58 protein-coding genes and 1 pseudogene (1 of these 59 running past the window's edge) are annotated in these 54,251 nt (G+C 66.4%); 24 read left to right on the forward strand and 35 right to left on the reverse strand.

Annotated features, from left to right (window positions below; genetic code table 11):
- Positions 1-1,250, forward strand: a 1,250-nt coding sequence (locus ACMUOY_RS09595; protein WP_413892494.1) for a SulP family inorganic anion transporter, incomplete at its 5' end; no start/stop codon positions are given.
- 3 nt (positions 1,251-1,253) lie between these two features.
- Here the strand turns inward: ACMUOY_RS09595 and ACMUOY_RS09600 are convergent.
- Positions 1,254-1,769, reverse strand: coding sequence for an outer membrane protein assembly factor BamE (locus ACMUOY_RS09600; RefSeq protein ID WP_413892495.1), 516 nt, complete (start codon positions 1,767-1,769; stop codon positions 1,254-1,256).
- A 62-nt stretch (positions 1,770-1,831) separates the two neighbouring features.
- Here ACMUOY_RS09600 and ACMUOY_RS09605 point away from each other — a divergent pair, with 62 nt between their 5' ends.
- Both ACMUOY_RS09605 and ACMUOY_RS09610 read left to right on the forward strand, forming a co-directional pair.
- Positions 1,832-2,044, forward strand: coding sequence for a DUF3460 family protein (locus ACMUOY_RS09605; protein WP_413892496.1), 213 nt, complete (start codon positions 1,832-1,834; stop codon positions 2,042-2,044).
- 67 nt (positions 2,045-2,111) lie between these two features.
- Positions 2,112-2,969, forward strand: coding sequence for a segregation and condensation protein A (locus ACMUOY_RS09610; RefSeq protein WP_413892497.1), 858 nt, complete (start codon positions 2,112-2,114; stop codon positions 2,967-2,969).
- A gap of 12 nt (positions 2,970-2,981) precedes the next feature.
- Here ACMUOY_RS09610 and ACMUOY_RS09615 read toward each other — a convergent pair whose 3' ends face one another.
- From ACMUOY_RS09615 to ACMUOY_RS09630, 4 genes are all read right to left on the reverse strand, one after another.
- Positions 2,982-4,001 carry an NAD(P)H-dependent glycerol-3-phosphate dehydrogenase gene (locus ACMUOY_RS09615; RefSeq protein ID WP_413892498.1) on the reverse strand — a complete coding sequence of 340 codons (1,020 nt, stop codon included), beginning with the start codon at positions 3,999-4,001 and terminating at the stop codon, positions 2,982-2,984.
- A gap of 43 nt (positions 4,002-4,044) precedes the next feature.
- On the reverse strand, positions 4,045-4,500 hold the full coding sequence (gene secB, locus ACMUOY_RS09620) for a protein-export chaperone SecB (protein ID WP_413892499.1): 456 nt from the start codon (positions 4,498-4,500) through the stop codon (positions 4,045-4,047).
- 140 nt (positions 4,501-4,640) lie between these two features.
- Positions 4,641-4,901: a glutaredoxin gene (gene grxC, locus ACMUOY_RS09625; protein ID WP_413892500.1), complete on the reverse strand. Its 261-nt coding sequence runs from the start codon at positions 4,899-4,901 to the stop codon at positions 4,641-4,643.
- 14 nt (positions 4,902-4,915) lie between these two features.
- The gene (locus ACMUOY_RS09630; protein ID WP_413892501.1) at positions 4,916-5,326 is read right to left on the reverse strand and encodes a rhodanese-like domain-containing protein; all 411 of its coding nucleotides are present in this window, start codon (positions 5,324-5,326) and stop codon (positions 4,916-4,918) included.
- A gap of 93 nt (positions 5,327-5,419) precedes the next feature.
- Here ACMUOY_RS09630 and gpmA point away from each other — a divergent pair, with 93 nt between their 5' ends.
- The 3 genes from gpmA to ACMUOY_RS09645 all read left to right on the forward strand — a co-directional run bounded on the left by gpmA (position 5,420) and on the right by ACMUOY_RS09645 (position 8,531).
- Positions 5,420-6,163, forward strand: coding sequence for a 2,3-diphosphoglycerate-dependent phosphoglycerate mutase (gene gpmA / locus ACMUOY_RS09635; RefSeq protein WP_413892502.1), 744 nt, complete (start codon positions 5,420-5,422; stop codon positions 6,161-6,163).
- Between the two features lie 105 nt (positions 6,164-6,268).
- Positions 6,269-7,726: a S41 family peptidase gene (locus tag ACMUOY_RS09640; RefSeq protein WP_413892503.1), complete on the forward strand. Its 1,458-nt coding sequence runs from the start codon at positions 6,269-6,271 to the stop codon at positions 7,724-7,726.
- A 43-nt stretch (positions 7,727-7,769) separates the two neighbouring features.
- A complete protein-coding gene (locus ACMUOY_RS09645; RefSeq protein WP_413892504.1) occupies positions 7,770-8,531 on the forward strand; it encodes a HesA/MoeB/ThiF family protein in 762 nt (253 codons plus the stop codon).
- Position 8,532: 1 nt separating this feature from the next.
- Here ACMUOY_RS09645 and ACMUOY_RS09650 read toward each other — a convergent pair whose 3' ends face one another.
- Both ACMUOY_RS09650 and ACMUOY_RS09655 read right to left on the reverse strand, forming a co-directional pair.
- Positions 8,533-9,066: a thermonuclease family protein gene (locus ACMUOY_RS09650; RefSeq protein ID WP_413892505.1), complete on the reverse strand. Its 534-nt coding sequence runs from the start codon at positions 9,064-9,066 to the stop codon at positions 8,533-8,535.
- Positions 9,063-9,587, reverse strand: coding sequence for a MarR family winged helix-turn-helix transcriptional regulator (locus tag ACMUOY_RS09655; protein ID WP_413892506.1), 525 nt, complete (start codon positions 9,585-9,587; stop codon positions 9,063-9,065). The genes ACMUOY_RS09650 and ACMUOY_RS09655 overlap by 4 nt, the downstream gene beginning before the upstream one ends.
- A gap of 93 nt (positions 9,588-9,680) precedes the next feature.
- Here ACMUOY_RS09655 and ACMUOY_RS09660 point away from each other — a divergent pair, with 93 nt between their 5' ends.
- The 3 genes and pseudogenes from ACMUOY_RS09660 to ACMUOY_RS09670 all read left to right on the forward strand — a co-directional run bounded on the left by ACMUOY_RS09660 (position 9,681) and on the right by ACMUOY_RS09670 (position 13,725).
- Positions 9,681-10,649, forward strand: a complete 969-nt coding sequence (locus ACMUOY_RS09660; protein ID WP_413892507.1) for a Bug family tripartite tricarboxylate transporter substrate binding protein — start codon at positions 9,681-9,683, stop codon at positions 10,647-10,649.
- A gap of 7 nt (positions 10,650-10,656) precedes the next feature.
- A complete protein-coding gene (locus tag ACMUOY_RS09665) occupies positions 10,657-11,985 on the forward strand; it encodes a sulfatase (RefSeq protein ID WP_413892508.1) in 1,329 nt (442 codons plus the stop codon).
- Between the two features lie 54 nt (positions 11,986-12,039).
- Positions 12,040-13,725, forward strand: a pseudogene (locus ACMUOY_RS09670) (SulP family inorganic anion transporter).
- 153 nt (positions 13,726-13,878) lie between these two features.
- Here ACMUOY_RS09670 and ACMUOY_RS09675 read toward each other — a convergent pair.
- The 6 genes from ACMUOY_RS09675 to ACMUOY_RS09700 form a co-directional block, all read right to left on the reverse strand.
- The gene (locus ACMUOY_RS09675; protein WP_413892509.1) at positions 13,879-14,208 is read right to left on the reverse strand and encodes a hypothetical protein; all 330 of its coding nucleotides are present in this window, start codon (positions 14,206-14,208) and stop codon (positions 13,879-13,881) included.
- 20 nt (positions 14,209-14,228) lie between these two features.
- Positions 14,229-14,525 (reverse strand): putative quinol monooxygenase, encoded by a 297-nt coding sequence (locus ACMUOY_RS09680; RefSeq protein WP_413892510.1) that lies wholly within the window; start codon positions 14,523-14,525, stop codon positions 14,229-14,231.
- A 28-nt stretch (positions 14,526-14,553) separates the two neighbouring features.
- Positions 14,554-14,982 carry a PaaI family thioesterase gene (locus ACMUOY_RS09685; protein WP_413892511.1) on the reverse strand — a complete coding sequence of 143 codons (429 nt, stop codon included), beginning with the start codon at positions 14,980-14,982 and terminating at the stop codon, positions 14,554-14,556.
- A gap of 65 nt (positions 14,983-15,047) precedes the next feature.
- Positions 15,048-16,715, reverse strand: a complete 1,668-nt coding sequence (locus tag ACMUOY_RS09690; protein ID WP_413892512.1) for an acetolactate synthase large subunit — start codon at positions 16,713-16,715, stop codon at positions 15,048-15,050.
- A gap of 34 nt (positions 16,716-16,749) precedes the next feature.
- A complete protein-coding gene (locus tag ACMUOY_RS09695; RefSeq protein ID WP_413892513.1) occupies positions 16,750-17,622 on the reverse strand; it encodes a bile acid:sodium symporter family protein in 873 nt (290 codons plus the stop codon).
- A gap of 41 nt (positions 17,623-17,663) precedes the next feature.
- The gene (locus tag ACMUOY_RS09700; RefSeq protein ID WP_413892514.1) at positions 17,664-19,274 is read right to left on the reverse strand and encodes an FAD-dependent oxidoreductase; all 1,611 of its coding nucleotides are present in this window, start codon (positions 19,272-19,274) and stop codon (positions 17,664-17,666) included.
- Positions 19,275-19,508: 234 nt separating this feature from the next.
- Between ACMUOY_RS09700 and ACMUOY_RS09705 the strand changes: the two genes are divergently transcribed.
- Entirely contained in the window at positions 19,509-20,261 is a 753-nt protein-coding gene (locus ACMUOY_RS09705) for a Crp/Fnr family transcriptional regulator (RefSeq protein ID WP_413892515.1), read from the forward strand.
- A 61-nt stretch (positions 20,262-20,322) separates the two neighbouring features.
- Here the strand turns inward: ACMUOY_RS09705 and ACMUOY_RS09710 are convergent, their stop codons facing one another.
- The 5 genes from ACMUOY_RS09710 to folE form a co-directional block, all read right to left on the reverse strand.
- On the reverse strand, positions 20,323-21,081 hold the full coding sequence (locus ACMUOY_RS09710) for a DUF429 domain-containing protein (protein ID WP_413892516.1): 759 nt from the start codon (positions 21,079-21,081) through the stop codon (positions 20,323-20,325).
- A gap of 231 nt (positions 21,082-21,312) precedes the next feature.
- Positions 21,313-22,194, reverse strand: a complete 882-nt coding sequence (locus ACMUOY_RS09715) for an EamA family transporter (RefSeq protein ID WP_413892517.1) — start codon at positions 22,192-22,194, stop codon at positions 21,313-21,315.
- Positions 22,195-22,293: 99 nt separating this feature from the next.
- Positions 22,294-22,743, reverse strand: coding sequence for an acyl-CoA thioesterase (locus ACMUOY_RS09720; RefSeq protein WP_413892518.1), 450 nt, complete (start codon positions 22,741-22,743; stop codon positions 22,294-22,296).
- A gap of 78 nt (positions 22,744-22,821) precedes the next feature.
- The gene (locus tag ACMUOY_RS09725) at positions 22,822-23,244 is read right to left on the reverse strand and encodes a BLUF domain-containing protein (RefSeq protein WP_413892519.1); all 423 of its coding nucleotides are present in this window, start codon (positions 23,242-23,244) and stop codon (positions 22,822-22,824) included.
- A gap of 8 nt (positions 23,245-23,252) precedes the next feature.
- Complete coding sequence (gene folE, locus ACMUOY_RS09730) at positions 23,253-23,966, reverse strand: GTP cyclohydrolase I (protein ID WP_413892594.1); 714 nt, start codon at positions 23,964-23,966, stop codon at positions 23,253-23,255.
- 225 nt (positions 23,967-24,191) lie between these two features.
- Between folE and ACMUOY_RS09735 the strand changes: the two genes are divergently transcribed.
- On the forward strand, positions 24,192-24,857 hold the full coding sequence (locus tag ACMUOY_RS09735; RefSeq protein ID WP_413892520.1) for a glycine-rich domain-containing protein: 666 nt from the start codon (positions 24,192-24,194) through the stop codon (positions 24,855-24,857).
- A 29-nt stretch (positions 24,858-24,886) separates the two neighbouring features.
- Here ACMUOY_RS09735 and clsB read toward each other — a convergent pair whose 3' ends face one another.
- From clsB to ACMUOY_RS09790, 11 genes are all read right to left on the reverse strand, one after another.
- Positions 24,887-26,119 carry a phospholipase D-like domain-containing protein gene (clsB, locus tag ACMUOY_RS09740; protein WP_413892521.1) on the reverse strand — a complete coding sequence of 411 codons (1,233 nt, stop codon included), beginning with the start codon at positions 26,117-26,119 and terminating at the stop codon, positions 24,887-24,889.
- Between the two features lies 1 nt (position 26,120).
- The gene (locus tag ACMUOY_RS09745; protein WP_413892522.1) at positions 26,121-26,864 is read right to left on the reverse strand and encodes an endonuclease/exonuclease/phosphatase family protein; all 744 of its coding nucleotides are present in this window, start codon (positions 26,862-26,864) and stop codon (positions 26,121-26,123) included.
- A 9-nt stretch (positions 26,865-26,873) separates the two neighbouring features.
- A complete protein-coding gene (gene nudB, locus ACMUOY_RS09750; protein ID WP_413892523.1) occupies positions 26,874-27,344 on the reverse strand; it encodes a dihydroneopterin triphosphate diphosphatase in 471 nt (156 codons plus the stop codon).
- Positions 27,341-28,057 (reverse strand): ABC transporter ATP-binding protein, encoded by a 717-nt coding sequence (locus tag ACMUOY_RS09755; RefSeq protein ID WP_413892524.1) that lies wholly within the window; start codon positions 28,055-28,057, stop codon positions 27,341-27,343. Before ACMUOY_RS09755 ends, nudB begins: the two co-directional genes overlap by 4 nt.
- A 1-nt stretch (position 28,058) precedes the next feature.
- On the reverse strand, positions 28,059-28,829 hold the full coding sequence (locus ACMUOY_RS09760; RefSeq protein WP_413892525.1) for an ABC transporter ATP-binding protein: 771 nt from the start codon (positions 28,827-28,829) through the stop codon (positions 28,059-28,061).
- A gap of 10 nt (positions 28,830-28,839) precedes the next feature.
- A complete protein-coding gene (locus ACMUOY_RS09765; RefSeq protein WP_413892526.1) occupies positions 28,840-29,916 on the reverse strand; it encodes a branched-chain amino acid ABC transporter permease in 1,077 nt (358 codons plus the stop codon).
- A gap of 17 nt (positions 29,917-29,933) precedes the next feature.
- The gene (locus tag ACMUOY_RS09770) at positions 29,934-30,863 is read right to left on the reverse strand and encodes a branched-chain amino acid ABC transporter permease (protein ID WP_413892527.1); all 930 of its coding nucleotides are present in this window, start codon (positions 30,861-30,863) and stop codon (positions 29,934-29,936) included.
- A gap of 235 nt (positions 30,864-31,098) precedes the next feature.
- Positions 31,099-32,406, reverse strand: a complete 1,308-nt coding sequence (locus ACMUOY_RS09775; protein ID WP_413892528.1) for a replication-associated recombination protein A — start codon at positions 32,404-32,406, stop codon at positions 31,099-31,101.
- Positions 32,403-33,071 carry an outer membrane lipoprotein chaperone LolA gene (gene lolA, locus ACMUOY_RS09780; RefSeq protein ID WP_413892529.1) on the reverse strand — a complete coding sequence of 223 codons (669 nt, stop codon included), beginning with the start codon at positions 33,069-33,071 and terminating at the stop codon, positions 32,403-32,405. Before lolA ends, ACMUOY_RS09775 begins: the two co-directional genes overlap by 4 nt.
- Positions 33,072-33,104: 33 nt before the next feature.
- Positions 33,105-35,447 carry a DNA translocase FtsK gene (locus tag ACMUOY_RS09785; RefSeq protein WP_413892530.1) on the reverse strand — a complete coding sequence of 781 codons (2,343 nt, stop codon included), beginning with the start codon at positions 35,445-35,447 and terminating at the stop codon, positions 33,105-33,107.
- Between the two features lie 41 nt (positions 35,448-35,488).
- Positions 35,489-36,163 carry a Crp/Fnr family transcriptional regulator gene (locus ACMUOY_RS09790; RefSeq protein ID WP_413892531.1) on the reverse strand — a complete coding sequence of 225 codons (675 nt, stop codon included), beginning with the start codon at positions 36,161-36,163 and terminating at the stop codon, positions 35,489-35,491.
- 190 nt (positions 36,164-36,353) lie between these two features.
- Between ACMUOY_RS09790 and trxB the strand changes: the two genes are divergently transcribed.
- From trxB to rpmG, 3 genes are all read left to right on the forward strand, one after another.
- Positions 36,354-37,310 carry a thioredoxin-disulfide reductase gene (gene trxB, locus ACMUOY_RS09795; protein WP_413892532.1) on the forward strand — a complete coding sequence of 319 codons (957 nt, stop codon included), beginning with the start codon at positions 36,354-36,356 and terminating at the stop codon, positions 37,308-37,310.
- Between the two features lie 188 nt (positions 37,311-37,498).
- On the forward strand, positions 37,499-37,732 hold the full coding sequence (gene rpmB / locus ACMUOY_RS09800) for a large ribosomal subunit protein bL28 (protein ID WP_413892533.1): 234 nt from the start codon (positions 37,499-37,501) through the stop codon (positions 37,730-37,732).
- A gap of 11 nt (positions 37,733-37,743) precedes the next feature.
- Complete coding sequence (rpmG, locus tag ACMUOY_RS09805) at positions 37,744-37,914, forward strand: 50S ribosomal protein L33 (protein ID WP_413892534.1); 171 nt, start codon at positions 37,744-37,746, stop codon at positions 37,912-37,914.
- A 105-nt stretch (positions 37,915-38,019) separates the two neighbouring features.
- Here rpmG and ACMUOY_RS09810 read toward each other — a convergent pair whose 3' ends face one another.
- Both ACMUOY_RS09810 and ACMUOY_RS09815 read right to left on the reverse strand, forming a co-directional pair.
- A complete protein-coding gene (locus tag ACMUOY_RS09810; RefSeq protein WP_413892595.1) occupies positions 38,020-39,243 on the reverse strand; it encodes a fatty acid desaturase in 1,224 nt (407 codons plus the stop codon).
- Positions 39,244-39,358: 115 nt separating this feature from the next.
- A complete protein-coding gene (locus ACMUOY_RS09815; protein ID WP_413892535.1) occupies positions 39,359-40,636 on the reverse strand; it encodes an RsmB/NOP family class I SAM-dependent RNA methyltransferase in 1,278 nt (425 codons plus the stop codon).
- A gap of 42 nt (positions 40,637-40,678) precedes the next feature.
- Here ACMUOY_RS09815 and ACMUOY_RS09820 point away from each other — a divergent pair, with 42 nt between their 5' ends.
- A complete protein-coding gene (locus ACMUOY_RS09820; RefSeq protein WP_413892536.1) occupies positions 40,679-40,921 on the forward strand; it encodes a DUF1653 domain-containing protein in 243 nt (80 codons plus the stop codon).
- Between the two features lie 39 nt (positions 40,922-40,960).
- Here ACMUOY_RS09820 and purN read toward each other — a convergent pair whose 3' ends face one another.
- A complete protein-coding gene (purN, locus tag ACMUOY_RS09825) occupies positions 40,961-41,545 on the reverse strand; it encodes a phosphoribosylglycinamide formyltransferase (RefSeq protein ID WP_413892537.1) in 585 nt (194 codons plus the stop codon).
- Between the two features lie 69 nt (positions 41,546-41,614).
- Here purN and ACMUOY_RS09830 point away from each other — a divergent pair, with 69 nt between their 5' ends.
- Genes ACMUOY_RS09830 through ACMUOY_RS09840 form a run of 3 tightly spaced genes read left to right on the forward strand, consistent with a single transcriptional unit; the run spans position 41,615 to position 44,666 of the window.
- Positions 41,615-42,289 (forward strand): YceH family protein, encoded by a 675-nt coding sequence (locus tag ACMUOY_RS09830; RefSeq protein WP_413892538.1) that lies wholly within the window; start codon positions 41,615-41,617, stop codon positions 42,287-42,289.
- Between the two features lie 43 nt (positions 42,290-42,332).
- Complete coding sequence (locus ACMUOY_RS09835; RefSeq protein WP_413892539.1) at positions 42,333-43,538, forward strand: acyl-CoA dehydrogenase family protein; 1,206 nt, start codon at positions 42,333-42,335, stop codon at positions 43,536-43,538.
- Between the two features lie 12 nt (positions 43,539-43,550).
- A complete protein-coding gene (locus ACMUOY_RS09840) occupies positions 43,551-44,666 on the forward strand; it encodes an acyl-CoA dehydrogenase family protein (RefSeq protein ID WP_413892540.1) in 1,116 nt (371 codons plus the stop codon).
- Between the two features lie 114 nt (positions 44,667-44,780).
- Here the strand turns inward: ACMUOY_RS09840 and ACMUOY_RS09845 are convergent, their stop codons facing one another.
- Positions 44,781-45,338 carry an HNH endonuclease gene (locus ACMUOY_RS09845; RefSeq protein ID WP_413892541.1) on the reverse strand — a complete coding sequence of 186 codons (558 nt, stop codon included), beginning with the start codon at positions 45,336-45,338 and terminating at the stop codon, positions 44,781-44,783.
- A 176-nt stretch (positions 45,339-45,514) separates the two neighbouring features.
- Here ACMUOY_RS09845 and ACMUOY_RS09850 point away from each other — a divergent pair, with 176 nt between their 5' ends.
- The 3 genes from ACMUOY_RS09850 (at position 45,515) to lspA (ending at position 50,123) form a co-directional block, all read left to right on the forward strand.
- A complete protein-coding gene (locus ACMUOY_RS09850; protein ID WP_413892542.1) occupies positions 45,515-46,552 on the forward strand; it encodes a bifunctional riboflavin kinase/FAD synthetase in 1,038 nt (345 codons plus the stop codon).
- 125 nt (positions 46,553-46,677) lie between these two features.
- Positions 46,678-49,590 (forward strand): isoleucine--tRNA ligase, encoded by a 2,913-nt coding sequence (gene ileS / locus ACMUOY_RS09855; RefSeq protein WP_413892543.1) that lies wholly within the window; start codon positions 46,678-46,680, stop codon positions 49,588-49,590.
- Positions 49,590-50,123, forward strand: coding sequence for a signal peptidase II (gene lspA / locus ACMUOY_RS09860; RefSeq protein WP_413892544.1), 534 nt, complete (start codon positions 49,590-49,592; stop codon positions 50,121-50,123). Before ileS ends, lspA begins: the two co-directional genes overlap by 1 nt.
- Before the next feature lie 153 nt (positions 50,124-50,276).
- Here lspA and ACMUOY_RS09865 read toward each other — a convergent pair whose 3' ends face one another.
- Entirely contained in the window at positions 50,277-51,260 is a 984-nt protein-coding gene (locus ACMUOY_RS09865) for a quinone oxidoreductase family protein (protein ID WP_413892545.1), read from the reverse strand.
- 106 nt (positions 51,261-51,366) lie between these two features.
- Between ACMUOY_RS09865 and ACMUOY_RS09870 the strand changes: the two genes are divergently transcribed.
- Positions 51,367-52,266, forward strand: coding sequence for a DMT family transporter (locus ACMUOY_RS09870; protein WP_413892546.1), 900 nt, complete (start codon positions 51,367-51,369; stop codon positions 52,264-52,266).
- A gap of 39 nt (positions 52,267-52,305) precedes the next feature.
- Here the strand turns inward: ACMUOY_RS09870 and ACMUOY_RS09875 are convergent, their stop codons facing one another.
- Entirely contained in the window at positions 52,306-53,106 is an 801-nt protein-coding gene (locus tag ACMUOY_RS09875) for an SDR family oxidoreductase (RefSeq protein WP_413892547.1), read from the reverse strand.
- A 97-nt stretch (positions 53,107-53,203) separates the two neighbouring features.
- Here ACMUOY_RS09875 and ACMUOY_RS09880 point away from each other — a divergent pair, with 97 nt between their 5' ends.
- Entirely contained in the window at positions 53,204-53,761 is a 558-nt protein-coding gene (locus ACMUOY_RS09880) for an SH3 domain-containing protein (protein ID WP_413892548.1), read from the forward strand.
- Positions 53,758-54,251, forward strand: the 5' portion of a protein-coding gene (locus ACMUOY_RS09885; protein ID WP_413892549.1) for a M48 family metalloprotease. Its footprint extends 409 nt past the window's final position; the window shows 494 of its 903 coding nt (coding positions 1-494); it begins with the start codon at positions 53,758-53,760; the stop codon falls past the right edge of the window. The genes ACMUOY_RS09880 and ACMUOY_RS09885 overlap by 4 nt, the downstream gene beginning before the upstream one ends.

Consider the following 54,251-nt stretch of genomic DNA (forward strand, 5'->3'; position numbering starts at 1 on the left):
TGCTGATCGCGCTGTCGCAGGTCAAGGACTTTCTGGGCCTGCAGGTGACCAGCATGCCAGCCGATTTCTTCGGCATGCTGTCCACGCTGGGCTCGGCGCTGCATACCTTCAATCCGGCCGCGTTCGCCGTCGCGCTGGCTTCACTCGCCATCATCGTCATCTGGCAGTTCTTCATGCCCAAGATCGGCAGCGGCATCCAGTTCACGGGAAAGCTCACGCCGATCCCGGGATCGATCGTCGCCCTGGTCCTGGCCACGCTGGCCGTGTGGCTGCTGAACCTCAAGGTGGACACCATCGGCAGCCGCGGCATCCCGGCCGGCCTGCCGTCCTTCGCCTGGCCGGCCTTCAGCTGGGAATCGGCCAAGTTCCTGCTGATTCCCACGGTGACGCTGGCCTTGCTGGGCGCCATCGAGTCGCTGCTGTGCGCCCGCGTTGCGGACGGCATGATCGACGATCGGCACAACCCCAACCAGGAACTCATGGCCCAGGGCATCGCCAATTTCGTCACGCCCTTCTTCGGCGGTATGCCCGCCACCGGAACCATCGCGCGCACCGTGACCAACATCAAGAGCGGCGCCACCAGCCCGGTCGCCGGCATGGTGCATGCGGCCACGCTGCTGGTCGTGATTCTGGTTGCGGCCCCGCTGGCGTCGCACATTCCGCTGGCCTGCCTGGCCGCCATCCTGATGTTCGTGGCCTGGAACATGGGCGAGTGGCGCGAATTCGTGCACCTGCGCCATTACCGCATGCCCTACCGCATCACCCTGCTGGCGGTGTTCTTCCTGACGGTCGTGTTCGACCTGACAGTCGCCGTCGAGGCCGGCCTGATCGCAGCCTGCGTCACCTTCATCTACCGCATCTCCAGCCTTTCGCGCAGCGAGGCGGTGACCGCCGCCGATCAGCCGGCCCTGGCCGGCCAGGAGGGCAAGGTCCAGGCCCACCGCCTGTACGGTGCGCTCTTCTTCGGCGCGGTCAAGCTGGTTGAGGCGCTGGAGGACCAGCTGCCCGCAGAGGCGCTGATCGTTGACCTCAAGAACGTCATCTACGTGGATTCATCCGGCGCCGACAGCCTGATGAGCTTGCACCGGGCCTGCCGCAAGCGCGGAGTACGACTGATCGTCTGCGGCCTGATGCACCAGCCGCTGGACATGGCGCGCCGTTGCGGCTTCACCGATGCCGTGCCGCCCGCCGATCAGTGCCCTGACCTGGCCGCCGGTCTGTCCGCCGCCCTGGGCAGCGACCGCGACTGAAGGCTAGCGCCCACCCCGGTTCTCGTTCGCCTCGGGGTCCGGCGCAGACAGGGTGCGCAGTACCTTGTCATCCGGGTCGAATACCACCGTGAACACCATCGACGTGTTGGGTCCGTCGAGGTAACGCCAGTCGGCATGGACTTCGCGCTTGAGTTCGTACGGCGTCGTTTTCGCCGGCCGGCCGAGCCGCCTGCGCACCTCCAACCCGTTCATGCCGGGCTGAATCCCGGCGAAGTTGGCCGGCGTGAGCACCTGGCGCAGGGCGGTCATGCGGCCGTCGGGGCCCACCGTGATCATGTAATTTCGCTGGCCAGCCGGCTGGCGGTTGTATTCCAGGACACGACTACCACCAGGCTCGTCCCAGACGGTCTCTGGCGCGCCGAACCTCGCCCGCACATCGGCCTCGGTGGCCACACCCTCTTCGAGTTCACTGATGCGCTGGGCATCACAGCCGGCCAGTGCCAGCAGCGCCAGAAGCGCCCACAACCCGCTCTTGACCTTCGCACATCTGCCGCTCATGGGTTCCCCGGTAAAATGGCGCATCGCCCCGCTCGGGGTGTCCGCCACAAAGGCCACAGTTTATGTCCCTGACCCGCATCTTTCGCCGCCCCGACTACAAGTCCGAGTACACCCAGTTCCTGACGGAACTGCGGGCACAGAAGCCGAATCTGCTGGAACAGCAGATCGCCGGTCGCGCCCTGCTGTGGGACCGCAAGCAGGACCGCGAGGCCCAGGCCGATTTCAACGAAGGCCGCGTGCCGCAGGCGCCCTACGTCTACCAGACGAACGGCTGATCTGAAGGTTTTTCTGCCTTTCCCAGCGTCAAGTGGTCACTTGCTGCTATTGAAGCAATAGCAATTCATGATCGACCCGATTGACGCTGTGGCCGCGCAGCTTCCCGTCGGCGCCACCGTGCCTGACATGCCCGAGGTCGTGGACCATGTGGCCGTGGCGAGGCTCTACGGAGAACCCCTGTTCTCGCTGCCGACCGACCTCTACATTCCGCCCGACGCGCTGGAGGTGTTCCTGGAGGCCTTCGAGGGGCCACTGGATCTGCTGCTGTACCTGATCCGCAAGCAGAACTTCAACATCCTCGACATCCCCATGGCCGGCGTGACACGCCAGTATCTGAGCTACGTGGAGGAGATCCGGACCCGCAATCTGGAGCTGGCGGCCGAATACCTGCTGATGGCAGCCATGCTGATCGAGATCAAGTCGCGCATGCTGCTGCCGCCGCGCAAGATCGCCGAGGGCCAGGAACCCGAAGACCCACGCGCCGAGCTGGTGCGCCGCCTGCTGGAATACGAGCAGATGAAGCTGGCTGCGGCACAGCTCAACGCGCTGCCGCAGGCCGGGCGCGACTTCATCCGCGCCCAGGTCCATATCGAGCAGTCGCTGCGTCCACGCTTTCCCGACGTCCAGCTGGCCGACCTGCAGGAGGCCTGGCGCGACATGCTCAAGCGGGCCCGCCTGGTGCAGCACCACAAGATCAGCCGTGAAGAGCTCAGCGTGCGCGAGCACATGAGCCTGGTCCTGCGCAAGCTGCAGGGCCGGCGTTTCATCGAATTCGAAGCCTTGTTCGACCCGGCCAAGGGGGTCCCGGTGCTGGTGGTGACCTTCATCGCGCTACTGGAGCTGGCCAAGGAGACCCTGATCGAGATCACCCAGGCCGAGGCTTTTGCACCGATCTACGTGCGCCTGGCCTACACGCCGACCTGAATCCACGCCGTCTCAGACGGTTTCAAGCTTGGGCTCACGCCCCATCAGCGCAGCCACCGCCTCGACCGGGCGAAGCCGCCCGTCCAGCAGTGCCACCACCGCCTCACTGATCGGCATGTCGACGCCCGCCACCGCTGCGCGCTGCACCACGGTGCGCGCACTGTAGACACCCTCGGCAACGTGTCCGAGCGAATCGACGGCCTGCTGCAGGCTCAGGCCTTGTGCCAGCAACTGGCCCACCCGGCGGTTGCGGCTGAGGTCGCCCGTGGCGGTCAGCACCAGGTCACCCAGGCCGGACAGGCCCATGAAGGTTTCGGCCCGCGCACCCAGAGCCACGCCGAGCCGCGTCATTTCGGCCAGCCCCCGGGTGACAAGGGCGGCGCGCGCGTTCAGCCCCAGGGCCAGGCCGTCACACAGCCCCGTGGCAATGGCCAGCACGTTTTTCACCGCGCCGCCCACCTCCACGCCAGGCACATCGTCGCTGGCGTAGACGCGCAGCGTGGCACTGTGGAACGCCTGCACCAGCGCTTCGCGCACCCGCGCATGTTCACTGGCGGCCACGAGCGCCGTCGGCTGTCCCTTGGCCACCTCCAGCGCAAAGCTCGGACCACTGAGCACGCCGGCCTTCAGCCGCGGCGCCACGGAAGCGCGGATTTCGTGGCCGAGCATGCCGACGGTCGCCGGATCGGACCCCGTCTGGGGCGCCTCGAAACCCTTGCACAACCACGCCACCGGCGCGGTGCAGGCCTGCAGGGCGGTGAGCGTGTCGCGCAGGCCGGCCATGGGCGTTGCCACGATGACCAGGTCGGCACTGGATGCGTCCAGCTCGACGGCCGGCGCGCACCGAACGGTCAGCGCCTGTGGCAGCGCAATGCCCGGCAGGTAGCGGGCGTTTTCCCGCCGCCCCTGCATGGCCGTGGCTTGAGCCGCATCCCGCGCCCAGAGCTCGACCGCATGCCCATCGGGATGGCGCGCGGCACTGACAGCCAATGCAGTACCCCACGCACCGGCCCCGAATACTATGATTTTCATAGCATCAAATAACCATTCGACGCTAGGAATCAGGCGAAATGAATCAGGAATACTGGGCCGGAGCGGGCGCCGAAGCCGCCTGCGCCTGCTGCTGCTCGTACATGGCCTGGAAGTTGATTTCGGCCAGGTGCACGGGCGGAAAACCGGCGCGGGTGATCACGTCGGCCACGTTGCCGCGCAGATACGGGTAGACGATCTGCGGGCAGGCGATGCCCATGATCGGGCCCATCTGCTCTTCGGGCAGGTTGCGGATCTCGAAGATGCCGGCCTGCTTGCACTCGACCAGAAACACCGTGCGGTCCTTGATCTTGGTCTGCACCGTGGCGGTCACACAGACCTCGAACACGCCCTCGGCCACCGGGCTGGCTTCCACGCCGAGCTGGATGTCCACATTGGGCTGTTCCTGTTCCAGCAGGATGGCGGGGGAATTGGGCTGCTCCAGCGAAGCCTCTTTCAGGTAAACGCGCTGGATCTGGAACACGGGATCTTGGTCGGCCATGGAAATTCTCGGTTGATGAAAAGAAATGGGGATGGGCTCAGGAAACCACCCGCGCTGGCCGCAGGCCAGCGGGCAAGTGCCTCAACGACGCCAATTATCTCAGGTGCGCCCCGGCCCCATGGCGGTGCATGGCGGCAGACTCAATGGCCGTTGAGCAGGGGCATCAGGTCGCCCCGGCGGTCCAACGCCACCAGGTCATCATGCCCGCCCACGTGCGTGGCGCCGATGAAAATCTGCGGCACCGTGCGTTGCCCGGTGATCTCCATCATCCTGATTCGTTCGTCGGGCTTGACGTCGACGCGGATTTCCTCGATCTGCTCCACGCCCTTGGCTTTCAGGATCTGCTTGGCGCGGATGCAATAGGGGCAGACAGCGGTGGTGTACATCTTGACGGCTTGCATACGGATCCCCTGTTTCAGGCCTTTTCCACGGGCAAGTTGGCGTCACGCCAGGAGCGCATGCCCCCCGACAGCGAAAGGGCCTGCTCGTAGCCCAGCTTGCGGGCAATCGACACGGCCCGCCCCGAGCGGGCGCCGGAGGCGCACACCAGGATCACCGGCGTGGCCTTGTTCTTGACCAGCCCCGGAAGCTTCTGCTCCAGCTCGCCCAGCGGCGCGTGGCGGGCACCGGCCACATGGCCGCTGGCATATTCACCGGCCTCGCACACATCCACCACCACGGCCTTTTCCCGATTGATGAGCTGCACGGCGCCAGCGGCCGTCACCGTTCCCGGGCCACCGCCGCCGGTGATCACCGGCCAGGCCAGCATGCCGGCGGACATCAGCGCCACCGCGATCAACATCCAGTTATCCAACAAAAACTTCACTTCGCACCTTTCGTCAACGGCCAGCGGCCACCCTCGATTCTAGAATGGAGGGTTGCTTCCGTTCTTGACCCTTTGATAGAGCCCCTGCCCACCATGTACAAACTCGTCCTCATCCGCCACGGCGAATCCACCTGGAACCTTGAAAACCGCTTCACCGGCTGGACCGACGTGGACCTCACCTCCACCGGTGTTTCACAGGCCATGTCGGCCGGCAAGCTGCTCAAGGCCGAGGGCTATGCCTTCGACCTGGCCTACACCAGCGTCCTCAAGCGCGCCATCCATACGCTGTGGTACACGCTCGACGAGATGGACTGCACCTGGCTGCCGGTGGTCAAGGACTGGCGCCTGAACGAGCGCCACTATGGGGCGCTGCAGGGCCTGAACAAGGCCGACATGGCCAAGCAGTATGGCGACGCGCAGGTGCTGGTCTGGCGCCGCAGCTACGACACGCCGCCGCCCGCCCTCGAGGCCACAGACCCTCGCTGCGAGCGCGGCGACCGGCGCTATGCCGCCCTGAACCCGACCGACGTGCCGCTGACCGAATGCCTGAAGGACACCGTGGCCCGGGTTCTGCCGTTCTGGAACGAATCCATGGCTCCTGCCATCAAGGCCGGCAAGCGGGTTCTGGTGGCCGCGCACGGGAACTCCATCCGGGCGATGGTCAAGTACCTGGACGGCATCGCCGACGCCGACATCGTCGGCCTGAACATCCCCAACGGCATCCCTCTGGTGTATGAGCTTGACGCCAACCTCAAGCCCATCCGCAGCTACTACCTCGGCGACGCCGAAGCGGCGGCCAAGGCGGCCGCGGCCGTGGCCAGCCAGGGCAAGGCCTGAAGCGCCTGGCGACAGGGGTGGGAGGTCCTGAATGAAGGACTTCACGGAACCGGCGAGGCCGTCAAGGCTCCAAGCCTGTATATTTCTTCCCAAAGGTGCTGAAACATGGGTCAAAAACTGAAGATTGCCGGCTGGATTTCCGTGGGTGCCCTGGCGGGCGCGCTCACCACGGTGTCGCTGCAGACCGTCGCGCGCGCAGGTCTGGCGCCTTTGCCGCTGGAAGAGCTGCAGCAGCTGGCGGCCGTTTTTGGCATGATCAAGAGCGACTACGTCGAGCCGGTGGACGAAAAGAAGCTGATCTCCGAGGCGATTTCCGGCATGGTCGCCAGCCTGGATCCACACTCCCAGTACTTTGACAAGAAATCCTACAAGGAATTCCGCGAAGGAACCACCGGGCGGTTCGTCGGCGTGGGTATCGAGATCACGCAGGAAGACGGCCTGGTCAAGGTGGTGTCTCCCATTGAAGGCTCTCCAGCCGACCGTGCCGGCCTCAAGACGGGCGACCTGATCACCCGCATCGACAGCACCGCCGTCAAAGGGCTGTCGCTGAACGAGGCGGTGAAGAAGATGCGCGGCGAACCGAACACCAAGGTGGTGCTGACGATCTACCGCAAGGACGAGAACCGCAGTTTCCCTGTGACGATCACGCGCGAGGAGATCAAGACCCAGTCGGTCAAGGCCAAGGTGATCGAGCCGGGCTACGCCTGGATCCGCCTGTCGCAGTTCCAGGACCGCACGGTGGACGACTTCGTGCGCAAGATCGACGAGATCTACAAGCAGGACCCCAAGCTCAAGGGCCTGGTCCTTGACCTTCGCAACGACCCGGGCGGCCTGCTCGATGCGGCGGTGGCCATCTCAGCCGCTTTCCTGCCGGACAACGTCACCGTGGTCTCCACCAACGGCCAGCTGGCCGAGAGCAAGTTCACCTACAAGGCCTCGCCCGAGTTCTACGCCCGCCGCGGCGCCGACCCGCTCAAGCGCCTGCCCGAGAGCACCCGTGCCGCGTTGCGCACCGTGCCGCTGGTGGTGCTGGTGAACGAGGGCTCGGCGTCCGCCAGCGAAATCGTGGCCGGCGCCCTGCAGGACCACAAGCGCGGCACCGTCATGGGCAGCCAGACCTTCGGCAAGGGTTCGGTGCAGACCGTGCGTCCGCTCGGCCCCGACACCGGCCTGAAAATCACCACCGCGCGCTACTACACGCCCAGCGGCAAGACGATCCAGGCCAAGGGCATCGTGCCCGACGTCCTGGTGGACGAAACACCCGACGGCAATCCGTTTGCGGCGCTGCGCACCCGCGAGGCCGATCTGGAAAAGCACCTGGGCAACGGCGTGGACAAGGAGCAGGCGGATCCGAAGAAGGAGCAGGCCCGTGAAAATGCCCGCGAAGAAGCGCTCAAGAAACTGGAAGAGCAGTCCAGGAAGCCTCTGGCCGAGCGCAAGCCACCGGAATACGGCACCGACAAGGACTTCCCACTGACGCAAGCCCTGAACCGCCTCAAGGGCCAGCCGGTGCTCGTGAGCAAGACCCAGGTCGAGCGCAAGGAAGCGCCCAAGGAAAACTGATCCCGGACAGCGCCTGCCGTCCCGGCAGGCCTGCGGGAGCTCCATGCAAGACGAACAGCTGCTGCGTTATTCCCGTCACATCCTGCTCAATGAACTGGGCGTGGAAGGGCAGGAGCGGCTGCTGGCCTCGCGCGCGCTGGTCATCGGCGCGGGCGGACTGGGTTCACCGGTGGCCCTGTACCTGGGCAGCGCTGGCGTGGGCCACCTGACGATCGTCGACCACGACCATGTCGATGCCACCAACCTGCAGCGCCAGATCGCGCACACGATGGCGCGCGTGGGAGAACCCAAGGCCCACTCGGCGCGTGACGCCATCGCCGAGATCAACCCCGATGTGCGCGTCACGCCGGTGCTTCACCGCGCCGATGATGGCCTGCTCGACGACCTGGTTCCGCAAGCCGATGTCGTCCTGGACTGCACCGACAACTTTGCCACCCGTCACGCCATCAACCGCGCCTGCGTGAAGCACCGCAAGCCGCTGGTTTCGGGCGCGGCCATCCGCTTCGACGGCCAGATTTCGGTCTACGACCCGCGCTCGGGCGCCTCGCCCTGCTACGCCTGCGTCTTCCCGGAGGCGGCCGCCTTCGAAGAGACACGCTGCGCCACCATGGGGGTGTTCGCGCCGCTGGTGGGCATCATCGGCACCCTGCAGGCGGCCGAGGCGATCAAGCTGCTGTGCGGCATCGGCACCTCGCTGGCCGGGCGGCTGCTGATGCTGGACGGGCGCGGCATGGAGTTCACCGAGGTGCGCATTGCCCGCCAGAGCAGTTGCACCGTCTGCGGCGCAACCCCCACCGGGCGCTGAATCAGCGCCCAGGTGCGGGACACGGCCCGTGCCGCTGGCGAAAGTCGCGTGGCAACTCGGGCCGCCCGGCCGCAAACAAGCCGCGGTGGGCCTGCCGTGCGGCCGCCTCCTCGGCCGCATAGGGACCAGGGTGATTGCGCCAGCGGTACGACCAGGCTTGCCCTTCGCGCACCATGAGCGCACCCAGATCCTGCCTGTCCACCTTCACGTGCGCGAGTTCGCGCCCGTAGTCGTCCTGGCGGCGCACGCGCACCTCCACGCGCCGGTTCAGGGCCAGCCGCGCGAGCGCCTGGCGGGACGCCTCGCCGTGGGGCTGGCAGATCTCCGGAGCATCGATGCCGTCGAGCCGCAGCTTGCGCGCCGGGCCGCCGGCGTCGGGCGCCACCCACAGGGTGTCCCCATCCGAGACATGCGAGACTTTTCCGGCATACCCCAACCTCGAATGGGCGCTGGTAGCTATCAATAACGTAGCTACCAGGATGACGCCCGCAACTGAGCACCGTCCGCAACGATGGTCACGACAATGCGGTTTCATCGACGGCGAACCCTGCCGCCACCGCGGCGATCCCCGCGCGCGCCGCCCAAGCGTGCCTGCGCCTGAACCAGCGTGTCGGCCCGAGCCTGCAGCGTGGCCAGCGCGGTGTCGAGTCGCTTCAGTTCGGCATCGTCCAGCGCGCCCAACAGCGAGCGATTGATCGCAGCAACCTGGGGAAACAGCGCGTCGAACAACGCCCGGCCCGCCGGTGTCAGGCTCAGCATCACCGAGCGCCGGTCGCCCGGGCGCGGGTTGCGCGACACCAGCTGCTTGGCCGCCAGGGCAGTGACCGCGCGCGAGGTACGAGCCCGATCGAGCTGCGCCCGCCCCGCCAGCTCCGACGACAGCAAGCCGTCACCTTGCGCCAGCAGGGCCAGGATGCGCCATTCGCGCCGGGTGATGCCGAACGTGCCCTCGCACAGGCGGATGACCTGCGCGCCGCCGGTGACCAGCAAGCGCGAGATGCGATACAGAAACAGGTCGTCGATCGTGCGAGGGTGCGTCAGCAGCGGCGCGGGCATGAGGGTAAGTCCCGAGGATGATTGATTAGGTCAATCGATTGTGGCTGCAATACATTCCACCGCACAACTGCCTCAGCACTTCAGGAGCCACCGATGAAACGCCGCTTGATCCTTATTGGCACCGCCCTGGCGGCTCTCGCCACTGCCGCCCCCCTGGCCCTGCACGCCCAGCCGATCGAGGGGCCGCTGCGCATCGTCGTCGGTTACGCCCCGGGCGGCTCCAGCGACCGCGTGGCCCGCATCGTGGGCGACAAGCTGCAGGCCAAGCTCGGCATCCCGGTCGTTGTGGAAAACAAGACCGGCGCCGGCGGGCGGCTCGCCGCGCAGCAGGTCAAGGCCACACCGACTGGCCAGAGCGTGCTGATGCTGGCCAACCCGGCCGTCATGGTGGTGGCGCCGCTGGTGTTCAAGGACAACGGCTATGACGCCGAACGCGATTTCACCCCGGTGTCCCAAGTCAACGACTACGAGTTCGGCCTGGCTGTGGCCACGGCCGTGCCGGTGCGCGAACTCTCCCACCTCGTGGCCTGGCTGCGCAGCAACCCCGAAAAGGCCAACTTCGGCGTGCCCGCCACCGGCAGCCTGCCGCACTTCTTTGCGTTGATGACGGCCGAGAAAGCCGGCGTGCAGGCGCAGGTGATTGGCTACCGGGGCTCGGGCCCGCTGCTGACCGACCTCATCGGCGGCCAGGTGCCGGTGGCCTTCGACACGCTGGACACGCTGCTGCCGCAGGCCGAGTCCGGCAAGCTGCGCATCCTGGCCACCTCGGGCGCCAAACGCTCACCGTGGAGCCCGGCGGTGCCGACGTTCAAGGAAGCCGGCCTGAACCTCGTGGCCACCGGCTGGAACACCTTCTTCGCCCCGGCCAGCATGCCGAAAGACAAGGTGGAGCGCCTGGCCACAGCCATCCGCGACGTGATGCAGGACCCGGACACCCAGCGCAAGTTCGCCGACGCCAAGATGACGCCCGTGGTCAGCACCCAGGTCCAGACCGTGGCCATGCTGAAGGCGTACCGCGCCCAGTGGGCGCCGGTGGTGCAAAAATCGGGCTACCAGCCCTGATCCGGCGATGGCCACGCGCCCCAACATCATCTTCATCGTCGCCGACGACCTCGGCTTTGCCGACTTGGGCTGCTATGGCGGGCGCGACGCCGAATTCGGCCCCGTTTCTCCCGTGCTCGACGGCCTGGCATCAAAGGGCCTCAGGTTCACCCAGGGTTATGCGAACTCGCCTGTCTGCTCGCCCACGCGCTTTGCACTGATGACCGGGCGCTACCAGTACCGCCTGCGCGGCGCCGCCGAAGAACCGATCAACAGCAAGAGCCGCGGCAGCACCACACTGGGACTGCCGCCCGAGCACCCCACCCTGCCCTCGCTGCTGCGCGCCAGCGGCTACCGCACCGCGCTGATCGGCAAGTGGCACCTGGGCTACCCGCCGTCCTTCGGGCCGCTGCGCTCGGGCTACGAGGAGTTCTTCGGGCCCATGGCCGGCGGCGTGGACTACTTCACCCACTGCGACTCGCGCGGCCAGCACGACCTGTGGTTCGGCGAGGAGGAACGCGCCGACGAGGGGTACCTGACCGACCTGATCACCGCGCGCTCGGAGGACTACATCGACCGCATGGCCGACGGCGCCAAAGCCGGCACGCCCTTCTTCCTCAGCCTGCACTACACCGCCCCCCATTGGCCCTGGGAAACGCGCGACGACGAAGCCCTCGCGCAGGAGGTGAAAAACAACCTCTTCCACCTGCACGGCGGCAACATCCACACCTACCGCCGCATGGTCCACCATATGGACGAAGGCATCGGGCAGGTGATGGCGGCCCTACAGCGCCATGGCCTGACCGACAACACCCTGGTCGTCTTCACCAGCGACAACGGGGGCGAGCGCTTCTCCGACAACTGGCCGCTGGTGGGCGGCAAGATGGACCTGACCGAAGGGGGCATCCGCGTGCCCTGGATCGCGCACTGGCCCGCCGCCATCGCGCCGGGCGGCGTGAGCGCCCAGCAATGTTTGACCATGGACTGGTCGGCCACGATGCTCGATGCGGCCGGCGTGCTTGCCGATGCGGCGTATCCGCTCGATGGCATCTCACTGCTTCCCGTTCTGAAAGACCCCACCAGCAGCTTCCGCCGTCCCCTGCACTGGCGCATGAACCACCGCGGCCAGCGTGCGCTGCGCGACGGCGACTGGAAATACCTGCGCGTGGACGGCCACGACTACCTGTTCAACATCCCCGCCGACGAGCGCGAACGCGCCAACCAAGCAGGCCGCGAGCCGGCGCGGCTGGCGGCGATGCGCGCGGCCTGGGAGGCATGGGAGGCCACGATGCCGCCGATCCCCGCGGATGCGACCGTCAGCCTGGGCTATTCCGTCAAGGACATGCCGCAGCGCTGAACCACCCTCCTGCCGCGCCAGCGGCATGCGCGCCGGCGCGTACCATCGGCACTCATGCCAAAGCTGCAGCGCCTTTTCCCTTTCCTGTCCTGGCCCCGTCCCGACGCCACGCTGCTGCGCGGTGAAATGCCCGCGGGCCTGACCGTCGGGCTGATGATCATTCCCCAAGGCGTGGCTTATGCCGCGCTGGCCGGGATGCCACTAGCCACCGGCATCTATGCCTCCCTGCTGCCGACGCTGGTGGCGGTGCTGTTCAGCGCCTCCACGCGGCTGTCGGTCGGACCCACCGCGCTGACCTAGCTGCTGGTCGGCACCTCACTGCATGGCCTGGCCGAGCCCGGCAGCGCCCACTGGGTCGAGCTGGCCGTCTGGCTGGCCCTGCTAACGGGCACGTTGCAGGTCGTACTCGGCTTCGTGCGTTTTGGCTGGCTGCTCAACCTCGTCCGTTCCCCGGTGCTGATGGGGTTCACGCAGGCGGCAGCGCTGTTGATCATTGCATCGCAACTGCCAGCCGTGCTGGGTGTCGAGACCGGCTGGCAACAGTGGCTTGCCGCGCCCCACCGGCACGCCGCTTCGAAGGCCTTTGGACTGATCAGCCTCGCGTTGCTGGTGCTGGCGCGCCGCTGGCGGCCCGCCTTTCCCTCGGTGTTGTTCATCGTAGCGGGAATGACCGCCATCAGCGCCTGGGCCGGCTTCGAAGCCTCGGGCGGCAAGGTCGTGCGCGCACTGGCCGCGGGTCTGCCCTCGCGGTACCTGCCGGGCCTGCCGGACTGGCACACTCTGGGACAGTTGCTGCTGCCCACGCTGGTCATCACCCTGGTGAGCTTTCTGGAAACCGCCTCCAGCGCCAAAGTGGAAAACCAGGGCGAAGGCCAGATCTGGAACCAGAACCAGGACCTCATTGGCCAGGGGCTGGCCAAGATCGCCTCGGGCCTGAGCGGCGCCTTCCCCACCAGTTCATCGTTTTCGCGCTCGGCCCTCAACATCTATGCGGGCGCCAGGACCGGCTGGGCCACGGTGGTGTCCGTCGCAGTGGTTGTAATCGCGCTGCTGCTGTTCACCCCGGCACTGCGCTACGTGCCCCAGGCCGTGCTGGCGGCCATTGTCCTCGTCGCGGTGGTGGGCTTGCTGAAGCCGCGGCGGTTTGCCCACCTCTGGCGCGTCTCGCGTGTGGAGGCCACCATCGCCGGTGTCACCTTTCTCATCACGCTGGCGACAGCCCCGCGGCTCTACTGGGGCGTGCTGGCCGGCGTGCTGATGGGCCTAACGCATTTCCTGCACCATCGCCTGCACCCGCGCATCATTGAAGTGGGCCTGCATCCGGATGGCAGCCTTCGGGACCGGAACCTCTGGAATTTGCCGCCTCTGGCGCCGGGTCTGTACGCCTTGCGCATGGACGCCGACCTGGATTTCGCCGCCGCCAATGAGTTCGAGCGGGTCGTTCTCGACCACCTGTCCGCTAATCCCGACCTGAAGCAGGTCTGCCTGTTCGCACAGCCGATCAACCGCATCGACGCCACCGGGGTGGAAACCTTCGGCCAGATCCGCCGGCAGCTGACGGCCCGGGGCATCACCCTGCACATCAGCGGCATCAAGCTGCCCGTGGAAACCGTGCTGCGCCATGCGGGCGAGCTGCCGGGAGACCCGATGCTGAAGTCCTACCGCACCGACACCGAGGCGCTGGCCGCGCTGGCTTGCCAGCACGGAGAACCCGCCGACATGGCCGCCGCAACCATCTGACGCGGGGTCCACCGCGCAGCCGGCAAGACCCTTAAATCCTATATTGATAGCAACAAATCACCATAAGACGATGGAATAAGGCTATTTTTGTCCATTTTTCCACCAGGAACGACCTGCCGTCCCGCTCCAGGCAACGCGCCGTCAATTTCCCGCTCAATGCGGTGGGTCCCGCGGGATTTTTTTCCGGTCGCGCGCCTGGCGGCGCAAGTCCTCCAGACCCGGCGGATCGCCAGGGAACCACAACCACTGCACATCCGTGCCGCCTTTGCGCAGGATGAACTGCCCCAACGCCAGCCAGGCGATCGCGGCAATGACCAGTGCGGCCACCAGCAACGCCGCGCCCAATGCGCTGCTCAGCAGCACCCGCACCAGCGACCATCCGGGCACGATCTGTGAGCCCGCCACGCCGGCCAGGACACCCAGCAGCAGTGTGGCCAGTACCACCTTGGCCACGAAACGGAGATTGGCGCGCAGATCGGGCATGAGATCGATGACGATGGGGCTCAGCCGATCGTGCGCCGCGCCTCGAAGACCTGAAGCTGTGGCGGTTCGACGGCCAGAGCCCCGAGCGCCCTGGCAAAAGCACGCGAGGCAGGCACCGCAAAATGTGCTGCCAGCGCGGCCTGGTCCGCCCATTCCTCCACAAAGACCAGCCGCAGCGGGTTTTCCACATCCTGGTGCACCGCATGGGCCAGGCAGCCGGCCTCGGCACGCGAGCGCCGCACATGCTCCAGGCTCAGCGCCAGCGCCTGCTCCAGGTTCTCTTCCTTCAACACCACGCTGCCCGTCACGATGATCATCAGTCTGCTCCTGTTCGAGAGTGGGCGGTCACCCGGTGCGACCGGGATCGACCTTGGCGTAGGTCAGCACATGGTGCGCCAGCAGGCCGGAAGTCGCACCCCGGCACTCGGCGGTGCCGTAGGCGCTGCGGTGGCCCAGCTTCAGCACGCTGGCAGTGCACAGCACATCCTCCTGGCGCGCGCTGCGCAGAAACGCCGTCTTCATGTCGGAGGTGACCCAGTGTTCGCGGGTGCCGCGGCGGGTCATGATCGCGAGCCACATCGCCACGTCTGCGGCCCCCATCAGGGTCATGCCGCTGACGATACCGCCGGGGCGCTCCAGCGCCGGATCAAACGGCACGCGCAGCGTGCAGCTGCCCGGCGCGCAGGCCTCGACCGTGAAGCCGTAGGGTTTCAGGAACGCGGTCTGTGCAAGGACCTCGGCAAGGTCGGCAAGCGTGGGCGTTTGATCGGTCATCGCCCGCAGGTTACCGTGCGGCGGGCCACCCGTCCAGCAACGCGCTGCCGCCGCGCCAGCCAGCTTCAGGGCGCGATCTTGCGCTTGAGAAAACGCGCCACCGGCTGGGGCAGGCCGTCCAGCGAACCCAGGATCTTGGGCAGCATCTTGAGCTTCAGGCCCGACAGCGAGGGCGGCACCATGGCTTCAATGAGGTGTGGCCCCGGCGTCGTCAGGGCGTGCTCGAGCGCCTGCACGAATTCCTCGGTGGTGTGCGCGCGCACCGACGGCACGCCCATGCTACGCCCCAGGTCGGCAAAGTGGATCACCGGCCCCGCCAGGTCGAGCTGCGAACGCGCCTTGGCACCCACCGCCGACTCTTCGGCCCCCACGCGCTCGAGTTCGATGTTGAGCACCGCATAGGCGGCGTTGTTGAAGATGACGGTGGTCACGTTGAGCTTCTCGCGTGCCATCGTCCACAACGCCTGCACGGTGTACATGGACGAGCCGTCACCGGCCAGCGCCAGCACCGGCCGGTCCGGGCAGGCAATCGCTGCGCCCACCGCGCTGGGCAGGCCCTGCCCGATGGCCCCGCCGGTGAGGGTGATGAGGTCGTGCCGCGGCGCGCCGGCCGTGAACTTGGAGAGCATGAGCCCGGAGGTGATGGCTTCGTCCACCACGATGGCGTTGGCGGGCAGCAGGTGGCCAATGGCCTTGCAGGCTTTTTCAGAGGTCAGCTTGCGGCCACGCGGGCGGCCCGGGCGGCTGGCCGGGGCCAAGGCAGGCACCGCAGCGTCGGCCCCCAGGGCGCGCGCCAGCTTCTGCAGGCTGCCCGCGGCGTCCTGCTCGGGGCTGGACAGGGCGTGCACGGTGCAGCGGTCGGGCACCAGGTAGCTCTTCTTGTCGGGATAGGCAAAAAAGGACACGGGGGCCTTGGCATCGACCAGGACGAGGTGGTCAACGTCCTTGAGCTGCACGCCCGCGAGCTCGGCCAGGTAGGCAATGCGCTCCACCACCGGCAGGCCCGCGCCGCGCTCCAGGCGGGTGGGAAAGGTTTCGGCCAGCAGCTTCACGCCGCTGTGCGCGGCAATCTGCGCCGCCGCGAGCAGGCTGGGTTCACGCAGCGCCCGTCCCCCCAGCAGCAGCGCCACCTTGCCGCCCGAGCGCACGGCCTGGGCCACCGCCTGCACCGTGGCGTCGTCTGCCACCGGCGGCTGCGGCATGGGTGGCACCACGGCCGGCACGCCGCCCTCGCCCCAGGACACATCGGCCGGCAGGATCAGCGTGGCCACCTGCCCCGGCAGGCCGCGCGCCGCAACGATGGCGTCGGCCGCATCCCGGCTGAGCGCGGCCGTGGATTGGGAGGTGCGCACAAAACCCGGCGACACGTTACGGGCGACGGTTTCGATATCGGACTGCAGCTGGGCGTCGAACCGGGTGTGGTACGTGGCGTGGTCGCCCACGATGTTCACCACCGGCACCTTGCCCTTGCGCGCGTTGTGCAGGTTGGCCAGGCCGTTGCCCAGGCCGCAGCCCAGGTGCAAGAGCGTGGCGGCGGGCTTGTCGGCCATGCGGGCATAGCCATCGGCTGCACCGGTGGCCACGCCTTCGAACAGGGCCAGCACGGCACGCATCTTCGGCTCGCTGTCCAGCGCGGCCACAAAGTGCATCTCGCTGGTGCCGGGGTTGGTGAAGCAGACATCGATGCCGGCATCGACCAGCGTTTTCATCAGGGCTTGGGCGCCGTTGGGCATGGAGGGCTCCTCGTCAGGGTGTGATTCAGGCAACTCAGGCCTGATCGGGTTGGATATGGCGGCGCATGGTCAGGGCAAACAGAAGCCCGCCGGCGTACATCAGCACGCCGTAGAGCGCCCCGGGAATGGCCATCGCGTCCACCTTGAGCACTGAACTGGCGATCACCAGCGCCAGCGCGGCATTCTGCACCGCGGTTTCAATGCCCAGCGTGACCGACTGGCTGCGCGACAGCCGCACGGCCAGGGCCACCGCGAAGCCGATGCACAGCATGGTCACGTTCAGGATCACCGCGAACGGCGCCAGGGTCGCGAAGTTGTCGCGCAGCAGCGCCCAGTTCTTTACCACCGCCGCCACGACGATGAACAGGAACAGGCCGGTCGCGATCCGCGTGGCGCGAGGCTCGAAAGCCAGCGACGGCTGCGGCCACCGATGGCGCACGAACATGCCCAGGCTGGCCGGAATCGCCAGCACCACGGCCACCTGGCCCATCATCAGGCCCACTGGCACGTTTACCGCCCGTGCCTCCCCCAGGAAATGGCCCAGAGACCAGGTCACCAGCAACGGCAGGGTGAAGATCGTGATCACGCTGGCGATCGCGGTGAAGCTCAACGCCAGCGCCACGTCGCCGCGGGCCAGGTAGGTCAGCAGGTTGGAGGTGGTTCCGGTGGGGCAGGCCGCCAGGATCATGAATCCGACGGCGAACACGCCGGTCACCCCGAACGCCTTGAGCATGAGAAAACACACCAGCGGCAACAGCAAGAAGTGACACAACACCCCCACCAGCAAGGCGCGCGGCTGCGCCAGGATGCGGCGGAAATCCGCCGGCGTCAGCCCCAGACCGAGCGAGAACATGATGAACGCCAGAATCCCCGGCAGCAGCACGCTGGAAAGAATGTCGCCTTGCATGGGATCTCCTGGTGGTGAGGGGAGGAACAGCCGACCGGCCGTCAGCCTCCGCCGGCGATCGATCGCGCCGCCGCCCGCGCCGTGAGGATACAGCCGGGCAGGAAGGTGCCCTCCAGCGAGCGCTTGCCGCTGGCGCCGCCCCCGCCGAATCCGGCGGCCTCGCCCACGCAGTACAGGCCTGGCAACGGCTGGCCACGGGCATCGAGCACGCGGCTGTGCAGGTCGGTCTGCAAGCCCCCCAGGCTCTTGCGGGTGATCAGCTGCATCTGGATCGCGATGAAGGGCCCGGCACCGGGTTGTTGCAGCGGGGCCGGCTTGCAGGTACGCAACTTGTCCGGGCCCCAGTGGCGGGCGTGCTCGATGCGGCGGATCTGGTCATCGTTGACCGTTCGTTGGCCACCGGAGAAATTGGCGTCGAAGGCATCGGCCGTGGCCTGAAGCACCTCGGCGCGGACATCGTCGGTGCCGGCCAGCGCGTTCATCTTTGCGGCCAGGCCGGCCAGCGTGTCATCCACCAGGAAATGCGGGCTCTCGGCGGCCATCTGCTTCACCAGCCGGTGGTTGCCGAGCAGGGTTTCCTTCAGGAACATCGGGAACTGCCGGTCGCGCACGCGCTGGTTGTGCTCGGCCCCGGAAATGGCGAACTCCTTCGCCGCGATGCGCCAGTTCAACAGGTGCCAGGTCCAGGGCTTCTCCTGGGCGGCCACTCGCTGGCACAGCTCGTGGGTGTCAAAGCCGGTGACCAGCGGCTCGGGCCCGATGCGCTCGCCCCGGTGGTTGAGCCACAGCGCCGACTTGCAGGGGATGGTGGACAGGCCATGGCCCTCGAAATGCGGGAAGGGATGCGGAAAGCCGGCGGCATAGTTCCACATCTCGCCGGCGTGGGTGATGCGCCCGCCCAGGCCGGCCACCAGGTGATGCAGCCGGCCGTCGGCAAACGGGTGGGCGCCGTTGAGCATGGTGGCAGGCAGGGGACGGTGCTGGGGCCAGTTGGCGCGGGTTTCTTCGTGGCTGCCGTTGATGCCGCCCATCGCGAGCACCACCACCGGGGCGGCCAAGCGCACTTCGGCACCGTCGGCTTCATCGATCGCAAGCGCGCCGCTCACGGCGCCGCTTTCGCTCTCCAGCGCCGTCACACGGTGCCGGCTGAGCAACGTGAGGCGCCCGCCCGAACCGGCCTCGCGCGCCAGCTCGATCATGCGCAAGGTCATGTGGCGCGAGGTGCCCCAGACGATGTGATAGCGCGGCAAGCTGTTGCCATTGCCCAGCAGGCCGCGCTCAACCCAGTTCACGGCGGGCATGAACTTCAGGCCGCAGGCGATCAGCCAGTCGTAGACCTCGGCGCGGGAGTGTTCGACGTAGTAGCGCGCCCACTGGCGGGGCAACACATCCTGCTCGCCGAGTTCGCCGAAACGAATCCAGTCGCGCAGAGCAATCTCGGGGGAGTCCTTGAGTTTCATGCGCCGCTGCAGCGGCGTGTCCACCAGCGCCATGCCGCCGAAGGCCCACAGGGCCAGGCCGCCCAGCCGCTCGGGCGTGTCGCGATCCACCAGGGTCACGCGCTGCCCGGCGCGCAGGCATTCCAGCGCGGTCACCAGCCCGGCCAAGCCGCCGCCGATGATGAGAACATCCGATTGAACCGTGCCTGCCATGTTGGTCTCCTTGTATCATGCGCCCACCTGCATCAGGCGCCGCAATGGCCTTGCCGCCAGGAAGCCGCACCGCCACCACGCCATGTCTGCGCATTCCGTCGTTTCAGCCCGAACCGCGCCCATGCCCGGCGCCCGACAGCCGGGTGTCGCCCCGCATGATGGCCGCTGTGGACGGCTCCGTCTGTCGGGCACCCGACGATCAGGCGGGGCCAGGCGCCTCGCGAACCCTGCGGCATGAACGCACCGGACGCCCTCACTGCGTATCGGCCGCTGATCGGTCAGGGTCGCTGGTTTTCAACCCTGCCGCCCGAGCGACAGGAACAGCTGCTGGAGCATGCCGTCGTGCAGAAAGTGCCCGCCGGCGCGGCCTTGTTCCTTCGAGGCGATGCCAACTCGGGCCTGTATTGCCTTGTGGAAGGCTCTCTGCTGATCGGCGCCGTGAGTGCCGACGCGCGCGAGGCCACTCTGGGCCTGCTGGAGCCGCCGCAGTGGTTCGGTGAAATCGCCCTGTTCGATGACGGTCCGCGCACCCACGATGCCCATGCGCGCGTGGCCAGCCGCCTGCTGCTGGTGCCGCGTCCGGCCCTGCTGCGCCTGCTGGCCGCCGAGCCGCAATGGTGGCACCATCTGGGCCAGTTGCTGGCCGAGAAGGTGCGCGCCCTGTTCGAGAGCCTGGAGGACATGGCCGTGCTGGCCGCGCCGGCCCGCGTGGCGCGCCGACTGCTGGCGATGGCCACCGGCCACGGCATGCTGGCACCCGGCATCACCCACTTGACGATCGCCGTCAACCAGGAACAGCTCGGCGCCATGCTCTCGCTCACGCGCCAGACCATCAGCGAGGTGCTGCGCGAATTCGAGGCGCAGGGCTGGCTCAAGCGCCGCTACGGCGCCATCGAGCTGCTCGACACCGCCGCCCTGAGCCGCATCGGGCAGCCCCAGGGCATGGCCGCCGCGGCTGGGGCGGCTGCGGCGGCGCAAAGGGTCTGAGACGGGGGCCCTTGCGCTGCGGTCCGGTATGGTATCGGCAGGCGCGGCGCCGCCACCCCTGTCACGCCCCGACGATCCAGCCTTCCAGGGGATCAAAAGCGGGCAAGCCCCATCCGGGTCCGGCGTCGGCGCGGGGCGCAACCGCCTGTTGCCACAGCGCCCAGGCCGCCTGCATCAGGCACAGGACCGCGTCCAGGCTGTCACCGGTGGCATCGTCGGCCAGCGCATCGCGCTGCGCGTGCGTCAGTCGCAGGCGCAGGCCGGCCGACCGCAGCAGCGGCACCTCACCCGACTCCAGTGCGGCCAGGATGCTGCGCCGGGCGATCAGGCGCTCGGGTGTCTGCCGGGCCCGGTCGTCAGCCTTGTAGCTGCGCGAAGGGGTTGGCGCGTGGGCCAGCGCCTGGCGCGCCAGCAGGCCGGGGTAGGCTTCCAGGGCCACGCGATCGGTGTCGCCAGGATGCAGGCCCGGCAGGTGCGCACCGGCATCGAGCAACAGCGGCACGCCCGCGTGCAACATGAAAGCCACCGGCGGGTTGACCCACTTCATGCTGGGGCTGGAGCCGGCCGGGCCGTCGGTGGCGCGGTGCGCGAACTTGCCACCGGGCGGCCGCGCATCGCAGAACGCGGCAAACGCCGCACGGATCTCGGCGCGGCTCAGGCCGCCGTAGTGGCGCACGCAGGCGAGCCACTCGGTGGGCCAGCCCAGCGTCTCGACCAGCTCTCGCGGCAAGCCGAACGGCAGGTCGAAGCCGCCCACCCAGGGTGGACGCGGCTCTTTCAACCAGGCGGCGAAGGCCCCCAGGGTTTCGAATCGCTCCATTTTCAATAGCGTAATACGTCCATTCGACGCTGGGCTATGGCCGATATTTCCTTGAGAATCAGGAAAAAGGGACTCCCCGAGCGCCACCACCACCGGCTTGCGCCGCGAGGGGCTGCTGCTGAAGTCGCAGCCCAGAAGCAAACGTGCCGCGCTCACGGTGCAAGCTCCTTGCGGCGCGCGGCGGCGCGATGTGTCCCGGATGCGGCGCGTCGGCTCATGTGATCGCCGCCATCAGCCCAGCGCGAGCGCCATGACGCCAGCCGCAATCAGCACCGCGCCGGCCAGGCGCAGCGCCCGGTCGCCTTCGCCGAGCAGGTGCCCGCCGATCAACGCGGCAAACAGCATCGACACCTCGCGCGCCGGCGCCACGTGCGACAGCGGCGCGACCTGCATGGCATACAGCACCAGCACATAGGACACCGGGCTGACGATGCCCACGAGCACGGCGTATTTCCACTGCCGGCGCCACAGGTCCCAGGCCGTCGGGCGGTCCCGCAGCACGGACGGCAGCAGGAACGCGGTGCGCACCACCCCGCCGACATAGTCCAGCAGGATGGGCGACATCAGCACCACCTTGACCGCGTAGCCGTCCACCACCGTGTAGGCGGCGATGAACACGCCGGTCAGCAGCCCGTAGCGCAGGCCGCGCAGCACGCGCTGGCGCTGCGCCGGGTCGTGCGTGGCGCGCAGCAGCCCCGGCCCACCGGCAATCAGAAACACGCCCCCCACCACGCCGCCGATGCCCGCCGCTCCCAGCAGCGTGAGGCGCTCGCCCAGCAGCCCGATCGCCACCAGGGACGACAGCAACGGGCCAGAGCCGCGCGCCAGCGGGTAGACCACGGTGAGATCGGCTTTGCGGTAGCCGCGCAGCAGTACGAGGTAATACACCAGGTGCAGCACCGCGCTGGCCAGGATGAAGGCCCAGGGCACCAGGCCCCAGAGCGGCACCTGCTGCCAGCCCAGCCACAGGCCCAGCGGCGCCCAGAACACCGTCATCACGATGCCGGTGAAGGCCGCGAAGCGGGCATCCCCGCCGGCCTTCTTGGCCGCGATGTTCCAGCTCGCGTGAATCAGGCCCGCCAGGATGACGAGCGCCAGGGCGGAGGCAGGCAAAACAGTTCCCGGATCAGCCAGCGCCGGGCCGCCCCAAGCTGGCTGCGGCCCCCTCGGGGGGCAGCGAAGCACACGCAGTGGCGAGCGTGGGGGCCATACTCAGCCGGCCAGCCGCACCCGCAAGGCTTCGGGCAGCGCTTCGCCCCGCAGCGGTGTGCCAGGGCCGGCTTCGTACCGGCACCAGACGCGGGTCTCACGGCCGCTGGCCAGTTCGAGCACGCCGTCGCCATCCAGAAAACGATGCCGAACGGTGAATGATTTTCCGCCCAGCCGCTCCACGCAGGACTCGACGATGCAGCGCTCGCCAAAGGTGGGGGAACGCACGAAGCTGCATTCGGTGTGCACCAGCGGCAGGCTCAGGTGTTCGGCCCGCATGCGCGCGGCGCTGTAGCCGGCCTCGGCAAACAGGTGCCAGCTCGCCGCGTCCATCCAGCGGTAATAGGTCGGATAGAAGATGATGCCCGCCGGGTCGCAGTCGCCCCACTCCACGGTGCGCTGCATGCGGGTGGTGAAACCGCCCTGTCCTGCCTGCGCCGGCACATGGCTCACCGGACACCCCCCGCGCTGGCCAGCGCGGTGCTGTTCGCCCTGGAAGCGCCGCGGCGACTCATCGCGCGCCCGGCTCCGTCAGGCCCGGCCGATGATGGAGGCCGTGGCCAGCAGCTCTTCGAGCAGCGCCAGCGACACGGACCCCGACACGCTGTAGGGATCGAGCTCGGCGCGCTCGGCGTACTTCAGCAGGATGCTGGTGTTGATCCGTGCGACGTTGACCTGCCCCATCGTCCAGCCGCCAAAGCGACGTTCGGAGATTTCCTCGTAGTGCAGCAGCACCACGTCCTTGTGGCGCGGATCCTTCTGGATGTGGCCGTAGAGGTCGCTCACCGCCATGCGCCCGCCTTCGAGCGCCTGCAGGAAGATGCCGCCGCCATAGCAGAGGATGCCGGTGATGCCGCAGGACGGGTTGAACTGGCGCGACTGGGCCAGGATGTCCTCGATCACGTCGGGGCTGGGGTCGACGGCGCGGCTGGCGTAGAGCAGGCGTACAAGCATGGGGCGTCCTAGCGGGGAATGAGGGAGAGAAATTCGCGACGCAGGTTGGGGTCTTTCAGGAAGGCCCCTCGCATCACGGAGTTGATCATCTTGCTGTCCATGTCCTTGACGCCGCGCCAGGCCATGCAGAAGTGGCTGGCCTCCATGACGATGGCCAGACCGTCGGGCTGCGTCTTTTCCTGGATCAGGTCGGCGAGCTGGATCACGGCCTCTTCCTGAATCTGGGGCCGGTTCATGATCCATTCGGCAATGCGCGCGTACTTGGACAGGCCGATCACATTGGTGCGCTCGTTGGGCATCACGCCGATCCAGACCTTGCCGATGACCGGGCAGAAGTGGTGGCTGCAGGCGCTGCGCACTGTGATGGGACCGACGATCATCAGTTCGTTCAGGTGCTCGGCATTGGGAAACTCCGTGATGCCGGGAGGGTGCACGTAGCGACCCCTGAACACCTCGTTGACATACATCTTGGCCACCCGGCGTGCGGTATCCGAGGTGTTGTGGTCGTTGTCGGTGTCGATCACCAGGCTGTCGAGCACGCCCTGCATCTTGACCGTGACCTCATCGAGCATCTTCTCGAGCTCGCCGGGCTCGATGAAATCCGCGATGTTGTCGTTGGCGTTGAAGCGCTTGCGGGCGGCCTTGATGCGCTCGCGGATCTTCACGGAAACCGGCGTGCCTTCGTCAATTTCGGCTGGGCTCATGGCGTCGGGTCTCTTCATTAACATGGAAAGATGGTACCAGCGATTGATGAGTGGGGTTATTGGGCCTATCCCAGCGTGAAATGGTCATAGCACGCTATACATTTTGCAGTGCCTGTCAGCCGCTGGCGAATCGCCGCGAGCCGCGGAAACGCGTTGCTCCCGTTTGACAGTGTCATGCGATTGTCACAAACCGCCGTTCCAATGGTCTGCACAACAACAAGATCATGAAAGGAGATCCCCCACATGACCCTCACGCCCTGGCTTCTGGCGCTGCCCCTGGTGGCCCTCGCCGCGATCCCGGCCTGGCGGGCCGCCCGCATGCGCCGGCGCCGCGCCTTCATCGAGGCCTATCGTTTTGCACCGCACCTGCGCGCCCAGGTGCTGCAGACGTGGCCGAACCTGCACCCTGGCGCCCTGAACGATGTCGAGCGCGGGCTGCGCCAGTTCTTCCGGGTCAGCCTTGCGGCGCGCGGGCGCATGGTGGCCATGCCCTCCAAGGTGATCGATGAACTCTGGCACGCCTTGATCCTCGACACCGCGCGCTACCAGTTCTTCTGCCGCCACGCCTTCGGTCGGGTGCTGCACCACACGCCCGCCGCGGCGATGCGCGCGCAGGCCCGCGGCGCCGAGCCGCTGCGCCGCGCCTGGCGGCTGGCCTGTGCCGACGAGGGCCTGGACCCGCGCCAGGCTGCCGCCTTGCCGCTGATGTTCGAGCTGGACACGACATTGGCCATTCCCGGCGGCTTTCGCTATGAGCCCGACTGCAGCCGACCGGGCAGCAGCGCCTGGTGCGGCAATGCGCTGGGTTGCGGAAGCACCGGGTGCGGAAGTTCGCACGGCAGCGACGGCGGTGATGCGGGTGGCGACGGCGGCGGTGATGGCGGTGGATGCGGCGGCGGAGGCGACTGAACGTCTGGCTGCTGCGGACCCGACGTCGGTCAGTAGCGCCTGCCGGTCAGAAAAAGCGCCAGGCGCATCAGCCCCAACGCCAGGCGCTCTTTGACCCGTTGCAGCAGCGGCCGGTTCGCGTACTCCTGCGCCGCCACCGGCCGGCCGCCATGGGCCATCGCATCGACCAGGCGCGTGCGCAGTTCAACCGCAAAGGCACTGTCCTGAACCACCACGTTGGCTTCGCGCGCCAGCAGCAGGCTCAAGGGGTCGAGGTTCGAGGAGCCGACCGTGGCCCAGGCCCGCGAGGTGCCCGCGTCGATCACGGCCACCTTGGCGTGCAGAAAACTGGCGGTGTACTCGTGTATTTCGATCCCGGCATCCATCAGCGGGCCATAGACCGGGCGCGCCGCATGGAACTGCATGAAATACTCATAGCGACCTTGCAGCAGCAGGCGCACCTTCACGCCACGGCGCGCCGCGTGAATCAGCGCACGGCGAAGCCGCCTTCCGGGCAGGAAATAGGCGTTGGCAATGATGATCTCCTGCGTGGCCCCGGCGATGGCGCGGCGGTAGGCGCGCTCGATCCGGCTGCGGTTGAGCACGTTGTCACGCAGCAGCAGCGTGGCACGTGCCACCTTGCGTCCCTGCGTGTCGGCTTCGGGTGCGCGACGCCAAGGCAGGTTCAGACCGGCTGCTCGCAGCGTGCTGAAGGCATGGGGAAAATGATGGGCCCGCATGTCGCGCACGCCCTGCATGCGCCACCACAACTGCGCCGTGGTTTCCTGGGCCTGCAGCACCAGTGCGCCCGAGGCGCGCACGGCAAAGTCCAGCCGGGGCTCGTTCAGGCGACCATGATGCGGATCATGAAAGTCGTCCAGGATGTTGATGCCGCCGCAAAAGGCCAGCCGCCCATCGATCACGCAGAGCTTGCGGTGCAGCCGGCGCCAGCGGCTGGGAATCAGCAGTCCCAGCGTGCCCAGGGGCGCGTAGACCGACCATTGCACGCCGGCGGTCTCGAAGCGCTTGCGCCACAATGGCGGCAACGCATCGGTGCCCACGCCATCCACCACCACCCAGGTTGTCACACCGCGGGTTGCGGCGCGCACCAGCGCTTCAGCCACCTCGACGGCCTCGCCGGTGAAGTCGAAGATGTAGGTTTCCAGCCGGACCTCGGAGCGGGCGTGGTCCATCGCGGCAACGAGCGCCGGGAAGTATTCCTGGCTGCCCTGCAGCAACTCGATCTGGTGCGGGTCGCGCGAGTCGTGGGCACGCGCAGTCATGTCAGCCCAGACCGAATTCGCCGATCAGCGGCAGGTGATCGGACATCCGTCCCCAGATCCGGCCACGGGGCACGTGCAGGCTCAATGGTTTGAGGCCGCGCGCAAAGATCTGGTCCAGCTGGACCACCGGCAGGCGCGAAGGATAGGTCGGACAGCGCACCGTATCTGACGAGCGCATGCCGATGCCATGCAGGGTTCGCTGGATGCGCGTGCCCCAGTCGTTGAAGTCGCCCGCCACCACCAGCGCCGCGTCGTGGGGCACCTCCCGCTCGATGTAGCGTCCAAGCTGCGCGACCTGGCGCGCCCGGCTGGCAGGGATCAGCCCGAAGTGCACCACGATCACGTGCACCACCCGCCCCTGCACATCGACCTCCACGTGCAACAAGCCGCGCTGCTCGAAACGATGGTCCGACATGTCCTCATGGCGGTGCGCCAGGACCGGCCAGCGCGACAGCAGGGCATTGCCATGTTCGCCGTGGCGCGTGACGGCGTTGGTGCGGTAGACCGCCTCGTAGCCCTCGGGCGCCAGGAACTCGGCCTGGGGCAGATCGGGCCAGTGCGTGAAGTAATGCTGCTGGCGCCGGTGCACCTTGCGGACTTCCTGCAGGCAGATGATGTCGGCGTCGATCTGTTCGATGGCGTGGCCGAGGTTGTGAATCTCCAGCCGCTGTCGGGGCCCCACGCCCTGCACACCCTTGTGGATGTTGTAGGTGGCGATGCGCAGCGTGTCCTGAAGTGTGTTCACACGCAAACCTTACCCCAAAAATCGAGGCAACATCAGCACTGCCTCGGCATTGGATGACGAAAAACAGGCATCGGCCGCCGCCTGCCAGGGCAGCCACTGGTAGTTCGTGTGCTCATGCGGGTTCAGCCGAACCGGCGTACCGACAGGCACTTCGAGCCCGAACACCCGCTCGGTGTTGTGGGTTACGCCGGGCGCGTAGCGGTGCAGCCACTGGGGATAGATGCCATAGACGTTTTCCAGGCCCCAGTCCTGCAGGCAGCCAGCCAACGGCGTGCCTGCGCCGCACGCGATGCCCGTCTCCTCGAAGACCTCGCGCACAGCCGTGTCGTGAAAGCTCTCCTCTTCCCGGTCCTTGCTGCCTGTCACCGACTGCCAGTATTCGGTGGCGTCGGCGCGCCGAATCAGCAGCACGTCCAGCGCCGGGGTATAGATCACCACCAGCACCGACTGCGCAATCTTGAAGGCGCTGGCGCCGCTCACTCGCCGAGGTAGGCGGCCCGCACGCGGGGATCGCTGAGCATTTCCTTCGCGGGGCCGTTCATGGTCACGATGCCCGACTCCATCACATAGCCCCGGTCGGCAATGGCCAGCGCACGGCTGGCGTTCTGCTCCACCAGCAGGATGGTCACGCCCTGGGCGTAGACATCGCGCACCACTTCGAAGATCTTGTCCACCATGATGGGGCTCAAACCCATCGAGGGCTCGTCCAGCAGCAACACCTTGGGTCGGCTCATGAGGGCCCGGCCCATGGCCAGCATCTGCTGCTCGCCACCCGACAGGGTGCCGGCGAGCTGGTCCTTGCGCTCTTTCAGGCGGGGGAAGATGGTGAAGACTTTGTCAATGTCGGCCAGGATGTTGGCTTTGTCGCTGCGGATGTAGGCGCCCATCTGCAGGTTTTCGGTGATGGTCATGCGGGCGAACACGCCGCGGCCTTCGGGCACCATGGCCAGCCCCTGCTTGACCAGATCCCAGGGGCCCTGGCCCCGGATGCTCTTGCCCAGGTATTCGATGTCGCCATCGTTGATCGGCAGGATGCCGGTGATGGCTTTCATCGTGGTGGTCTTGCCGGCGCCGTTGGATCCGATCAGCGAGACCAGCTCGCCCTCGTGCACCTCGAAATCCACGCCCTTGACGGCCTGGATGCCGCCATAGGCCACCTTCAGGCCCTTGACCTTGAGTAGTGTCGCTGCCATGTCAATGTCCTCCGGTGCCCAGATAGGCCTCGATCACTTTTTCATTCTTCTGCACATCGGCCGGCGTGCCCTCTGCGATTTGCTTGCCATAGTCCAGCACCGTGACCCGGTCGCACAGGCCCATCACCAGCTTGACGTCGTGCTCGATCAGCAGGATGGTGCGGTTGTCCTTGCGGATGCGGTCGATCAGTTCGCGCAGCATGACCTTCTCGGTCGCGTTCATGCCGGCGGCAGGCTCATCCAGCGCAATCAGCTGAGGGTCGGTGGCCAGGGCGCGGGCAATCTCCAGGCGGCGCTGGTCGCCATAGCTCAGGGTGCGGGCCTTGTAGTCGGCAAACTTGCCAATGCCGACGTAGTCCAGCAATTCCTGGGAACGCTTCGCAATGGCAGCCTCCTCCTCACGAAAGCCCGGCAGGCGCAACACGGCCCCGATCAGGCCGGAGTGGGTCCGGATGTGGCGGCCCACCATCACGTTCTCCAGCGCAGTCATTTCGGCAAACAGGCGGATGTTCTGAAAGGTGCGCGCGATGCCCGCCTTGGCCACCTCGTGCACCGCGGTCGGCTTGTAGGGCTTGCCGGCCAGCTCGAAGGTCCCGCTGTCCGGGGTGTACAGGCCGGTGATCACGTTGAAGAACGTGGTCTTGCCCGCACCGTTGGGTCCGATCAGGCCATAGACCTGGCCGCGTTCGATCGTCATGCCCACGTCGCTCAAGGCCTGCAGGCCGCCAAAGCGCTTGGAAATGCCGGCGACTTTCAATACGGTATCGCTCATGTCGCTCTCCTTATTTGCCTTGCAGCGACTTGCCATGCTCCGGCGACGGCCACAGGCCGCGCGGGCGCATCAGCATGATGATGATCATGGCCAGAGCGATCAGCAACTGGCGCAGGATGGCCGAGTCGAGGCGTCCATCCGTCATCGACTGCAGAGGCCCGGCCACGTAACGCAGCACCTCGGGCAGCGCCGACAGCAGCACCGCACCCAGAATTACCCCGGGCAGGTGCCCGATGCCGCCGAGCACCACCATGGCGACGATCATCACCGACTCCATCAGGCTGAAGGACTCGGGCGACACAAAACCCTGGAAAGCACCGAACATCACGCCCGACACGCCACCGAACGTGGCGCCCATGCCGAAGGCCAGCAGCTTCATGTTGCGGGTGTTGATGCCCATGGCTTTCGCGGCGATCTCGTCCTCGCGGATCGCCATCCAGGCGCGGCCGATACGCGACATCTGCATGCGATGGCTGATCACCACGCTGGCCACCACCAGCGCCAGGAACAGGTAGTAGTACAGCGTGACCGAGGCGAACTCGAAGCCACCAAAGCTGACCGGCTTGCCCAGGTCGAGGCCGAAGAACTTGAGCGAGTCGATCTGGTTGATGCCCTTGGGTCCGTTGGTGATGTTGATCGGATGGTCCAGATTGTTCAGGAACACGCGAATGATTTCACCGAAACCCAGCGTCACGATCGCCAGGTAGTCGCCGCGCAACTTCAGCGTGGGCGCGCCCAGCAGCATGCCGAACAATCCCGCCAGCCCGGCCCCTGCCGGAATGATCACCCACAGCGGCATGTGCAGCCCGTTCGGGAAGGTCGCGGCCAGCGCCGGGAAGGCTTCCGTCAGGTGCGGCGACGCCAGCAGGCCGTACATGTAGGCACCCACCGCAAAAAAGGCCACATAGCCCAGATCCAGCAGGCCGGCGTAACCGACCACAATGTTCAGGCCCAGGGCCAGCAGCACATAAAGCAGGGCCATGTCAGCGATGCGCACCCAGGCATTGCCGAAGCCTTGCAGCACCATCGGCAGCACCAGCAAAGCGACGGCGGCGACCAGGAAAACAACGGTCTTGTTCTGTTTCATCTTGATGCTCCCGGTGTTCAAGCGCGATCGGCGACACGTTCACCCAGCAGGCCGGAGGGCCGCAGCGTGAGCACGATGATCAGCACGATGAAGGCAAAGATGTCGGAGTAGTGGCTGCCCAGCAGTCCCCCGGTCAGGGTGCCGATGTAGCCCGAGCCGATCGATTCGATCAGGCCCAGCAGGATGCCCCCCACGACGGCGCCGGCCAGGTTGCCGATGCCGCCGAAGACCGCCGCCGTGAACGCTTTCAGGCCTGGCAGAAAGCCCATCGTGTGCTGCACCGTGCCGTAGTTGGAGGCGTACATCATGCCGGCGATGGTGGCCAGGATGGCGCCGATGATGAACGTGGCTGAAATCACCATGTCGGGTTTCACGCCCATCAGGCCCGCCACTCGCGGGTTCTCGGCCGTGGCCCGCATCGCCCGGCCCAGCCGGGTGTGGTTGACCAGGTACATCAGCGTGGCCAGCGAGACGGCCGTCAGGCCCAGGATCATGATCTGGGTCGGCGTGATCACCGCGCCGCCGATGTCGAAGGGCGTGCTCGGCAACAGGGTGGGATAGGGCTTGTAGTTCGGCTTCCAGATGATCATGGCCAGCGTCTGCAGCAGGATCGACACGCCGATGGCCGTGATCAGCGGGGCCAGCTTGGGACTGTTGCGCAAGGGTCGGTAGGCCACCTTTTCGATCACGAAGTTGAGCGCGGCGGCCACCACGCAGGAGATCACCATGGCCACGATCAGGACCACCCATCCCGGCGTGCCGGGCATGGCGTCCTTCATCAGGCCGATGATGGTCCAGCTGGTCAGCGCGCCGACCATCAGCACCTCGCCATGCGCGAAATTGATGAGGTTGATGATGCCGTACACCATGGTGTAGCCCAAGGCGACCAAGGCATACATGCTGCCAAGAACCAGACCGTTGATGATCTGCTGCAGCAGGATTTCCATAAAGCGTTCTCCGTTTTTTTTGACCGGCTGTTGCGCCCGAATGCGCCACGGATCCGTGACTCTGGCGGCTCAGGCCTCGTGAGCTGAACCAGCCAACTAGCAAAAAGCCCGCCAGGGCAAAGGCGTTGGCGGGCGGGTGGACGGGATTGTAGCGAACGCCCATCGGGCGGCGCGACTGCCGTTGCCGGGGGTTTACCCTTTGTCAGGGGGCCGGATCAGCAGCCTTGCCGACCCATTAGGATTTCTGATGATTGAGACGTCGAAGCTCGTCCAACTTATCCGCAATTCGGATCTCCAGCCCCCGTGGCACCGGCCGGTAAAAGCCCGGCGGCGCCATGCCTTCAGGCAGGTAGGTTTCGCCCGCCGCGAAGCCGCCCGCTTCATCATGGGCATAGCGGTAGCCGCGCCCGTACTCAAGATCCTTCATGAGCTGCGTCGGCGCATTGCGCAGGTGCATCGGTACCGGACGGGTGCCGTCTTTCTTCACGTAGGCTTTGGCCTCGTTGAAGGCCTTGTAGACCGCATTGGACTTGGGCGCGACCGCCAGATAGACCAGACACTCGGCCAGTGCGAGTTCGCCCTCGGGGCTGCCCAGCCGCTCGTAGACGTCGGCGGCGTCGAGCGCCAGCCGCAGGGCGCGCGGATCGGCCAGGCCGATGTCCTCGGTGGCCATGCGGATCAGCCGACGTGCCAGGTAGCGCGGGTCGGCTCCGCCGTCGAGCATGCGCACGAACCAGTACAGTGCCGCGTCCGGGTCGGAACCGCGCACGCTCTTGTGCAGCGCGCTGATGGTGTCGTAGAACTGCTCGCCGCCCTTGTCGTATCGGCGCAGGCGCTCGCCCAGAACCCGCAGCAGCCACGCGTCGGTGATCGCCGCCAGCTGCTCGCGGGCGGCCGCGACGCCCAGTGTCTCCAGCGTGTTGAGCAGGCGGCGCGCATCACCGTCGGCGTACGCCACCAGGCGCTCCACCGCTTCTTTTTCGATAGCTGGAAATGACCTTTCGGCACTGGCTCTTGCCACAATTTGCTTCAAATCGTCTTCAGCAAGCGGCTGCAGCACATACACGGCGGCCCGCGACAGCAAGGCGGAGTTGACTTCGAACGACGGGTTCTCCGTGGTGGCCCCGATGAAGGTGAACAGGCCACTCTCGACATGAGGCAGGAAGGCGTCCTGCTGGCTCTTGTTGAACCTGTGCACCTCGTCGACAAAGACGATGGTGCCCCGTGGCACCAGTCCGGTGCGCGCCGCCTGGGCGTGTTCCACCGCTTCACGGATGTCCTTCACCCCCCCGAGAACCGCACTGATGGTGATGAACTGCGCATCGAAGGCGTCCGCCATCAGCCGCGCGATGGTGGTCTTGCCGGTGCCCGGAGGCCCCCACAGGATGCAGCTGTGCGGCTGGCCGGACTCGAACGCCAGACGCAACGCCATGCCTTCGCCAAGCAGATGCCGCTGTCCCACGACTTCGCCCAGGGTGCGCGGGCGCAACTGCTCGGCCAGCGGCGTCAGGCCCTGCGGAGCCGCACCGGGGCGCAGTGTCATGGACGAATCACGTCTGCGCCGGCAGGCGGTTTGAACTGAAAGACGCTTGGCGCCAGCACCGGGTTCAGTTCGAAGGCGGTGAACGTCAGCACCGAACGCTGTCCGAAACTGTCCAGGATGTCGAGGACCGCCAATTCACTGCCCTTGTCCGTCACCCTGAAGCCGACCCGCACCGCCTGCAACTGTCCGTCTTTCGTCCGGGGCGTGGCCTGAACCCATTGCAGCCCATCGCGATCCGGCGCGTCCCTGAGCTCGAAGTCCCCCTGAAGAGCTTTCATGTCGGGTGCCGCCGCGATCAGCGCCGCCGGTGTGGAACCCAGCGTCTGCGCCTGCTTGCGAGCCGTCACCTGGTTCAGGTCCACGTCGTACATCCACAAGGTCTGTCCGTCGGCCACGAGGGTTTGCTCGAACGGCTTCTTGTAGGAAAACCGGAAGCGGCCCGGCCGCTGGAATTCAAAGCTGCCGCTGGAGGTCTTGCTGCGCACAGCCTGGCCCTCCTTGGCCGGCGAAGTCACGACCTGTGTGAAAGACGCTCGCCCGGAACGCGCCGCCTTTACAAACGCGTCCATGCTGTCCAGACCGGTCGCCAAGGCATCCGGGGCCGCCGCCACGACAGAGCCAGCCAGCAACAAAGCCCGCGCAAACAGACGAGAAGCCGCGAACATCATGGAGCTGGGACCCAGCTACCGGGTGCAAGTTCATTCATCGCGCGTTGGCACGAGGATGTCGCGCTGCCCGTTGGTGCTCATGGCGCTCACCAGACCGGCCTTTTCCATGTCTTCCACCAGGCGGGCCGCGCGGTTGTAGCCGATCTTGAGATGGCGCTGCACCAGCGAGATGCTGGCCTTGCGATTCTTCAGCACGATTTCGACCGCCTGGTCGTACATCGGATCCTTCTCGCCACCGCCCTCGGCCCCGTCGCCGGCCACACCGCCCTCGCCATCGATCGTCCCGCCTTCAAGCAGGCCCTCGATGTAATTGGGCTCGCCCTGGCTCTTCAGGTAGTCGACCACCCGGTGCACCTCGTCATCGCTCACGAAGGCGCCATGCACCCGGATCGGAAAGCCGGTGCCGGAGGGCATGTACAGCATGTCACCCATGCCCAGCAGCGCCTCGGCACCCATCTGGTCCAGGATGGTGCGGCTGTCGATCTTGCTGCTGACCTGGAAGGCGATGCGCGTCGGGATGTTGGCCTTGATCAGGCCGGTGATCACGTCCACGCTGGGCCGCTGCGTGGCCAGGATCAGATGGATGCCGGCGGCACGCGCCTTCTGCGCCAGGCGTGCGATCAGTTCCTCGATCTTCTTGCCCACCACCATCATCAGGTCGGCCAGTTCGTCAATGACGACGACGATGTGGGGCATGCGGTCCAGCGGCTCGGGCGCGTCCGGCGTGAGGCTGAACGGGTTGTAGATGAACTGCTCGCGCGACTTCGCCTCGTCGATCTTGGCGTTGTAGCCGGCCAGATTGCGAACGCCCAGCTTGCTCAGCAGCTTGTAGCGGCGCTCCATTTCGCCCACGCACCAGTTCAGGCCGTTGGCGGCCTGCTTCATGTCGGTCACCACGGGCGCCAGCAAGTGCGGAATGCCTTCGTAGAACGACATTTCCAGCATCTTGGGATCGATCATGAGAAAGCGCACATCACGCGCCTCCGCCTTGTAGAGCAGGCTCAGGATCATGGCGTTGATCCCGACCGACTTGCCGGAGCCGGTGGTGCCCGCCACCAGCACGTGCGGCATCTTGGCCAGATCGGCGACCACCGGATTTCCAACGATGTCCTTGCCCAGGCCGACGGTCAACAGGGACTTGGCTTCGTTGTAGACCTGCGAGCCAAGAATTTCAGACAGGCGGATTGACTGCCGCTTGGCGTTGGGCAGCTCCAGCGCCATGTAGTTCTTGCCTGGGATGGTCTCCACCACCCGGATCGACACCAGACTCAGACTGCGCGCCAGATCCTTGGCCAGGTTCATGACCTGGGACCCCTTGACCCCGGTGGCCGGTTCGATCTCGTAGCGAGTGATCACCGGCCCGGGCGACGCCAGCACCACGCGCACCTCGACGCCGAAGTCGCGAAGCTTCTTTTCGATCAGGCGGCTGGTCATCTCCAGCGTCTCGGTGGCCACGGTCTCCTGGCGCTGCAGTGCGCCGTCGAGCAGGTCCACCTGCGGCAGCTTGCTGTCGGGTAGTTCGACAAACAGCGGCTTCTGGCGCTCTTTGGCCACCCGTTCGCTCTTGGGCAAGTCGGCCAGCACCGGCTCGATCAGGATCGGCTCAGGATGGTGCTCCTGGTTTTCCCGGCGCTCGACATGGATCACCTCTTCACGCTCGCGCGCGGCCTGCTTGCCCAGTTCCAGATCCTCGGCAATTTCGCGTTTTTCACGCCGCGAAGTGACCAGTCCATCCAGCGCAGCACCGATGCGCTCGGCCAGCAGGCCCCAGGAAAACCGGAACACCAGCGCCGCCCCCAGAACACCCACCACGATGCTGACCAGGCCCGAGCCCGTGAAACCCAGCCACTTCACGCTGGCCGGCCCCGCCAGAAACCCCAGGACGCCGCCGCCGTGACCGGGCAGAAGCGGCTCCAGACGATAAAGCCGGGACCATTCGAGCGCCGTGCTGGCCACCAGCAACAAGGCCAACCCCAGCCAGAACGCCAGCCGGCCGGCAGCAAAGAGCGCCAACGGTGCCTGCGGCGGCGGCGGATCGGCTTCTCCTCGCATCCAGCGTGCAAGGCCTGTCAGCCAGGCGCGCATGCCCGCTGCAACGCACCACCAGACCGAGAACCCCAGCATGAAGAAACCGACGTCCGCCAGCCAGGCGCCCAGTCGCCCGCCCCAGTTGCGCACACCGGAATTCACGCCGGAGGTGGTCCAGGCCGGATCCTGGGACGAATAGCTCAGCAGCGCGAGCACGCAAAAGACCAGAGTTGCAAGCCCGAGCAAGAGGCCCAGTTCCTGGCCAAGGCGCGCCGAGCCGGAGGGCGGGGGTGCCGATGCGGTTCGGGACGTCGGCGTGGACAGCGTGTGAAGTGAATAGGTCATGGTCTACCGAAGGCGGCAAGCTTACTGCAAGCCGGACAGCCTCACGGCAGGGACAGCATGTTTTCCTTGATCCGCGTGGCGCCGTCGTCCATCACCTCGATGAAACCCCGTTGTTCGAGATCCTTCATCACCCGGCTCACCATCTCCCGCGAGGCGCCCACCATCTTGGCGATATCCGAGCGGGACACCTTGGACCGGATCAACCGGGTGCCATCCGCCTGCGGCGTTGCGGTCTCCAGAAGGGCGCGTGCCACCCGGCCATACACATCCATCAGCGCCAGCGACTGGATCTGGCGGTCCGCATGGCGCAACCGCTGCACCAGCCCCTTCATGACGGCATAGGCCATGGAGGTGTTCTCGGGCAGGCAGCGCGCAAAATCGACCCGCGCCAGCTCCAGCACATCGGTCTGGATCTCGGCCTGCACGGTCGCCGAATGGGGTTCGTTGTCGATCAGGCTCATCTCGCCAATGTAGTCGCCGGGCTGCAGGATGGCCAGGATCACTTCGCGGCCGCGCCCGTCCCCACTGATGACGCGGGCACGCCCGGTCAGCATGATGAACAGTGCGTTGCTCTTCTTGCCCTGTTCCACGATGTTGTCGCCGCGTTTGTAGCGCCGTTTCACGATCGCATCGGACACGGCGGTGGCCTGGGCGTCGGTCAGCATGGCAAACAGGGGAACCCTGCGGATCAGATCGAGATTGGAGAGCATGGCCATCTGGATAAACCTCAGCTGCGGGGGTTCTTCGCCCGATTCGTACAATGCAAGCTGTCTTCCCGACCGTTTGCCTGCCGCATATTCTGCATCGCCTGCATCCCGGGCGGGTCCGTGTCCCGGGTTGCCGGCGCCTGACTGGCAACCCGCTTGAATACCGGCCGCAGTATAGCGCCCCACTGGATTCCACACCATGCCCAACAGCCAACACGCCAAAGTCCTGATTCTCGGTTCCGGCCCCGCCGGTTACACCGCCGCCGTCTATGCGGCGCGCGCCAATCTCAACCCTGTCCTGGTCACCGGCATCGCCCAGGGTGGCCAGCTCATGACCACCACCGAGGTGGACAACTGGCCGGCTGACGTCCACGGCGTCCAGGGCCCGGATCTGATGCAGCGATTTCTTGAGCACGCCGAACGTTTCAAGACGCAGATCGTCTTCGATCACATCAATGCCGTCGACTTCAGCCAGCGGCCGTTCACGCTCACCGGTGACAGCGGCACCTACACCTGCGACTCACTGATCATCGCCACGGGCGCCTCTGCCAAATACCTTGGACTGCCGTCCGAAACCGCCTTCATGGGCCGGGGCGTGTCCGGCTGCGCCACCTGCGACGGCTTTTTCTACCGGGATCAGATCTGCTGCGTGGTCGGCGGCGGCAACACCGCGGTGGAAGAGGCGCTGTATCTGTCGAACATCGCCAGCAAGGTCTACCTCGTGCACCGGCGCGACAAGTTCAAGGCCGAGCCCATTCTGGTGGACAAGATGATGGAGAAGGTCGCCGCCGGCAAGATCGTCCTCAAGACCTTCCGCACGCTGGACGAAGTGCTGGGCGACGCGAGCGGCGTGACAGGCATCCGACTGAAGAACGTGAGTGACGGCAGCACCGAAGACCTGGAACTCCAGGGCTGCTTCATCGCGATCGGCCACGCACCGAACACGGAGATCTTCCAGGGACAACTGGCCATGGAAAACGGCTATATCGTGACGCAGGGCGGTCTCAAGGGATTCGCCACCCAGACCAGCGTACCCGGGATTTTTGCGGCTGGCGACGTCCAGGATCACGTCTACCGCCAGGCCATCACCAGCGCGGGCACCGGTTGCATGGCCGCGCTGGACGCCCAGCGTTACCTGGAACAAAGCGCAGGCTGAGACTGCCTCACTAAAGTTCGTTATAATTCAAGGCTTTGCCAAATAATGGCGCGCCTTGCCTGTGCGGGCGCTGCGTCTGGCAGATCGGGTTACCGCCACCCTTTTCTGGCGAGGTGAGGCTGAAAGCCGGCAGTCCTGAATGCTTCAGGGTTGTTCAACGGCTCCAGCTGTTTGATCGGAGTGTCCACATGGCACGTGTCTGCGAAGTAACGGGTAAAGGCCCGATGGTCGGGAACAACGTTTCCCACGCCAACAACAAAACCAAGCGCCGGTTTCTGCCGAACCTGCAATACCGTCGTTTCTGGGTCGAGAACGAGAACCGTTGGGTGCGCCTGCGCGTTTCCAGCGCGGCCCTGCGACTGATCGACAAGAACGGCATTGAAGCCGTGCTCGCAGACCTGCGTGCGCGCGGCCAAGCATAAGGAGCTGAATCATGGCAACCAAAGGCGGACGCGAAAAAATCAAGCTGCAATCCACAGCCGGCACCGGTCACTTCTACACGACCAGCAAGAACAAGAAGACCATGCCCGAGAAGATGTCGATCATGAAGTTCGACCCGAAAGCTCGCAAGCATGTGGAGTACAAGGAAACCAAGCTGAAGTGATTCGGCGCTGGTTTCCCACAAAAAACCCGCTCCAAGAGCGGGTTTTTTGTTGCCCGGGCGGACCGGCGCGGGGCCCGCCGATTTGCGGGGCGTCCAGGTCCAGCGTCAGATCGTCTGCACGCGCGCAGCGCGAAGCTGCATCGAAAATTCGCGCAGCGCGGCGATGCCACTGTCCTCGGCGCGGCGACACCAGGCTTGCAGATCGGCCGCCAGCTGCTCGCGCGAGTGCGAGGTATTGAGCCAGAGCTGGCGCAGCTCCTCGCGCATCACCACCATCTTGTCGAGCACGGCATTGGCGGAGCGCGCTTTTGAAAGCTGGGAGCGCGCCGCCACCGGCACCTTGTCGGTGTCGCGGTGCAGCCAGCGCCGTGCGGCCACCACCACCTCGGCATCCACTTGGCGGGCTTTCAGCGTGTCCATTTCCTGCCGTACCACTGCACGCATGCGACGGGCGTACCCCGCCATGACCTCATAGCGGTTGGCGATCACGGCCTCCAGTGTCTTTTCATCCGCCACCGGCCGGATATCGCCAAAAGCCAGCTTCGGCGGGCGCTTCTTGATCGATGCCAGGCCGACCGACTGCATCAGACGGATGTACATCCACCCGATATCGAACTCGTAGGGCTTGACCGACAGCTTGGCCGACGTGGGATAGGTATGGTGGTTGTTGTGCAGCTCTTCACCGCCGATGAGGATGCCCCAGGGTGAGATGTTCGTGCTGGCATCCGGCGCCTCGAAATTGCGGTAGCCCCAGTAGTGGGCCGCACCATTGATGATGCCGGCAGCAGTGACCGGAATCCAGGCCATCTGAACGGCCCAGACAGTCAGGCCGGCCACACCGAACAGCGCCAGATCAATGATCAGCATCAGGCCCACGCCCTGCCACGAAAAGCGCGTGTACAGGTGGCGCTCGATCCAGTCGTCGGGCGTGCCGTGACCGAAACGGGCCAGGGTTTCCTGGTTCTTCGATTCGGTGCGATACAGCTCCGCCCCTTCGAACAGCACCTTGCGGATGCCGAACACATGCGGGCTGTGCGGGTCTTCGGCCTGCTCGCAACGGGCATGGTGCTTGCGGTGAATGGCGGCCCATTCTCTTGTCACCTGCCCGGTCGTGAGCCAGAGCCAGAAACGGAAGAAATGCGAGGGAAGTGGATGCAGGTCCAGGGCGCGATGGGCCTGGTGCCGGTGCAGGAATACCGTCACGCTGACGATCGTGATGTGGGTCATCGCCAGAGTGACCAGCACCAGCTGCCACCACGACAGGTTCAGCCATCCTTTCGACAGCCAGTCGACGGCCGCATCCAGCACGGCCCCTTGAGATAACACCATCATCAGAACTACTTTCAAGAGTGGGGGAACGTGCCATGACGGCGGCCGGCCATTTTAGTGGTAAAGCCTTCGTGCCCTGCGCCTTCGTGGCCAGGGAGCCAGCCAGGACCTGGGATCAGGAACCGCTGCGTTGCCAGACGGCCGCAAAGAAGCCATCTGTGCCGTGCCGGTGGGGCCACAGACGCAGGTACTCCCCACCCGTGGCGGGGCCGCTGCACAGACTGGCTGCATGCGCCACCTTCAGATGGGTCAGAAGGTCGCGGGCTTCAAGGGGTGTGAAATCCTTGTTGGCGGCGGAAAAGGCCTGGGCGATCGCTTCGTTCTCCTGCGGCAGCACGCTGCAAGTGGCATACACCAGCCGGCCACCCGGCTTGAGCAAACGCGCCGCGCTCTGCAGGATCGCCGCCTGCTTGGCCGTCATTTCCTCGATGCCCTTGGGGGACTGCCGCCACTTCAGGTCAGGGTTGCGGCGCAAGGTGCCCAGGCCCGAACACGGCGCATCCACCAGCACCCGATCGATCTTGCCCGCCAGGCGCTTGACCCGATCGTCGCGTTCGTGGGCGATAGCCGCCGGATGCACATTGGACAGCTTGCTGCGCGCCAGTCGCGGCTTGAGCGCGTCCAGCCGGTGGGCCGAGGTGTCGAAAGCATACAGGCGCCCGGTGCTGCGCATGGCCGCGCCGATGGCCAGCGTCTTGCCGCCCGCGCCCGCGCAGAAATCCACGACCATCTCGCCGCGTCCGGCCTCGAGCAGCAGCGCCAGCAGCTGGGAGCCTTCGTCCTGCACCTCGATCGCGCCGCGGGCAAAGGCATCGAGCTTGGTCAGCGCCGGCTTGCCCTCGATGCGCAGACCCCAGGGCGAATACGGCGTGAGCGTCGACTGGATGCCGGCGGCGGCCAGCTCCTTGCGCACGTCGGTCCGTTTGTCGGTAAAAGTGTTGACCCGCAGATCCAGCGTGCCGCTCTGGCTCAGGCTCTCCACCAGCGGCCAGAACTCGTCGCCGAGTTGCTCCTTGAGTGGCTGAACCAGCCAGTCGGGCAAATTGTGGCGATGGTGCTCCATCAGGTCGCCCGGCTGAACGGTGTCGCACTGGTCGAGCCAGTTCTTTTCCTGTTCGGTCAGGGCGCTCTTGAGGAAATCGCGCGGCCCATGAAAGCCCAGGATCGCCAGCCGGCGCTCCTTGGCACCGCTGCCGGAGCGGGCCATGTGCTCAAACAGCAGCTTCTTTCGCAACACGGCGTAGACGGTCTCGGCCAGCGTGGCACGCTCGCGCGGACCGAGCGAGCGGTGCTCACGGAAATAGCGAGAAACCGTGGCGTCGGCCGGATGTTCGAGTTGGAGCGAAAGCCTGACGATCTCGGCGCAGGCGTCCAGCAGGGCTTTAGGATGCATGGGCCGTATTGTCCCACCCTCAACCCTTGTGCCCTGTTCACCATGTCCGAATCCCTGCCCCTCCTCATCGAAACCCCGCCCGGCCGCTACCGGCACTACAAGGGCGGTCTGTACGACGTCATTGGCACGGCCCGCCACAGCGAAACGCTGGAGCCAATGACCCTCTACCGCGCCTTGTATGGCGAACGGGGCCTCTGGGTCCGCCCGGCCGCCATGTTCGGAGAGGAAATCACCTACGAAGGCGTCCGCCAGCCCCGTTTTGCCCGCATTTCCGACAAACAGTAGCACTCCCCCAGCGTCAAACGGTCGGTCTCAGCTATGTTTTCAGGAGTGACTGGCGAGCAGGCGTGCGATGGCTTGCGGGTAGATCCGGTGCTCCTGCGTCAGGACGCGCGCCGCCAGGGATTCGGCCGAGTCGCCCGGCAGCACCGGCACCGCGGCCTGTGCCAGGATCGGACCATGATCCAGATCGGGCGTAACCCGGTGCACCGTGGCGCCCACCACCTGGCAGCCGGCATCCAGCGCGCGCTGGTGCGTGTGCAAACCGGGGAACGCCGGCAGCAGGGAGGGGTGGATGTTGAGCAGCCGCCCTTCGAAATGCGCGACGAAGGCGGGCGTGAGGATGCGCATGAATCCCGCCAGCACCACCAGAGTCGGCTCAAACGCGTCGATCTCGGCCTTCAGCGCATTGTCGAAGGCCTCCCGCGAGCCGAAGGCCTTGTGATCGACCACAACCGTCGCGATCCCGCGCTCCCGGGCAAGTGTCAGTCCCCCTGCGTCAGCGCGGTTGCTGATCACCGCCGCGACGCGTGTGCCAAGACGCTCGTTCCAGCCGTCGCGGCGGGCCGCCCGAACAATGGCTGCCATGTTGGAGCCGCCGCCCGAGATCAGAATCACGATGTTCTTCATTTTTTCTGCTACCTTGCGCAACCGGCCTGATGCGCCGGCTCTCACTCTTACCGATTCATTATCCCCGCCATGTCGATTCGCCCCCTCTCCCCTGTCGAAGCCCGCGTGCTGGCCACGCTGATGGAAAAAGCCCGCACCGTGCCCGACAGCTACCCGCTCACCCTCAACATGGTCGTGACCGGCTGCAACCAGAAGACCGCACGAGACCCGATCATGCAGATCGATGACGAACAGGCCCAGCTGGCCCTGGACGCGTTGAAGGGCCTGTCGCTGGTGTTCGAGACCAGTGGGGGGCGCGTCACGCGCTTCGAGCACAACTTCCAGCGCGTCTTCCATGTGCCCGAGCAGTCGGCCGTGGTGCTGGGCCTGCTGATGCTGCGTGGGCCGCAGACCGCCGGCGAGCTGCGCATCAACACCGAGCGCTGGTACAAATTTGCCGACATTTCCTCGGTCGAGGGATTCCTGGAAGAGCTTCAGGACCGCTCCGAGGAAAAAGGCGGCCCGCTGGTCGTCAAGCTGCCCCGCGCCCCCGGTGCCCGCGAGCAGCGCTGGGCCCACCTGGTGTGCGGGCCGGTCGACATGGCACTGGCCGCGACGTCGTACGAGGCCCATATGCCCGGCGTGGGTGAACTGTCGCACCTGCAGGGTCGCATGGACAGCCTGGAACACGAGGTTGCCCAGCTGCGTGAGACCGTCGAAAGACTTTGCACCGAGCTGGGTTTGTCGCAGGGTGGACAGCCCTGAGCGAACGACCGTGCTAAAAACCTGAATTCTCTGGAGACACCCCATGGATCTGGCATTTACCCCTGAAGAACAGCAATTCCGCGAAGACATCCGCGCCTGGGTCAAGGACAACCTGCCCGCCGACATTTCGCACAAGGTGCACAACGCCTTGCGCCTGAGCCGCGACGACATGCAGCGCTGGGGCAAGATCCTTGGCAAGAAGGGCTGGCTGGGCCATGGCTGGCCCAAACAGTTCGGCGGCCCGGGCTGGAACGCCGTGCAAAAGCACCTGTTCGAAGAAGAGTGCGCGCTGGCCGGGGCCCCCCGCGTCGTGCCCTTCGGCCCCGTCATGGTGGCCCCGGTGATCATGGCGTTTGGCAATGCCGAGCAACAACAACGCTTCCTGCCCGGCATTGCCAGCGGCGAGGTCTGGTGGAGCCAAGGCTACAGCGAGCCCGGTTCCGGCTCGGATCTTGCCTCGCTCAAGACCCGCGCCGAGCGCCGCGGCGACAAGTACATCGTCAACGGCCAGAAGGCCTGGACCACGCTGGGCCAGTACGGCGAGTGGATCTTCTGCCTGGTGCGCACCAGTTCCGAGGGCAAGCCGCAGACCGGCATCAGCTTCCTGCTGATCGACATGAAGTCGCCCGGCGTCACGGTGCGCCCGGTGCGCCTGCTCGACGGCGAGTGCGAGGTCAACGAGGTCTTCTTCGACAACGTCGAGGTGCCCGCCGATAACCTGATCGGCGAGGAAAACAAGGGCTGGACCTATGCCAAGCACCTGCTGAGCCACGAGCGCACCAACATTGCCGACGTGAACCGCGCCAAGCGCGAACTGGAGCGACTCAAGCGCATCGCGAAAACCGAAGGCGTCTGGGAAGACACCCGCTTTCGCGACGAGATCGCCAAGCTGGAAGTGGACGTCGTCGCGCTGGAGATGCTGGTGCTGCGGGTGCTGTCGGCCGAGAAGTCGGGCAAGAACTCGCTGGACATCGCCGGTCTGCTCAAGATCCGCGGCAGCGAGATCCAGCAGCGTTACAGCGAACTCATGATGCTGGCGGCCGGCCCCTACAGCCTGCCGCTGATCCAGGAGGCCATGGAAGCCGGCTGGCAGGGTGACGCAGCCGCCGGCGCGCTGGGCGGCTTCCCCGGCGGAGTGGTGGCCAATGCGCCGCTGGCCTCGACCTATTTCAACATGCGCAAAACCACCATCTACGGCGGCAGCAACGAAGTGCAGCGCACCATCGTGTCCCAGGTCGTTCTGGGTTAAGGAGACACCAACATGGATTTCGACTTTTCTGACGACCAGGAACAACTTCGCGACGCCGTGCGCAAGTGGGTGGACAAGGGCTACGACTTCGAGCGCCGCCGCAAGACCGTGGCGGTGGGCGGTTTCGACCGTGCGGCCTACAACGAACTGGCTGAACTGGGCCTGGCCGGCCTCTACATTTCCGAGACCGATGGCGGCATGGGCATGGGCCCGGTCGAAGGCATGGTGGTTATGGAGGAACTGGGCCGCGGCATCGTGCTCGAGCCCCTGACCCAGACGCTGATCGCCGGCGGCGTGCTCTCAGGCTACGGCAGCGATGCGCTCAAGGCGCAATGGCTGCCGAAGATCGCCTCGGGCGAAACCCTGGTGGTGCTGGCCTATCAGGAACGCAAGGCACGCTACCGACTCGACGTTTGCGAAGCCAAAGCCACCCATTCCAGCGCCGGATGGTCGTTATCTGCTACAAAAGACATGGCCCCTGCAGGCGACCATGCTGATGCATTCATCGTGCCGGCCACCGTGGACGGCACGATTGCCCTGTTCCTGGTCGAGCGTAACGCCAGCGGCGTCACCACCCGCGGCTACGGCACGCAGGATGGCGCGCGCGCCGCTGACCTGCAACTCGTGAACGCGCCTGCCAGCCTGATCACCACCGACGGCCTCGCGGCCCTCGAACACGCCATCGACATCGGCATTGCCGCAGCTTGCGCCGAAGCGGTCGGCGTGATGGACAAGACAGTGGCCATCACCGCGGAATACATGAACACGCGCAAGCAGTTCGGCGTGGCCATCAGCAGTTTCCAGGCGCTGCGCCATCGCATGGCCGACGTGAAGATGCAGCTGGAGCTGGCCCGCTCCATGAGCTACTACGCCAGCCTCAAGCTCAACGCCCCCGCCGACGAACGCCGCCGCGCACTGTCCCGGGCCAAGTACCAGCTTGGCACCTCCATGCGCTTCGTCGGCCAGCAGGCGGTGCAACTGCACGGTGGCATCGGCGTGACCGACGAGTACATCGTGAGCCACTATTTCAAGAAGCTGACCCAGTTGGAAATGACGTTTGGCGACACGCTGCACCATCTGGGCGAGGTGTCAGCCCGCATGCAGGACACGGCCGGGGTATTTGCGTGAAAGGACGCGACGGCCGGGTGCCCATTGAAGGCGTCTGAACCCGATTGATGGGCCAGATACAAAGAAAGTGGGCTGCCATGGGCAGCCCATTTCACGCCACCCGCCGTTAAGCCCTCATCCATGCAGCCGCGACGTGCGCGGCAGGTGCGCCATCAGGAACTCCATCTGGTCGGCCAGAATGCGCCGGTTGCGCAGGATGAAGTCTTCCCACAGGCTGGGCACATAGGGGGCGTACAGCAGCGGCATGCGCGCCTGCTCGGGTGTGCGGCTGCTCTTGCGGTGGTTGCAGGCCCGACAGGCGGTGACCACGTTCATCCAGTGGTCGCGGCCGTTCTGGGCAAAGGGAATGATGTGCTCGCGGGTCAGTTCATCTTCGTGAAACAGATCGCCGCAGTAGGCGCAGACGTTGCGGTCGCGCGCGAACAGCTTGCCGTTGGTCAGGCCGGGACGCAGGTCGAAGGGGTTGATGTTGGGCACGCCGCGGGTGCCGATGATGCTGTTGACCGTGATGATCGACTGCTCACCCGAGACGGCGTTGTGTCCGCCGCGGAAGACAGCAATCTCCTGCCCGGCTTCCCAGCGCACATCCGACGCGGCGTAGTGGATCACCGCCTGCTCAAGCGAGATCCACGCCTGCGGCAAACCCTGGGCCGACAGCTTCAAGACCTTCACGACACGCCTCCTTCCAACAGTCGAACAACCACTGACACGGAACGCTGAAGTGCCAGGCGGCCGATGAATGAAACTCGACGCGCCTGCTAGGTCACAATATACCCTGTTTTCGTGACATTTTTGCGTCTGTTCCAGTGCCAGATGGGCACTTTCTGCTACCAAAACAATACTTCCCGATGAAGGTTTTTCGCGGCTTCCACCACCCCGGCGTCGCGCCCGCCTGCGCCCTGACGATTGGCAACTTCGATGGCGTTCACCGCGGGCATCAGGCGATGCTGGCGCTGCTGAACAACGAGGCCGCGCACCGCGGCGTGCCGAGTTGCGTGATGACCTTCGAGCCGCACCCGCGCGACTATTTCGCCGGCGCGCTGAAAAAGCCAGAACTGGCCCCCGCGCGCATCGCCACGCTGCGCGACAAGCTCACCGAACTCGAGCGCTGCGGTGTGCAGCAGGTGGTGGTGCTGCCGTTTGACGGGCGTTTGGCCTCGCAATCGCCCGATGCTTTCATCAATGACGTCCTGCTGCGGGGTCTGGGCGTGCGCTACGTGCTGGTGGGCGACGACTTCCGCTTCGGCGCCAAACGCGCCGGCGACTACGCCATGCTCGACGCGGCCGGCCAGGCGCTGGGTTTCGACGTCGCCCGCATGAACAGCTACGAGGTGCACGGCTTGCGCGTCTCCAGTTCGGCGGTGCGCGACGCATTGGGCACCGGCCGGCTGGCTGATGCCGCGCGGCTGCTGGGGCGCCCGTACTGCATCAGCGGCCACGTGGTGCACGGCCGCAAGCTCGGCCGCGATCTTGGCGCCAGCACCCAACAGGCGGGCGACGGCTTTCGCACGCTGAACCTGCGCTTTTCGCACTGGAACCCCGCGGCCAGCGGCATCTTCGCGGTGCTGGTGCACGGGCTGGGGTCCGCCCCCCTGCCGGGCGTGGCCAACCTGGGCATCCGCCCGTCGCTGGGCCCGGACGACGTGAACGGCGGGCGCGTCCTGCTCGAAACCCATTGCCTGCAATGGCCGCAGGCCCTGGGTGCGGATGGTGGGTACGGTAAAATCATCCGCGTGGAACTGCTGCACAAACTGCACGATGAGTTGAAGTACGACAGTCTGGATGCCCTGACCGCGGGCATCGCCAGGGACTGCGACGATGCGCGCGCGTTTTTTGCGTCCATGCACGCGGAAACCCACCGCCAGACCACGCGCGACCGAATTTAGACGAGTCAAGCGCCCCGGTCGCCGCCCACCATACAAGCTCAGGGCGAACGGTTTGTGCCCCCCGATGCTTTTTCTGCGGTCCCTCCGGACTGAGCTTGTCAAAGCCCTTGCCTTGAGTCGCCCCCATGTCTGACCAACCCCTTTCCCCTGCAGCGCCGACTGCCAAGCCCGAAGCCAGCGCCTACCGCGGCACGCTGAACATGCCCGACACGCCCTTCCCCATGCGCGGCGACCTGCCCAAGCGCGAGCCGGGCTGGGTCAAGGACTGGAACGAGGGGGATCTGTACATGCGACTTCGCGCCGCGCGCAAGGGCGCGCCGCTGTTCGTGCTGCACGACGGCCCACCGTATGCCAACGGCAAGCTGCACATCGGCCACGCGCTGAACAAGGTTCTCAAGGACATGATCGTCAAAAGCCGCCAGTTGGCCGGCTTCGACGCCCAGTACATCCCCGGCTGGGACTGCCACGGCCTGCCGATCGAAAACGCGATCGAAAAGCTGCACGGCCGCAACCTGAGCCGCGACGACATGCAGGCGAAGAGCCGCGCCTATGCCACGGAGCAGATCGACCAGCAGCGCGAAGACTTCAAGCGCCTGGGCGTGCTGGGCGACTGGGAGCGCCCCTACCGCACCATGGACCCGGCCAACGAAGGCGGGCAGATCCGCGCGTTCAAGCGCGTGATCGAGCGCGGCTTCGTCTACCGCGGCCTCAAGCCCGTGTACTGGTGCTTCGACTGCGGCTCCAGCCTGGCCGAGTTCGAGATCGAATACGCCGACAAGAAAAGTGACACGCTGGACGTGGCCTTTGAATCCGACGATCCGATGGCACTGGCCAAGGCCTTCGGACTGAGCCCCTTGCCCGACGCAAAGAAGGCCTTCGCCGTCATCTGGACCACCACCGCTTGGACCATCCCGGCGAACCAGGCGCTCAACGCGCACCCGGAGCTGGAGTACGCGCTGGTGGACACCCCGCGCGGCGTGCTGCTGCTCGGTGCCAGCCTGGTCGACAAATGCCTGGAGCGCTTCCAGATCGAAGGCCGTGTGATCGCCACCGCCAAGGGCGAGGCCCTGCGTGGCCTGGTGTTCCGCCACCCCCTGTACGATGCGGGCGAAGACACGACCGGCTACGGCTATCGCCGCCGGGCGCCCCTGTTCCTGGCGGACTACGTCAGCGACAGCGACGGCACCGGCATCGTGCATTCCTCGCCGGCCTACGGCGTGGACGACTTCAACTCCTGCGTGGCGCACGGCATGCGCTACGAGGACATCCTGAACCCGGTGCAAGGCAACGGCAGCTACGCCGAAGACCTTCCGCTGTTCGGCGGCCTGAACATCTGGAAGGCCTGCCCCGTCATCATCGACACCTTGCGCGAGCACGGCCGCCTGATGGCCACTCAGCCCATCGTGCACAGCTACCCGCACTGCTGGCGCCACAAGACGCCGGTGATCTACCGCGCGGCCGCGCAGTGGTTCATCCGCATGGACGAGGGCGAAGGCGTGTTCACCAGGGACAAGGCGCCCAAGACGCTGCGCCAGCTGGCCCTGGACGCCATCGACCACACCCACTTCTACCCCGACAACGGCAAGGCCCGGTTGCGCGACATGATCGCGGGCCGCCCAGACTGGTGCATCAGCCGTCAGCGCAGCTGGGGCGTGCCGGTGCCGTTCTTCCTGCACAAGGACAGCGGCAAGCTGCACCCGCGCACGATGGAGATCCTCGATCAGGCGGCCGACATCGTCGAGAAAGGCGGCATCGAGGCCTGGAGCCGTGCGACGACCGAAGACATCCTGGGTGCTGCGGACGCGGCCCACTACACCAAGAGCACCGACATCCTGGAAGTCTGGTTCGATTCCGGGTCCACCTTCTGGCATGTGCTGCGTGGCAGCCACGCCGACGCCTATCCGAACGGCGCCTTCCATGCGCAAGGTCCCGAGGCCGACCTGTATCTCGAAGGCCACGACCAGCACCGTGGCTGGTTCCACAGCTCGCTGCTGCTGGGCTGCGCCCTGTTCGACCGCGCGCCCTACCGCGGCCTGCTGACGCACGGCTTCGCCACCGATGGCCAGGGCCGCAAGATGAGCAAGAGCCTGGGCAACACGGTCGAGCCGCAGAGTGTGACGACGAAGCTCGGTGCCGAGATCGTGCGCCTGTGGGTGGCCAGCACCGACTACTCGGGCGACCTGAACATCGACGACAAGATCCTCGCCCGCGTGGTGGACGCCTACCGGCGCATCCGCAACACCTTGCGCTTCCTGCTGGCCAACGTCAGCGACTTCGACCCGGCGCTGGACACCGTGCCCGCCGACCAGTTGCTGGAGATCGACGGCTACGCCCTGGCGCGGGCCGCCCAGCTGCAGGCCGAGATCCTGCGGCACTACGACGTCTACGAATTCCATCCGGTCGTCAGCAAGCTGCAGGTGTACTGCTCCGAAGACCTCGGTGCGTTCTACCTTGACGTGCTGAAAGACCGCCTGTACACCAGCGCGCCGAACAGCCGCGAGCGCCGCTCGGCGCAGACCGCGCTGTGGCAGATCACGCAGGCCATGCTGCGCTGGATGGCGCCGTTCCTCAGCTTCACCGCCGAGGAAGCCTGGACCGTCTTCGCCGGCGAGAAGAGCCAGGGCTCGATCTTCTTCGAGACCTACTGGCCCTTCCCCTCGCCCAATGAAGCCCTGCTGGCCAAGTGGGAACGGCTGCGCCAGATCCGCGACGTCGCCAACAAGGAGATCGAGACGGTGCGCACTGAAGGGCGGGTCGGCTCGTCCTTGCAGGCCACGCTGCTCATCACGGCCGGCGCCGACGACGCCGCCTTGCTGCGCTCGCTGGGCGACGACCTGAAGTTCGTGACCATCACCTCCGAGGCGAGGGTGGCCGACGGCGACACCCTGGCGATCCAGGTCTCGCCGAGCGCGGCGGTGAAATGCGAGCGCTGCTGGCACTACCGCGACGACGTCGGCCATGACCCCGCACACCCCACAATCTGCGGGCGTTGCACCAGCAACCTGTTTGGCGCCGGCGAAATCCGGGCGGTTGCCTGATGGCCACGAAGGGGAAGACCCGGCTGGTTCGCGGCACGGGTGGCGGCATGCTGCCCTGGCTCGGTCTGGCGCTCATCCTGCTGATTGCGGACCAGTTCACCAAGGTGCTGGTGGTCGGCTACTACCAGCTCGGCGACAGCACTGTGGTGACGTCTTTCTTCAATCTCGTGCGCGTGCACAACACCGGCGCGGCGTTCTCCTTCCTCGCCTCGGCCGGTGGCTGGCAGCGCTGGTTTTTCACCGCGCTGGGCATTGCCGCGGCCGGGTTCATCCTGTGGATGCTGCGTGCGCACAGCGCGCAACGGCTGTTCAGCTTCGCCCTGGCCTGCATCCTGGCGGGCGCGGTGGGCAATGTGATCGACAGGGTGTTGTACGGTTATGTGGTGGACTTCCTGCAGTTCCACTGGTCATGGCTGAGCCCGGTGTTCCCTGGCGGCTTCTTCCCGGCGTTCAACATCGCCGACAGCGCCATCACCGTGGGCGCAACCGCGCTGATCCTGGACGAGCTGCTGCGGGTGCGCCGGGGGCGGTGAAACCCGCCCCTGGGGCGGCCTGCGACCGCCCCGCCGGTGTTTTGGGCATCATTTGATGCCGAAAATGACCACATCCCATCGCGAAATGGTCATAGTTTGCTATCGTAATAGTAGCAATGAAAAATGCGAGAACACCCCTTCCAGGCGGCTGCGTCAGAGCGTCAGGATGGTGCAGCCGGTGGTCTGGCGCGCCTCCAGCGCCCGGTGCGCGTCCTGCACCTGCGCCAGCGGGAAGCGCTGCTCGATGTGAATCTTCACCTGGCCGCTGAGCACCACGGCAAACAGGTCGTCGGCCATGGCCTGTGTGGCCTCGCGCGTGGTGATGTGGCTGAACAGGGTCTGGCGCGTCACGTAGATCGAGCCCTTGGCGCCCAGGCTGGCCGGGGCAAACGGGGGCACCGGGCCGGAGGCGTTGCCGAAGCTGGCCATCAGGCCGAAGGGGCGCAGGCAGTCGAGCGACTTGTCCCAGGTGTCCTTGCCGACCGAGTCGTACACCACCTTCACGCCTGCGCCACCGGTGATGTCCTTCACCCGCGCGGCGAAATCTTCGGTGCGGTAGTTGATGGCATGAACCGCCCCGTTGGCCAGCGCCAGCGCGCATTTTTCATCCGATCCGGCCGTGCCGATCAGCTGCAGGCCCAGCGCCTTGGCCCACTGGCAGGCGATCAGGCCCACGCCTCCGGCGGCGGCATGGAACAGCACGTAGTCGCCGTGCTTCAGGCCCTCGACGGGCAGCGTCTTCTTGAGCAGGTATTGCGCGGTCAGGCCCTTGAGCATCATGGCAGCGCCGGTCTCGAAGCTGATCGCGTCCGGCAGCACGCATACGCACTTGGCCGGCATCACGCGCACCTCGCAGTAGCTTCCCGGTGGCTGGCTGGCGTAGGCGGCACGGTCGCCCACCTTCAGGTGCGTCACGCCCGCGCCCACCGCCTCCACGATTCCGGCGCCTTCCATGCCGAGCTTCAGGGGCATGGGGAAGGGGTAGAGCCCGCTGCGCTGGTAGACATCGATGAAGTTCAGGCCGATGGCCTTGTGGCGGATGCGGATCTCGCCTGGGCCGGGGTCGCCCACGGTCACGTCGACGAGTTTGAGCTGTTCGGGGCCACCGGTCTGGTCGATCTGGACGGCAAGGGTCATGGCGGGTCTCCTGGGACAAAGTGGAACAAATGCAACCGCCAATCCTGCCATGTTTCCGTCGCCCTCGCTGTCATGCTGCCATGGCGCACCGGCTACAGTGGCAAACATGACGCAAAGACTGACCCCCGGCACCGCGCTGCTGCTGACCATCCCGCCCTTGCTGTGGGCCGGCAATGCCGTGGTGGGCCGGATGGCGCAGGGGCTGATCCCCCCGGTCACGCTGAACTTTCTGCGCTGGGCGCTGGCCTTTGCCATCCTGCTGCCTCTGGCGGGCTGGGTGTTGCGCCGCTCCAGCGGCCTGTGGTCCCACTGGCGGCGCTTCGCGCTGCTGGGCCTGCTCGGCGTGGGCTGCTACAACGCGCTGCAGTACCTGGCGCTGAAGACCTCCACCCCGCTGAACGTGACCCTGGTCGCGTCGAGCATCCCGCTGTGGATGCTGGCCACCGGTGCACTGTTCTTTGGCGCCCGGATCTCGCGCCAGCAGCTGCTGGGGGCCGCGCTGTCGATGGCCGGCGTGGGCGTGGTGCTGTCGCGCGGGGAATGGGCGCACCTGCTGGAGCTGCGCCTGGTCACCGGCGACCTGTATGTCCTGCTGGCCACCGCCTGCTGGGCGCTGTACAGCTGGCTGCTGACGCGCCGCGACGAGCCCGATGCGATCCGAAGCGATTGGGCGGCGTTCCTGATGGCCCAGGTGGTCTTCGGGCTGGGCTGGTCCGGCGCGTTTGCCGCGAGCGAGTGGGTCTTGACGGACGCCCGCATCGTCTGGGGCTGGCCGACACTGGCCACGCTGCTCTTCGTGGCCATAGGCCCGGCGGTGCTGGCCTACCGCTGCTGGGGCCTGGGCGTGCAGCGCGCCGGACCGGCCATCGCCGGGTTCTTTTCCAACCTCACGCCGCTGTTTGCCGCGTTGATGTCGGCCGCGTTTCTCGGCGAGATGCCGCGCACGTACCACGCGTTGGCGTTTGCGCTGATCGTGGGCGGAATCGTCGTTTCATCCCGGCGCTGAGGCCAGTGCGCGGCCAAAGCGAAGGCTGCACCGGCCGCCTCAATAGGTCCCCGGATAGGCGCCACCGTCCGGCAGGATGTTCTGCCCGGTAAGGTAAGCCGCGTGCTGGCTGCACAGGAACGCGCAGATGGCACCGAACTCCTCGGCCGTGCCGTAGCGGCCCGCCGGAATCTGGGCCTGCTGTGCGCGGCGGATGTCATCCACACTCTTGCCGGTCTTTTCGGCCGCGGCACGCAGCGTCGTGGCGATACGGTCGGTATCGAACTTGCCGGGCAGCAGGTTGTTGATGGTGACGCCCTTGGCGGCGATGCCACTGCGCGCCACGCCAGCCACGAAGCCGGTCAGGCCGCTACGCGCGCCATTGGACAGGCCCAGGATGTCGATCGGCGCCTTCACCGCGCTGGAGGTGATGTTGACGATGCGCCCGAAGCCCCGCGCGGCCATTCCGTCCACCGTGGCCTTGATGAGCTCGATCGGCGTGAGCATGTTGGCGTCGACCGCCTTGATCCAGGCGTCACGATCCCAGTCGCGAAAGTCGCCAGGTGGCGGCCCCCCCGCATTGGTGACCACGATGTCGAAGTTGACGCCAGGTCCGCCCGGCACGGCAAACACCGCAGCCCGACCGGCCACCGAGGTGATGTCCTCGGCCACCGCCAGCACCTGCACGGACGGGCCCCCTTGTGCTGTCAGTTCTGCGGTCGTGCGCTCCAGCGCCTCGCGCCCCCGCGCAACGATGACCACATGGACCCCTTCGCGCACCAAGGCCAGCGCGCAGCCCCGGCCCAGCCCCTTGCTGGCGCCGCACACCAGCGCCCATTTGCCTGCGATACCCAAATCCATAACAATTCCCGTCTTGCGTGTCAGAAAGACCTGAATGATAGAGGCCGCATCCCTTTCACACAGACGCACTGGCTGCCAGACCTTGCGGGGCCTGCTGGTGAGCTTGGCAGGGGCGTGGATATGCGCCGCCCAAGCCCAGGGTGATCCCGGCATCCTGCGGCGCGCGGTCGAACTGCGCGAGTCCCCCGCGCCAAATGCAGCGAGCCTGGCGGCACTGCCCGCACAGGCCTCCGTCACGCGACTGGCTGGGCGGCAGGGGGCCTGGATACAGGTTCGAACGGCAGCCGATGTGACGGGCTGGGTCCACCTGTTCGACGTGGGCTCGCCCGGCTCGCCAACCACGGCACCAGCCCAAGGTGGCGCACCGTCGGGCAGCAGCGCCCTGCGCGGCCTGACCAGTCTCCTGACTGGCGGCGCCAGCGGCGGGACCACTGTCCCGACCACCACCGTCGGCATTCGCGGCCTGAGCGCCGAAGACATCGCCCAGGCCCAGCCCAATGCCGAAGCCGTCACCCAAATGGAGGCCCTGCGCCAGAACGAAGCCCAGGCGCGCGCGTTTGCCAGCGGCGCCACCCTGGTCAGCCAGACGGTCACGCCGCTGCCCTCGCCCCCGGCTCCATCAAACGCCAGCATGGCGGGTGGAGCCGCGCAATGACCCGTTCCTGGCGCCTGCTCGGGCGGACCGTGGCCGCCGTGGCGGTCGCCTTGCTGCTCGCACCTGGCGCACAGGCCCAATTCGGCGCGCTGCGCCTGCTCGGGTCGATCGGTCGCCCGGCGCCGGCTTCCGTGCAGCCGACGGGCGCCGCTTCCGGTGGCGACCTGCTGCAGTTGCTGTCGCAATCACTGGACCAGATCGACGAGCCGAAAGAGATCGAGATCGGCCGCCAGATGGCCGCCGTGCTGCTCGGCAGCAAGCCCTTGCACGGCGACATGGCCTTGCAGGCCTATGTCAACCAGCTGGGCCGCTGGATCAGCCTGCACTCCACCCGCCCCAACCTGCCGTGGTCCTTTGTGGTGATTGACGACAGCGGCTACAACGCGTTCGCGGCACCCGGTGGCTACGTGTTCGTCACGAAGGGCCTGATCGACCGGGTGCGCGACGAAGCGGAGCTGGCCGCCATCCTGGCGCACGAGATCACCCACGT

This window comes from Candidatus Skiveiella danica (genome assembly GCF_022705245.1).
Lineage (GTDB): Bacteria > Pseudomonadota > Gammaproteobacteria > Burkholderiales > Burkholderiaceae_C > Skiveiella > Skiveiella danica.

What these genes read in the sequence shown, in the direction of transcription:
- ACMUOY_RS09685 (WP_413892511.1), bottom strand. Translation starts at nt 14,982, where the DNA reads ATGACCGATCAAACGCCCACGCTTGCCGACCTTGCCGAGGTCCTTGCA.
- ACMUOY_RS09815 (WP_413892535.1), bottom strand. Translation starts at nt 40,636, where the DNA reads ATGCATCCTAAAGCCCTGCTGGACGCCTGCGCCGAGATCGTCAGGCTT.
- ACMUOY_RS09735 (WP_413892520.1), top strand. Translation starts at nt 24,192, where the DNA reads ATGACCCTCACGCCCTGGCTTCTGGCGCTGCCCCTGGTGGCCCTCGCC.
- ACMUOY_RS09875 (WP_413892547.1), bottom strand. Translation starts at nt 53,106, where the DNA reads ATGGATTTGGGTATCGCAGGCAAATGGGCGCTGGTGTGCGGCGCCAGC.
- ACMUOY_RS09640 (WP_413892503.1), top strand. Translation starts at nt 6,269, where the DNA reads ATGGGTCAAAAACTGAAGATTGCCGGCTGGATTTCCGTGGGTGCCCTG.
- ACMUOY_RS09820 (WP_413892536.1), top strand. Translation starts at nt 40,679, where the DNA reads ATGTCCGAATCCCTGCCCCTCCTCATCGAAACCCCGCCCGGCCGCTAC.
- ACMUOY_RS09665 (WP_413892508.1), top strand. Translation starts at nt 10,657, where the DNA reads ATGGCCACGCGCCCCAACATCATCTTCATCGTCGCCGACGACCTCGGC.
- ACMUOY_RS09605 (WP_413892496.1), top strand. Translation starts at nt 1,832, where the DNA reads ATGTCCCTGACCCGCATCTTTCGCCGCCCCGACTACAAGTCCGAGTAC.
- rpmB (WP_413892533.1), top strand. Translation starts at nt 37,499, where the DNA reads ATGGCACGTGTCTGCGAAGTAACGGGTAAAGGCCCGATGGTCGGGAAC.
- ACMUOY_RS09645 (WP_413892504.1), top strand. Translation starts at nt 7,770, where the DNA reads ATGCAAGACGAACAGCTGCTGCGTTATTCCCGTCACATCCTGCTCAAT.
- ACMUOY_RS09690 (WP_413892512.1), bottom strand. Translation starts at nt 16,715, where the DNA reads ATGCCCAACGGCGCCCAAGCCCTGATGAAAACGCTGGTCGATGCCGGC.
- ACMUOY_RS09650 (WP_413892505.1), bottom strand. Translation starts at nt 9,066, where the DNA reads ATGAAACCGCATTGTCGTGACCATCGTTGCGGACGGTGCTCAGTTGCG.
- ACMUOY_RS09785 (WP_413892530.1), bottom strand. Translation starts at nt 35,447, where the DNA reads ATGACCTATTCACTTCACACGCTGTCCACGCCGACGTCCCGAACCGCA.
- ACMUOY_RS09850 (WP_413892542.1), top strand. Translation starts at nt 45,515, where the DNA reads ATGAAGGTTTTTCGCGGCTTCCACCACCCCGGCGTCGCGCCCGCCTGC.
- ACMUOY_RS09790 (WP_413892531.1), bottom strand. Translation starts at nt 36,163, where the DNA reads ATGGCCATGCTCTCCAATCTCGATCTGATCCGCAGGGTTCCCCTGTTT.
- purN (WP_413892537.1), bottom strand. Translation starts at nt 41,545, where the DNA reads ATGAAGAACATCGTGATTCTGATCTCGGGCGGCGGCTCCAACATGGCA.
- trxB (WP_413892532.1), top strand. Translation starts at nt 36,354, where the DNA reads ATGCCCAACAGCCAACACGCCAAAGTCCTGATTCTCGGTTCCGGCCCC.
- ACMUOY_RS09770 (WP_413892527.1), bottom strand. Translation starts at nt 30,863, where the DNA reads ATGGAAATCCTGCTGCAGCAGATCATCAACGGTCTGGTTCTTGGCAGC.
- ACMUOY_RS09705 (WP_413892515.1), top strand. Translation starts at nt 19,509, where the DNA reads ATGAACGCACCGGACGCCCTCACTGCGTATCGGCCGCTGATCGGTCAG.
- ACMUOY_RS09660 (WP_413892507.1), top strand. Translation starts at nt 9,681, where the DNA reads ATGAAACGCCGCTTGATCCTTATTGGCACCGCCCTGGCGGCTCTCGCC.
- ACMUOY_RS09615 (WP_413892498.1), bottom strand. Translation starts at nt 4,001, where the DNA reads ATGAAAATCATAGTATTCGGGGCCGGTGCGTGGGGTACTGCATTGGCT.
- ACMUOY_RS09810 (WP_413892595.1), bottom strand. Translation starts at nt 39,243, where the DNA reads ATGGTGTTATCTCAAGGGGCCGTGCTGGATGCGGCCGTCGACTGGCTG.
- ACMUOY_RS09710 (WP_413892516.1), bottom strand. Translation starts at nt 21,081, where the DNA reads ATGGAGCGATTCGAAACCCTGGGGGCCTTCGCCGCCTGGTTGAAAGAG.
- folE (WP_413892594.1), bottom strand. Translation starts at nt 23,966, where the DNA reads ATGAAGAGACCCGACGCCATGAGCCCAGCCGAAATTGACGAAGGCACG.
- ACMUOY_RS09755 (WP_413892524.1), bottom strand. Translation starts at nt 28,057, where the DNA reads ATGGCAGCGACACTACTCAAGGTCAAGGGCCTGAAGGTGGCCTATGGC.
- grxC (WP_413892500.1), bottom strand. Translation starts at nt 4,901, where the DNA reads ATGCAAGCCGTCAAGATGTACACCACCGCTGTCTGCCCCTATTGCATC.
- ACMUOY_RS09610 (WP_413892497.1), top strand. Translation starts at nt 2,112, where the DNA reads ATGATCGACCCGATTGACGCTGTGGCCGCGCAGCTTCCCGTCGGCGCC.
- ACMUOY_RS09765 (WP_413892526.1), bottom strand. Translation starts at nt 29,916, where the DNA reads ATGAAACAGAACAAGACCGTTGTTTTCCTGGTCGCCGCCGTCGCTTTG.
- ACMUOY_RS09700 (WP_413892514.1), bottom strand. Translation starts at nt 19,274, where the DNA reads ATGGCAGGCACGGTTCAATCGGATGTTCTCATCATCGGCGGCGGCTTG.
- rpmG (WP_413892534.1), top strand. Translation starts at nt 37,744, where the DNA reads ATGGCAACCAAAGGCGGACGCGAAAAAATCAAGCTGCAATCCACAGCC.
- ACMUOY_RS09725 (WP_413892519.1), bottom strand. Translation starts at nt 23,244, where the DNA reads ATGCTTGTACGCCTGCTCTACGCCAGCCGCGCCGTCGACCCCAGCCCC.
- ileS (WP_413892543.1), top strand. Translation starts at nt 46,678, where the DNA reads ATGTCTGACCAACCCCTTTCCCCTGCAGCGCCGACTGCCAAGCCCGAA.
- lspA (WP_413892544.1), top strand. Translation starts at nt 49,590, where the DNA reads ATGGCCACGAAGGGGAAGACCCGGCTGGTTCGCGGCACGGGTGGCGGC.
- gpmA (WP_413892502.1), top strand. Translation starts at nt 5,420, where the DNA reads ATGTACAAACTCGTCCTCATCCGCCACGGCGAATCCACCTGGAACCTT.
- lolA (WP_413892529.1), bottom strand. Translation starts at nt 33,071, where the DNA reads ATGTTCGCGGCTTCTCGTCTGTTTGCGCGGGCTTTGTTGCTGGCTGGC.
- ACMUOY_RS09830 (WP_413892538.1), top strand. Translation starts at nt 41,615, where the DNA reads ATGTCGATTCGCCCCCTCTCCCCTGTCGAAGCCCGCGTGCTGGCCACG.
- ACMUOY_RS09760 (WP_413892525.1), bottom strand. Translation starts at nt 28,829, where the DNA reads ATGAGCGATACCGTATTGAAAGTCGCCGGCATTTCCAAGCGCTTTGGC.
- ACMUOY_RS09600 (WP_413892495.1), bottom strand. Translation starts at nt 1,769, where the DNA reads ATGAGCGGCAGATGTGCGAAGGTCAAGAGCGGGTTGTGGGCGCTTCTG.
- ACMUOY_RS09655 (WP_413892506.1), bottom strand. Translation starts at nt 9,587, where the DNA reads ATGCCCGCGCCGCTGCTGACGCACCCTCGCACGATCGACGACCTGTTT.
- ACMUOY_RS09680 (WP_413892510.1), bottom strand. Translation starts at nt 14,525, where the DNA reads ATGATCATCGTGACGGGCAGCGTGGTGTTGAAGGAAGAGAACCTGGAG.
- ACMUOY_RS09695 (WP_413892513.1), bottom strand. Translation starts at nt 17,622, where the DNA reads ATGCAAGGCGACATTCTTTCCAGCGTGCTGCTGCCGGGGATTCTGGCG.
- ACMUOY_RS09775 (WP_413892528.1), bottom strand. Translation starts at nt 32,406, where the DNA reads ATGACACTGCGCCCCGGTGCGGCTCCGCAGGGCCTGACGCCGCTGGCC.
- ACMUOY_RS09675 (WP_413892509.1), bottom strand. Translation starts at nt 14,208, where the DNA reads ATGCCCGATCTGCGCGCCAATCTCCGTTTCGTGGCCAAGGTGGTACTG.
- clsB (WP_413892521.1), bottom strand. Translation starts at nt 26,119, where the DNA reads ATGACTGCGCGTGCCCACGACTCGCGCGACCCGCACCAGATCGAGTTG.
- ACMUOY_RS09865 (WP_413892545.1), bottom strand. Translation starts at nt 51,260, where the DNA reads ATGACCCTTGCCGTCCAGATCGACCAGACCGGTGGCCCCGAACAGCTC.
- ACMUOY_RS09835 (WP_413892539.1), top strand. Translation starts at nt 42,333, where the DNA reads ATGGATCTGGCATTTACCCCTGAAGAACAGCAATTCCGCGAAGACATC.
- ACMUOY_RS09840 (WP_413892540.1), top strand. Translation starts at nt 43,551, where the DNA reads ATGGATTTCGACTTTTCTGACGACCAGGAACAACTTCGCGACGCCGTG.
- ACMUOY_RS09870 (WP_413892546.1), top strand. Translation starts at nt 51,367, where the DNA reads ATGACGCAAAGACTGACCCCCGGCACCGCGCTGCTGCTGACCATCCCG.
- secB (WP_413892499.1), bottom strand. Translation starts at nt 4,500, where the DNA reads ATGGCCGACCAAGATCCCGTGTTCCAGATCCAGCGCGTTTACCTGAAA.